General features: G+C 72.3%; 48 protein-coding genes and 2 tRNA genes (1 of these 50 running past the window's edge). 27 read left to right on the top strand and 23 right to left on the bottom strand.

Translation table 11 applies throughout. The annotated features are described in order from the left end of the window. Window positions 1-116 precede the first annotated feature (116 nt). Window positions 117-989 carry a hypothetical protein gene (locus PV410_RS06685; RefSeq protein ID WP_500322931.1) on the top strand — a complete coding sequence of 291 codons (873 nt, stop codon included), beginning with the start codon at window positions 117-119 and terminating at the stop codon, window positions 987-989. 67 nt (window positions 990-1,056) lie between these two features. Here PV410_RS06685 and clpX read toward each other — a convergent pair whose 3' ends face one another. From clpX to PV410_RS06660, 5 genes are all read right to left on the bottom strand, one after another. Next, complete coding sequence (gene clpX, locus PV410_RS06680) at window positions 1,057-2,343, bottom strand: ATP-dependent Clp protease ATP-binding subunit ClpX (protein ID WP_329187895.1); 1,287 nt, start codon at window positions 2,341-2,343, stop codon at window positions 1,057-1,059. A 174-nt stretch (window positions 2,344-2,517) separates the two neighbouring features. Beyond that, window positions 2,518-3,153, bottom strand: coding sequence for an ATP-dependent Clp protease proteolytic subunit (locus PV410_RS06675; protein ID WP_499516835.1), 636 nt, complete (start codon window positions 3,151-3,153; stop codon window positions 2,518-2,520). Window positions 3,154-3,252: 99 nt separating this feature from the next. Next, window positions 3,253-3,855 (bottom strand): ATP-dependent Clp protease proteolytic subunit, encoded by a 603-nt coding sequence (locus PV410_RS06670; RefSeq protein WP_319156002.1) that lies wholly within the window; start codon window positions 3,853-3,855, stop codon window positions 3,253-3,255. Between the two features lie 241 nt (window positions 3,856-4,096). Continuing rightward, window positions 4,097-5,491, bottom strand: coding sequence for a trigger factor (gene tig, locus PV410_RS06665; RefSeq protein ID WP_500322930.1), 1,395 nt, complete (start codon window positions 5,489-5,491; stop codon window positions 4,097-4,099). A 165-nt stretch (window positions 5,492-5,656) separates the two neighbouring features. Beyond that, window positions 5,657-5,733: transfer RNA gene (locus tag PV410_RS06660), tRNA-Pro, on the bottom strand. Window positions 5,734-5,844: 111 nt separating this feature from the next. Here PV410_RS06660 and PV410_RS06655 point away from each other — a divergent pair. Together PV410_RS06655 and PV410_RS06650 are read left to right on the top strand one after the other, a co-directional pair. After that, window positions 5,845-5,915: transfer RNA gene (locus PV410_RS06655), tRNA-Gly, on the top strand. A gap of 725 nt (window positions 5,916-6,640) precedes the next feature. Then, the gene (locus tag PV410_RS06650; protein ID WP_500322929.1) at window positions 6,641-7,237 is read left to right on the top strand and encodes a DUF5994 family protein; all 597 of its coding nucleotides are present in this window, start codon (window positions 6,641-6,643) and stop codon (window positions 7,235-7,237) included. 384 nt (window positions 7,238-7,621) lie between these two features. Here PV410_RS06650 and PV410_RS06645 read toward each other — a convergent pair whose 3' ends face one another. The 3 genes from PV410_RS06645 to PV410_RS06635 form a co-directional block, all read right to left on the bottom strand. Beyond that, the gene (locus tag PV410_RS06645; protein WP_500322928.1) at window positions 7,622-8,839 is read right to left on the bottom strand and encodes an ice-binding family protein; all 1,218 of its coding nucleotides are present in this window, start codon (window positions 8,837-8,839) and stop codon (window positions 7,622-7,624) included. 692 nt (window positions 8,840-9,531) lie between these two features. Continuing rightward, a complete protein-coding gene (locus tag PV410_RS06640) occupies window positions 9,532-9,855 on the bottom strand; it encodes a Ku protein (protein ID WP_500322926.1) in 324 nt (107 codons plus the stop codon). A 352-nt stretch (window positions 9,856-10,207) separates the two neighbouring features. Continuing rightward, complete coding sequence (locus tag PV410_RS06635) at window positions 10,208-10,570, bottom strand: hypothetical protein (protein WP_500322924.1); 363 nt, start codon at window positions 10,568-10,570, stop codon at window positions 10,208-10,210. Between the two features lie 303 nt (window positions 10,571-10,873). Between PV410_RS06635 and PV410_RS06630 the strand changes: the two genes are divergently transcribed. Then, on the top strand, window positions 10,874-11,860 hold the full coding sequence (locus PV410_RS06630; protein WP_500322923.1) for a magnesium transporter CorA family protein: 987 nt from the start codon (window positions 10,874-10,876) through the stop codon (window positions 11,858-11,860). 21 nt (window positions 11,861-11,881) lie between these two features. Next, window positions 11,882-12,256 (top strand): arsenate reductase family protein, encoded by a 375-nt coding sequence (locus PV410_RS06625; protein ID WP_500322922.1) that lies wholly within the window; start codon window positions 11,882-11,884, stop codon window positions 12,254-12,256. On the opposite strand, the gene PV410_RS06620 is transcribed toward PV410_RS06625, so the two are convergent. Together PV410_RS06620 and PV410_RS06615 are read right to left on the bottom strand one after the other, a co-directional pair. Further along, window positions 12,253-13,164, bottom strand: a complete 912-nt coding sequence (locus PV410_RS06620; RefSeq protein WP_500322921.1) for a glutaminase — start codon at window positions 13,162-13,164, stop codon at window positions 12,253-12,255. The genes PV410_RS06625 and PV410_RS06620 overlap by 4 nt on opposite strands. A gap of 36 nt (window positions 13,165-13,200) precedes the next feature. Next, window positions 13,201-13,653, bottom strand: coding sequence for an Lrp/AsnC family transcriptional regulator (locus tag PV410_RS06615; RefSeq protein ID WP_499511894.1), 453 nt, complete (start codon window positions 13,651-13,653; stop codon window positions 13,201-13,203). A gap of 117 nt (window positions 13,654-13,770) precedes the next feature. Between PV410_RS06615 and PV410_RS06610 the strand changes: the two genes are divergently transcribed. Then, a complete protein-coding gene (locus PV410_RS06610) occupies window positions 13,771-14,775 on the top strand; it encodes an asparaginase (RefSeq protein ID WP_500322919.1) in 1,005 nt (334 codons plus the stop codon). Between the two features lie 67 nt (window positions 14,776-14,842). Here the strand turns inward: PV410_RS06610 and PV410_RS06605 are convergent, their stop codons facing one another. Continuing rightward, the gene (locus tag PV410_RS06605) at window positions 14,843-15,037 is read right to left on the bottom strand and encodes a hypothetical protein (protein ID WP_361795409.1); all 195 of its coding nucleotides are present in this window, start codon (window positions 15,035-15,037) and stop codon (window positions 14,843-14,845) included. A 450-nt stretch (window positions 15,038-15,487) separates the two neighbouring features. Between PV410_RS06605 and PV410_RS06600 the strand changes: the two genes are divergently transcribed. Further along, the gene (locus PV410_RS06600; RefSeq protein WP_500322917.1) at window positions 15,488-16,654 is read left to right on the top strand and encodes an acyltransferase family protein; all 1,167 of its coding nucleotides are present in this window, start codon (window positions 15,488-15,490) and stop codon (window positions 16,652-16,654) included. Here PV410_RS06600 and PV410_RS06595 read toward each other — a convergent pair. Continuing rightward, on the bottom strand, window positions 16,635-17,777 hold the full coding sequence (locus PV410_RS06595; protein WP_500322916.1) for a PP2C family protein-serine/threonine phosphatase: 1,143 nt from the start codon (window positions 17,775-17,777) through the stop codon (window positions 16,635-16,637). The genes PV410_RS06600 and PV410_RS06595 overlap by 20 nt on opposite strands. 128 nt (window positions 17,778-17,905) lie before the next feature. On the opposite strand from PV410_RS06595, the gene PV410_RS06590 reads away from it, so the two are divergent. Then, window positions 17,906-19,135, top strand: a complete 1,230-nt coding sequence (locus tag PV410_RS06590) for a GNAT family N-acetyltransferase (RefSeq protein ID WP_500322915.1) — start codon at window positions 17,906-17,908, stop codon at window positions 19,133-19,135. Window positions 19,136-19,215: 80 nt separating this feature from the next. On the opposite strand, the gene PV410_RS06585 is transcribed toward PV410_RS06590, so the two are convergent. Then, the gene (locus PV410_RS06585; protein ID WP_500322913.1) at window positions 19,216-20,031 is read right to left on the bottom strand and encodes an Fpg/Nei family DNA glycosylase; all 816 of its coding nucleotides are present in this window, start codon (window positions 20,029-20,031) and stop codon (window positions 19,216-19,218) included. Window positions 20,032-20,038: 7 nt separating this feature from the next. After that, a complete protein-coding gene (locus PV410_RS06580; RefSeq protein ID WP_500322912.1) occupies window positions 20,039-20,527 on the bottom strand; it encodes a ribose-5-phosphate isomerase in 489 nt (162 codons plus the stop codon). A gap of 140 nt (window positions 20,528-20,667) precedes the next feature. Between PV410_RS06580 and PV410_RS06575 the strand changes: the two genes are divergently transcribed. Further along, complete coding sequence (locus PV410_RS06575; RefSeq protein WP_500322911.1) at window positions 20,668-22,131, top strand: amino acid permease; 1,464 nt, start codon at window positions 20,668-20,670, stop codon at window positions 22,129-22,131. On the opposite strand, the gene PV410_RS06570 is transcribed toward PV410_RS06575, so the two are convergent. Beyond that, window positions 22,095-22,586, bottom strand: a complete 492-nt coding sequence (locus PV410_RS06570) for a serine/threonine kinase C-terminal domain-containing protein (protein ID WP_500322910.1) — start codon at window positions 22,584-22,586, stop codon at window positions 22,095-22,097. The genes PV410_RS06575 and PV410_RS06570 overlap by 37 nt on opposite strands. A 31-nt stretch (window positions 22,587-22,617) precedes the next feature. Between PV410_RS06570 and PV410_RS06565 the strand changes: the two genes are divergently transcribed. Next, window positions 22,618-23,142: a hypothetical protein gene (locus PV410_RS06565; protein WP_500322908.1), complete on the top strand. Its 525-nt coding sequence runs from the start codon at window positions 22,618-22,620 to the stop codon at window positions 23,140-23,142. Window positions 23,143-23,208: 66 nt separating this feature from the next. Here PV410_RS06565 and PV410_RS06560 read toward each other — a convergent pair whose 3' ends face one another. Then, window positions 23,209-23,802: a biotin transporter BioY gene (locus PV410_RS06560; RefSeq protein ID WP_500322907.1), complete on the bottom strand. Its 594-nt coding sequence runs from the start codon at window positions 23,800-23,802 to the stop codon at window positions 23,209-23,211. Between the two features lie 263 nt (window positions 23,803-24,065). Here PV410_RS06560 and PV410_RS06555 point away from each other — a divergent pair, with 263 nt between their 5' ends. Beyond that, window positions 24,066-24,995 (top strand): carbohydrate kinase family protein, encoded by a 930-nt coding sequence (locus PV410_RS06555; protein ID WP_500322905.1) that lies wholly within the window; start codon window positions 24,066-24,068, stop codon window positions 24,993-24,995. Window positions 24,996-25,049: 54 nt separating this feature from the next. Further along, window positions 25,050-25,751 carry an HAD family hydrolase gene (locus PV410_RS06550; protein ID WP_500322903.1) on the top strand — a complete coding sequence of 234 codons (702 nt, stop codon included), beginning with the start codon at window positions 25,050-25,052 and terminating at the stop codon, window positions 25,749-25,751. Between the two features lie 15 nt (window positions 25,752-25,766). Here PV410_RS06550 and PV410_RS06545 read toward each other — a convergent pair whose 3' ends face one another. Continuing rightward, window positions 25,767-26,408, bottom strand: coding sequence for a mycothiol-dependent nitroreductase Rv2466c family protein (locus tag PV410_RS06545; protein WP_500322902.1), 642 nt, complete (start codon window positions 26,406-26,408; stop codon window positions 25,767-25,769). Between the two features lie 160 nt (window positions 26,409-26,568). Here PV410_RS06545 and pepN (PV410_RS06540) point away from each other — a divergent pair, with 160 nt between their 5' ends. Next, the gene (gene pepN / locus PV410_RS06540; RefSeq protein WP_500322901.1) at window positions 26,569-29,142 is read left to right on the top strand and encodes an aminopeptidase N; all 2,574 of its coding nucleotides are present in this window, start codon (window positions 26,569-26,571) and stop codon (window positions 29,140-29,142) included. 245 nt (window positions 29,143-29,387) lie between these two features. Further along, window positions 29,388-30,362: a hypothetical protein gene (locus PV410_RS06535; RefSeq protein WP_500322900.1), complete on the top strand. Its 975-nt coding sequence runs from the start codon at window positions 29,388-29,390 to the stop codon at window positions 30,360-30,362. Window positions 30,363-30,371: 9 nt separating this feature from the next. On the opposite strand, the gene PV410_RS06530 is transcribed toward PV410_RS06535, so the two are convergent. Next, a complete protein-coding gene (locus tag PV410_RS06530) occupies window positions 30,372-32,111 on the bottom strand; it encodes a TIGR03767 family metallophosphoesterase (RefSeq protein WP_500322899.1) in 1,740 nt (579 codons plus the stop codon). Window positions 32,112-32,516: 405 nt separating this feature from the next. Here PV410_RS06530 and PV410_RS06525 point away from each other — a divergent pair, with 405 nt between their 5' ends. Continuing rightward, a complete protein-coding gene (locus PV410_RS06525) occupies window positions 32,517-35,822 on the top strand; it encodes a S8 family serine peptidase (RefSeq protein ID WP_500322898.1) in 3,306 nt (1,101 codons plus the stop codon). A 61-nt stretch (window positions 35,823-35,883) separates the two neighbouring features. Here PV410_RS06525 and PV410_RS06520 read toward each other — a convergent pair whose 3' ends face one another. The 3 genes from PV410_RS06520 to PV410_RS06510 are packed head-to-tail and all read right to left on the bottom strand — an operon-like array spanning window position 35,884 to window position 37,582. Further along, window positions 35,884-36,348: a hypothetical protein gene (locus PV410_RS06520; protein ID WP_500322897.1), complete on the bottom strand. Its 465-nt coding sequence runs from the start codon at window positions 36,346-36,348 to the stop codon at window positions 35,884-35,886. Window positions 36,349-36,362: 14 nt separating this feature from the next. After that, entirely contained in the window at window positions 36,363-37,055 is a 693-nt protein-coding gene (locus PV410_RS06515; RefSeq protein ID WP_500322896.1) for a hypothetical protein, read from the bottom strand. Between the two features lie 2 nt (window positions 37,056-37,057). Next, entirely contained in the window at window positions 37,058-37,582 is a 525-nt protein-coding gene (locus PV410_RS06510) for a sigma-70 family RNA polymerase sigma factor (protein WP_500323053.1), read from the bottom strand. A 111-nt stretch (window positions 37,583-37,693) separates the two neighbouring features. On the opposite strand from PV410_RS06510, the gene PV410_RS06505 reads away from it, so the two are divergent. The 3 genes from PV410_RS06505 (at window position 37,694) to PV410_RS06495 (ending at window position 41,890) form a co-directional block, all read left to right on the top strand. After that, window positions 37,694-39,118, top strand: coding sequence for an amidase (locus PV410_RS06505; RefSeq protein WP_500322895.1), 1,425 nt, complete (start codon window positions 37,694-37,696; stop codon window positions 39,116-39,118). Window positions 39,119-39,520: 402 nt separating this feature from the next. Further along, window positions 39,521-41,605, top strand: coding sequence for a 4-alpha-glucanotransferase (gene malQ / locus PV410_RS06500; RefSeq protein WP_500322893.1), 2,085 nt, complete (start codon window positions 39,521-39,523; stop codon window positions 41,603-41,605). A gap of 48 nt (window positions 41,606-41,653) precedes the next feature. Further along, a complete protein-coding gene (locus tag PV410_RS06495; protein WP_499517072.1) occupies window positions 41,654-41,890 on the top strand; it encodes a hypothetical protein in 237 nt (78 codons plus the stop codon). A 336-nt stretch (window positions 41,891-42,226) separates the two neighbouring features. Here PV410_RS06495 and pepN (PV410_RS06490) read toward each other — a convergent pair whose 3' ends face one another. Next, the gene (gene pepN, locus PV410_RS06490; RefSeq protein WP_500322891.1) at window positions 42,227-44,797 is read right to left on the bottom strand and encodes an aminopeptidase N; all 2,571 of its coding nucleotides are present in this window, start codon (window positions 44,795-44,797) and stop codon (window positions 42,227-42,229) included. 195 nt (window positions 44,798-44,992) lie between these two features. Here pepN (PV410_RS06490) and PV410_RS06485 point away from each other — a divergent pair, with 195 nt between their 5' ends. From PV410_RS06485 to PV410_RS06470, 4 genes are all read left to right on the top strand, one after another. Beyond that, entirely contained in the window at window positions 44,993-48,403 is a 3,411-nt protein-coding gene (locus PV410_RS06485) for a beta-N-acetylglucosaminidase domain-containing protein (protein WP_500322889.1), read from the top strand. A gap of 141 nt (window positions 48,404-48,544) precedes the next feature. After that, a complete protein-coding gene (locus PV410_RS06480) occupies window positions 48,545-49,084 on the top strand; it encodes a PadR family transcriptional regulator (protein ID WP_499511918.1) in 540 nt (179 codons plus the stop codon). Further along, window positions 49,081-49,791 (top strand): ABC transporter ATP-binding protein, encoded by a 711-nt coding sequence (locus PV410_RS06475; RefSeq protein WP_500322888.1) that lies wholly within the window; start codon window positions 49,081-49,083, stop codon window positions 49,789-49,791. Before PV410_RS06480 ends, PV410_RS06475 begins: the two co-directional genes overlap by 4 nt. Further along, window positions 49,788-51,176 carry an FtsX-like permease family protein gene (locus PV410_RS06470; protein ID WP_500322886.1) on the top strand — a complete coding sequence of 463 codons (1,389 nt, stop codon included), beginning with the start codon at window positions 49,788-49,790 and terminating at the stop codon, window positions 51,174-51,176. Before PV410_RS06475 ends, PV410_RS06470 begins: the two co-directional genes overlap by 4 nt. Before the next feature lie 102 nt (window positions 51,177-51,278). Here the strand turns inward: PV410_RS06470 and PV410_RS06465 are convergent, their stop codons facing one another. Then, on the bottom strand, window positions 51,279-51,815 hold the full coding sequence (locus tag PV410_RS06465) for an HNH endonuclease (protein WP_500322884.1): 537 nt from the start codon (window positions 51,813-51,815) through the stop codon (window positions 51,279-51,281). 233 nt (window positions 51,816-52,048) lie between these two features. Between PV410_RS06465 and PV410_RS06460 the strand changes: the two genes are divergently transcribed. The 5 genes from PV410_RS06460 to PV410_RS06440 form a co-directional block, all read left to right on the top strand. Continuing rightward, entirely contained in the window at window positions 52,049-53,107 is a 1,059-nt protein-coding gene (locus PV410_RS06460) for a mechanosensitive ion channel family protein (protein WP_500322883.1), read from the top strand. 322 nt (window positions 53,108-53,429) lie between these two features. Beyond that, on the top strand, window positions 53,430-54,596 hold the full coding sequence (locus PV410_RS06455; protein WP_500322881.1) for an ROK family transcriptional regulator: 1,167 nt from the start codon (window positions 53,430-53,432) through the stop codon (window positions 54,594-54,596). Window positions 54,597-54,706: 110 nt separating this feature from the next. Further along, window positions 54,707-56,044, top strand: a complete 1,338-nt coding sequence (locus PV410_RS06450) for an ABC transporter substrate-binding protein (RefSeq protein ID WP_500322879.1) — start codon at window positions 54,707-54,709, stop codon at window positions 56,042-56,044. Then, window positions 56,044-56,991, top strand: coding sequence for a carbohydrate ABC transporter permease (locus PV410_RS06445; RefSeq protein WP_500322878.1), 948 nt, complete (start codon window positions 56,044-56,046; stop codon window positions 56,989-56,991). The genes PV410_RS06450 and PV410_RS06445 overlap by 1 nt, the downstream gene beginning before the upstream one ends. Window positions 56,992-56,996: 5 nt before the next feature. Then, on the top strand, window positions 56,997-57,082 hold the 5' portion of the coding sequence (locus PV410_RS06440; RefSeq protein ID WP_500322877.1) for a carbohydrate ABC transporter permease. Its footprint extends 820 nt past the window's final position; 86 of the gene's 906 nt are visible here — the first part of the coding sequence; it begins with the start codon at window positions 56,997-56,999; the stop codon falls past the right edge of the window.

Below are 57,082 nucleotides of genomic sequence, written 5' to 3'. Positions count from 1 at the left end.
AACCGGGCATCTGCACCGTCTTGTTACCAAGTCCTGACGACGTCGGTGTAAAGACGGCCTAAACAATCCGCAAGGATGAGTACGAGGAGACAGCAGTTCAACGAGGGGACTCACCGATGAGCTTCAACCAGCCGCCGCCGCAGCCGGGTTACGGCGGCCAGCCTGGCTACGGGGGCCAGCCCGGCCACCCCCAGCAGCCACCGGTCCCGCCCGGCCCGCCCCAGCAGCCCGCACCGGGCTACGGCTACCCGCAGCAGCCCACGGCCCCGCAGCCGGCCCCTGGCTACGGCTACCCGCAGCAGCCCGGCCCGTACGGTCAGCAGTCCGGCCCGTACGCCCAGCAGCCGGGTCCCTACGGTCAGCAGCCCGGCGCCTGGGGTGCCCCGCCGCCGCCGTCCGGGGGCAAGGGCAAGATCATCGGCATCGTGGTCGGCGTCGTGGTCGCCGTCGCGGTCATAGGCGGCGGCATCCTCGCCCTCACGGGCAGCGGCGGCAGCGGCGGTGACCACAAGCTCGCCATGCCGGCCACGCTGCTGGACGGTCAGTACACCAAGTCCGGCAACGACCCCGGACTCAGCAACGGCGAGACCGGGGACGACACCGGCATCGACGACGCCACCACGGTCTCCGGAAACTACAAGAAGGGCGCCACCGAGCAGCTGATCGTCACCGGCGCCTACGGTGACGTCAGCGACCCGGGCAGCGTGCTGGACAAGATGCTCGCCGCCTTCACCTCCAAGGCCGGCAGCTCCGGCGGCGAGGCCCCGAAGGAGGTCCACCCCACGGGCTTCGACGGCGACATCATGAAGTGCGGCACGATCGGCTCGGCCGGGGTCAGCTTCCCGTACTGCGCATGGGCCGACGACAGCACGGTCGCCATGGCCATGGACATGAACGTCGACATCACCGGCGCCACCGAGCCCCCCTCCCTCTCGGAGTGGGCGGACAGCACCGTGAAGATCCGCGACGAGGTCCGCGTCAAAAAGTGACCCGCCCCGTACGGCGAAGGGGGCGCCCGGCAGCTGCCGGGCGCCCCCTTTCGTGTGCCGGGGTGCGCTACGCGCTCTTCTGCTCGCCCTTGCCGATGATGCGGGGCTCGCGCGGGACCAGGGTCGGGTTCACGTTGGAGTGGACGACGTCCTCGCTGATGACGACGCGGGCGACGTCCTTGCGCGAGGGCACCTCGTACATCACCGACATCAGCACCTCCTCCATGATGGCGCGCAGGCCGCGGGCGCCGGTCTGGCGGAGGATGGCCTGGTCGGCGATGGCCTCCAGGGCGCCGCGCTCGAACTCGAGCTCGACACCGTCGAGCTCGAAGAGCCGCTGGTACTGCTTGACCAGGGCGTTGCGCGGCTCCACCAGGATCTGCAGCAGCGCCTCACGGTCGAGGTTGTGCACGCTGGTGATGACCGGCAGACGGCCGATGAACTCGGGGATCATGCCGAACTTCACCAGGTCCTCCGGCATGACCTCGGAGAACTGGTCGGCGGAGTCGATCTCCCGCTTGGAGCGGATGGTCGCGCCGAAACCGATGCCCTTCGCGCCGGCCCGTGACTCGATGATCTTCTCCAGCCCGGCGAAGGCACCGCCGACGATGAAGAGCACGTTGGTGGTGTCGATCTGGATGAACTCCTGGTGCGGGTGCTTGCGCCCGCCCTGCGGCGGCACCGAGGCGGTGGTGCCCTCCAGGATCTTCAGCAGCGCCTGCTGCACGCCCTCGCCGGAGACGTCGCGGGTGATCGACGGGTTCTCGCTCTTGCGGGCGACCTTGTCGATCTCGTCGATGTAGATGATCCCCGTCTCGGCCTTCTTGACGTCGTAGTCGGCCGCCTGGATCAGCTTGAGCAGGATGTTCTCGACGTCCTCGCCGACGTACCCGGCCTCGGTCAGCGCGGTGGCGTCCGCGATGGCGAACGGCACGTTCAGCATCCGGGCCAGGGTCTGGGCGAGCAGGGTCTTGCCGGAGCCCGTGGGACCGAGCAGCAGGATGTTGGACTTGGCGAGCTCGATGCCGTCGTCGTGGCCGCGGCCGCCGCCGTTCTCGCCGGCCTGCACCCGCTTGTAGTGGTTGTAGACCGCCACGGAGAGCGCCTTCTTCGCCGGCTCCTGGCCGACGACGTAGCTCTCGAGGAACTCGTAGATCTCGCGCGGCTTCGGCAGGTCCTCCCACCGCACCTCGGAGGACTCTGCGAGCTCCTCCTCGATGATCTCGTTGCAGAGGTCGATGCACTCGTCGCAGATGTACACACCGGGTCCTGCGATGAGCTTCTTCACCTGCTTCTGGCTCTTTCCGCAGAACGAGCACTTGAGCAGATCGCCGCCGTCACCGATGCGTGCCACGAGGTGCTTCCCCTTCGCCTGGGTCCCGTCAGTTCGACGAGTCCTGGTGCTTGCCTATCGACGGTACCTTGCCGCGCCCCCAGTGCGGGCCCCCCTTGGAGCTACTGGGCCGTGACCTGCACAACCCCGCGGCTCCAAGAGGGGACTTCTTGTCGCAGAATGCCCTGCCGGGCGTCAGACCGCGACCGCCGAACCCTTGCGGGTCGAGACGATCTGGTCGACCAGACCGTAGGAGAGGGCCTCCTCGGCCGTGAGGATCTTGTCGCGCTCGATGTCGTCGCGGATCTTCTCGATCGGGGTGCTGGAGTGCTTGGCCAGCATCTCCTCCAGCTGGGCCCGCATCCGCAGGATCTCGTTGGCGGCGATCTCCAGGTCCGAGACCTGGCCGCGGCCGGTCTCGCTGTACGGCTGGTGGATCAGGATGCGGGCGTTCGGCAGCGCCATCCGCTTGCCGGGCGTGCCGGCGGCGAGCAGCACGGCCGCGGCGGAGGCCGCCTGGCCCATGCAGACCGTCTGGATGTCGGGCTTCACGAACTGCATCGTGTCGTAGATGGCCGTCAGCGCCGTGAAGGAGCCGCCGGGGCTGTTGATGTAGACCGAGATGTCGCGGTCCGGGTCCATCGACTCCAGGCACAGCAGCTGCGCCATGACGTCGTTGGCGGAGGCGTCGTCGATCTGCACCCCGAGGAAGATCACGCGCTCCTCGAAGAGCTTCGCGTACGGGTCGTACTCGCGGATGCCCTGCGAGGTGCGCTCCACGAAGCGCGGCACCACGTAGCGGGCCTCGGCGGCGTTCGTGCGGTCGTACATGCCGCTGCCGGGGAAGTTCTGGGTGGTCACGTTCACCGTCCTGAAGATGAGCAGTGGGCTGGGGTCGGTCCTGCGGGGCAGTACGGGCGTCAGGCCCGGTCAGGCCCCGGTGCCGCCGCCGCCCGGCACGTTCACGGCGTGCGTGATGACGTCGTCGATCAGGCCGTACTCCTTGGCCGCCTCGGCGGAGAACCAGCGGTCGCGGTCGGAGTCACGGGTGATCGCCTCGACGCTCTGGCCGGAGTGCTCCGCGATGAGCTCGGCCATGCGCTTCTTCGTGCGCAGCAGCTGCTCGGCGTGGATCTTGATGTCGGAGGCCGAGCCGGCGAGGCCGGCGGAGGGCTGGTGCATCAGGATGTCGGTGTTCGGCAGCGAGAAGCGCTTGCCGGGGGTGCCGGCCGTCAGCAGGAACTGGCCCATGGAGGCCGCGAGGCCCATGGCGATGGTGACCACGTCGTTCTTGATGAACTGCATGGTGTCGTAGATCGCCATGCCGGCCGTCACGGAACCGCCGGGGCTGTTGATGTAGAGGTAGATGTCCTTGTCCGGCTCGGCGGCAAGGAGGAGCAGCTGCGCGGTGATCTTGTTGGCGATGTCGTCGTCCACCGGCTGGCCGAGGAAGATGATCCGCTCGCCGAGCAGCCGGTTGTAGACCTGGTCGCCGAGGCCACCGATGGTCGGCTCGCCGGCGGCGGAAGGCATCGGAGTCGTCACGTATCCACCTGCTCGTTGTCGGACGGCGCGGACGCCGTCACAGGGTCTTCTCGTAGGGCACGGGCCCTCGTACTTACGGACCCTAACGCGCAGGTGGGGCCCAGCAATCCCCCACGCGGAACTGTTCGCTGTCAGCGCAGGCAGGGTGTAAGCGGAGAGCGAAACCGAACAGAACGGGCCCGGACGAACTGGTCGTCCGGGCCCGTCGGATGGTGCTGCGGGGCGAGGCTCAGGCCTCGGAGCCCTCACCCTTGGCGGTCTCGGCGTCCGTGTCCTCGGAGGTGGCCTCGACCGTCTCGCCGGTCTCGTCCTCCTCGTCCTCCAGGTCGACGACCTCGCCGTTGGTGTCCTTGACCGTGGCGGCCTCGACGACCAGGGCCAGCGCCTTGCCGCGGGCGACCTCACCGACGAGCAGCGGCACCTGGCCGCCCTCGACGACCGCCTGGGCGAACTGGTCCGGGCTCATGCCGGAGGAGGCGGCACGGCGCATGAGGTGCTCGGTGAGCTCCTCCTGGTTGACCGAGAGCTTCTCGGTGGAGACGAGCTCGTCCAGGACGAACTGGGTCTTGATGCCCTTCTTCGCCTGCCCCTCGATCTCCTGGTCGTACTCCTCGCGGGTCTTGCCCTCGTTCTCCAGGAAGGAGTCCCAGTCCAGGCCCATGGCCGGGAACTGGTGGTGCTCCAGGTTGTGGACGCGGGTCTCGATCTCGTCCTTGAGCAGCTTCTCCGGCAGCGGGATGTCGACCAGCTCCAGGAGGGCGTCCAGCACCTTCTCCTGCGCCTGGGTGGCCTGGTCGTACTGCTTGATGCGCTCCTGGCGCTTCACGGCGTCGGCGCGGAGCTCCTCGAGGGTGTCGAACTCGCTCGCCAGCTGGGCGAAGTCGTCGTCCAGCTCGGGCAGCTCACGGGCCTGGACGGTGGTGACGTCCACCTTGACCTGGGCCTGCTTGCCGGCGGCGGAGCCGCCCTTGAGCTCGGAGGTGAAGGTGGCCGAACCGCCGGCCTCCAGGCCGGTGACGGCCTCGTCGATGCCGTCGAGCAGCTGGCCGGAGCCGATGGTGTAGGTGACGCCGCTGGCGACGCCGTCCTCCAGCACCTCGCCCTCGACCGAGGCCTCCAGGTCCACGACGACGACGTCGCCGTCGGCGGCGGCACGCTCCACGACGGTGGTGGAGGCGAAGCGCTCCCGCAGCTGCTCCAGGGCCTTGTCGACGTCCTCGTCGGACACCTCGACGGCGTCGACGGTGACCTCGATGCCGGAGTAGTCCGGGATCTCGATGACCGGGCGGATGTCCACCTCGGCGGTGAACTTCAGCTCCTGGCCGTCGTTGAACTCGGTGATGTCCACCTCGGGCTGGCCGAGGACGTTGAGCTCGCCCTCGTTGACCGCCTCCGTGTAGAACTTCGGCAGTGCGTCGTTGATGGCCTCTTCGAGGACCGCGCCACGGCCGAACCGCTGGTCGATGACGCGCGCGGGGATCTTGCCCTTACGGAAGCCCGGCACCGTGACCTGCTGGTTGATCTTCTTGTACGCCGCGTCGAGGCTGGGCTTGAGCTCCTCGAAGGGCACCTCGACAGTGAGTCGAACCCGGGTCGGGTTCAGAGTCTCGACGGCGCTCTTCACGGTTGGGTCTCCTTGGGGGCTTTACGTTGATGGGCGGCCGCTCGGCGATCGTGCGGGGCGGCTGGTGTTCGACCTGGCTTTTCCGCGTTTCAGTGGCCGACGACCCATCCTACCGGTACCACAATCCTGCGGCCGGGCCCTGCTCGGCACAGGGCGGCCGAGCACTGGTCGGGGTGGCCGGATTCGAACCGACGACCTTCCGCTCCCAAAGCGGACGCGCTACCAAGCTGCGCCACACCCCGTCGGTGCGACACGTAGAGTACATGCCTCCGCACACCCTGACGGCCATATGTGCCGTGCGCGGGAGCCGGGTCGATCGGCTACGATCTGATGTGCCAGAATGACTGGCCGTTGCGGGCGTAGCTCAATGGTAGAGCCCCAGTCTTCCAAACTGGCTACGCGGGTTCGATTCCCGTCGCCCGCTCTGCAGGACGTAGGCCCAGGTCAGGGGATGTATCCCCGAGCCTGGGTCTTCGTGTTCCCGGCAGCGGTCCAGGGCGGTGTGCCGGCCGCGTGCCCGTTCCGGCGGGAACCGTGTCCCGGAGCCCTTTATGATCATGACGTCGATCGCGTCGGCGATCTCGCGCTCCCGTTCCCGGTTGCCGGGCTGGTAAATCGGCGACGCCAGCGTGTCGCCCGTATGCCGAAGATCGTGGAATCGCGGACCCCCGCCGGTCGCTGGTGAGCTCCGCAATGGAACCGCGTACGCGAATCGTCCCGTGGTCGAGGTCGACATCCTGACGGGACAGACCGATTCAGCTCAGGGGTATGGACCGCGGATCAGGTCGTGATCCACCGCCGTGGCCATGATGCAGTCGAAGGAGTGACGAATAGAGCTCCGCCGTACGGAGGCGAGCGGACGCTCGCGCACCCTGCAGCGGCGTAACTCGCGAGAAGCGCCTTGCCCGTATCGGGGTAGCGCCAGTCCGCCGGCCAGTCGCCGGCCTCCCGCTCCGCGCGAAATGTCATCGGAGCGGGGGGCGACGCATGGTCAACGACGGCTCGTGGTGGTCGAGATGACCGGCTGAGTACCGTCAACGGCCATGACCATCAGGGCTGCGACGCGGTCGTCCCCACAGTGCGAGCGCCCTCCCGGGTTGTCCGGGGCTGTGGAAGAGCGCGCACACCGCCCACAAGGGGCGATGACACATGGGTGCCGGCTGCGGCAAGCACGGAAGGCTCCTCAGCGGAGTACGTTGGACACACCGAAGGCATTCCGAACCCCGGCTTCCGTGCCGGCGTCGTTTTCGGCGAATGCCTAGCCGGGCCAGTGAACGCATGGGCTTGATCCTTGATCACACGACGCACGATGAATCCCTCGGCCCTGACGGCGTACGACTCTCCCTGAAGCCGGTCACGGCCGCCCCGGGTCCCCTCGACGGAGCCTGGTGGCCCCGCTCACGCGATCTGGCGGCGGAACTCTCGGCACTTACGGCCACTCCGGACGCCCCATGGGGGCGGATCGCCCGTGTCGCCGTGAACCCGCACTTCTGGCCGGCCGTCCCCCGGAGGGTCGCCGTGGCCGGACATGTGGTGCCCGTCGATTGGTTCACAGCGGACCAGGACCCTCACAAGCTCCTGCTGCTCTCCCGCGACAGCGGACGCTGGGACCTTCTGGTCATTCCGCCGGAGACGGACTCCGCCACCGCCGCCCGCCTGTTGTCCGCCGCGGCCGATCCCCGCATCACCGCCACCGCCGGCCGCTTGTTGGCAGTGGAGCGCTCGCACGTCGCAGGAACCATATGAGGGTCTCGGACGCCCCCGTCACCGCTGCCCTCGCTGATGCGGCGAGCACCCTGGGAGCACTCATGAATCTGCGCGACACACAGCACGGGGGAACATACGGTTACGGCCCGCGCCTCCCGGTCGGGACCGGTCCGACCACACCGGCGGCGCCGGCACCGCCTCTCGTCAGGCACGACCGCCGTGACCACCGTGACGGGGGCCGTGGGCGACTGCGCCCGCCACGGCGCCGCCGGTCCCGCCGAGCACGGGTGTGAGAAGCATCGGCCTCGGCAGGCGAATGGTTCGTGGACGTCGCCGAAGCCGCAGATCCCCCAGGGGGCGCCCCTTGTTCGGGGCGCCCCCTGGAAGTCTTGCTTCCTCAAGGCGATGAGGATGGGGCTTGTTTCAGTCCTGGCACGTCATCTGGAAGCTCCATGCCATCTCGTCGTCGTCCGGTTCCTTCCACGGCGGCTTGGCGTGGCAGTTGCTGCCGTGCTCGTCATCGTCGTACTTGCCATGGTCGTCGTCGTACTTGCCGTGGTCGTCGTACTTGCCGTGGTCACCGCGGTGGTCGTGAGGGCCAGGACCGCCGGGGTAGCCGGGGTAGCCCGGGTAGCCCGGGTAGCCCGGGTAGCCGGGATAACCGGGGTAGCCCGGACGGCCGGGAGGACCGGCCGGACCTTCAGGACCTTCAGGACCTTCAGGACCTTCAGGACCTTCAGGGCCGGTCGGGCCGGCGGGACCACTCGGCCCAGCAGGACCACCAGGACCGGCAGGACCGGACGGGCCGGCAGGGCCGGCAGGACCACCAGGACCGGCAGGACCGGCAGGACCGGTCGGGCCGGTGTCACCGGGAGGACCAGAGGGTCCGGCAGGACCCGAGGGACCAGTGGGTCCGGCAGGGCCGGTCGGGCCGGTGTCACCGGGAGGACCAGAGGGTCCGGCAGGACCGGACGGACCAGTGGGTCCGGTCGGGCCGGTGGGTCCGGTCGGACCAACCACGCCGCAGGTCGGGACCGTGATCTTGTCGCTGATCAGGGTGACCGCGCCATTTTGTGCCAGGAGCCGGCCCGCGATCGCCGCGTTGGCCTCCACGGAAATGGACGTCAGGGCCATGATGGTGCCCTTGAAGTCGGCATTGGCGTTGATGGTGGCGGAGCTGCCCACCTGCCAGAACACGTTGCAGGCCTGCGCTCCGTTGACGAGTTTGACGGTGGTGCCCGTGTTCATGACCAGGGTCGAGCCGACCTGGAAGATGAAGACGGCGTTGGGGTCGCCTTTTGCGTCGAGGGTGACGGTTCCGTTGACGGCGAGATCCAGTGCCGCATCGGCGGTGTAGACGCCCGGGTCGAAGGACTGGTTGTCGAGCTGGGTGCCCGCGCTGCCGTTGGACGGCCTGCCGGCCGCGTCGTTGTAGGCGGTGGTCAGGTCGGACTTCGCCTGACCGGCGACGGCGTCGTTTACGTGCGTCGCTCCGAGGACAATTCCGGGCGGAAAGCCCGTCACCGAGGTGCCGGGACTCAGTCCTAGGTCGCCCAAGATGACGGTGGTGCCGAGGGTGTTGTCATTAGTGACCGTTTGTCCGGCCAGAACCCCGTAGGTCTTGGCGGTTCCCAGTCCCACCGCCGGAGGTGATACGGCGTGGGCGAGGGTTGTGATCATGGTGAGCGTCGCCATCAGCACAGCGATGGGGATCAGGAGCATTGGCGCCTTGAGCCCCTTGTGTAGGCGTATACGTCGCCTGCCTGGCGGAGAGGCCAGGACGGAATCCTCTGACATAGGGAGAGACCCTTTCTTGTGGCCGAGCCCGGCCACCCCTGCGAGGGGACTTCGAACTTGGGTAGTGAGCTCCGGTCGCCGAACCTCAGTCGCGTGCCAAATCAGCGGTCCCAAACCAAAGGGGGCCGGCGAGCAAGTGCTCACCGAAGGAAGCGACAAACCGCTGCTCACCAGCCAAAAGCTAGCAATGATCCTATAAAGGGCATATGCGCGGAGAGCCAAAGGAGTTATGGGGCGCGCCTGGTTCACTCTGCTGGTGGCGTCTACGCGCAACCGGGGGCATTGGGCCAGGCCCGGCAGACGGGAGCCCGGGCACCGCGGTTGTCCTCTGCCGGCGTGGCCGGACATCGAACGGGCACGGTGGGCCGCCGGCCAAGGGTTAACTGCTCTGCCGTGCGTGGCGGCGCTGGCACAAGCACGCCTCCCGGGCTCTCCTCCAGCGCCGCCATCAAATCCACCGCCGATACCGGCTCTTCCGGCTCCTGCAGCCCCGCGACGGTCAGCTTCGCGGCTCCCAGCTGCTCAAGCGCTGCCGCCTAACCGTCGGGTAGATCGCCGATTTTGACCCCTGCCAGCTGGTCCGTCAGCAGTTCTGCGAGCTCCAGCTCCCGCTCGGTCACCGGGGCCGCCGAGGACAGGTCATCTGGCTCGCGGATCTTCTTCGGCCACAGCAGCGTGTGCAGTACGAGCATCCCTCGGCACGGCCTCAGCACCGCCGGCCGCTCCCGGGTGCGCAAGGTGACCCTCGCGACCGCTCCGTCCCGTGCCGAGCAAGCACCGGATCGGCGTCGCGCTCGTCGACGAAGCCGAGGACGCCGACGTTGCGCTTCGTCGGAAGGGGAGTACAGCCGGGTCCTCATCGAGGAGCACCACGGCCACCCTGCCGCCGGTACTCCGGGATGGGCTCGACGTATACGGGAGGCTCCCCGGGCGGCACCTCCACCGCATCACGCCACGGCGCTCACACGTTCGTCTCCAAGACTGCGGGCGGGCCCGGCCAAGTCCGTCACCCCCGGCCATCCGACCGGCCTGCTCCCGGGTTCGCCCCTGCCGCCCGCCCGGCTCCCTCGACTGGCAGCCGCGGCCCGCGGGGATCGGGATGGGACCGCCCGGACGAAGCCCGTGGACGCGCGGGCCACTTGCCGGGCCACCCCAACGGAGTGGCGCGGCCGGGGTGGAGGGCCGGCCGCGCCAGGGGGGTGAGCTCAGGGGTCAGTTGTTGAAGACCGGGATGTTGTTGTTCACCCCTCCCCCGAAGAGACCGCCACCGCCGTTGTTGAAGACGGGGATGTTGTTGTTCACCCCTCCCCCGAAGAGACCACCGCCACCGTTGTTGAAGACCGGGATGTTGTTGTTCACCTGGCCCCCGAAGAAGCCACCGGTGTTGTTGAAGAGGGGGATGTTGTTGTTCACCCCGCCGCCGTCACTGACGTGAAGGCTGTGCTGCTGGGGTGCGGCCTGGACGGCGCTGACGTGGGCGGGGGCGGCCGCGAACGCGCTGGTCGGGAGCAGGGCGCCACCGGCGGCGAGGGTGGTGGCGGCGGTCAGCATGACGATCTTGCGGGTGCGGGACATGGCGGTTCTCCTCAGGCGATGCGGGGCGGGGATTCCGGACGACCCCTTTTCGGGTATTCCGGCACCGGGGGGAATGTCCCGGTGGTTCCTTTCGGTCGGTATTGCGCGACCTCTTGACTCCAGTAAGCCCCGGCGTTCCGCCCGCGTCACGTCGCTGCATTTCGGGGCTTGACATGTGACCGGGGGCTGGTTAGAAGACGGCCCGCCGGTACCGCGGATCCCCTGGACCGGGCACCTCCGCATGCGTGGACGCCGGAGTCTGCGCAGGCTGGGAGGTGTGCCGGTGATCCACGGTGAGGAACGATGATCGTTACGGTGGTGTCGATGCCCGAGGGCACCGTCGCCCGCGCCGCCGTGTCGGAGGCGCGGGAGCGGCTCGCGGCGTCGCGCTTCCTGCTCGTGGACATCGAGGTGCCCGGGGAAGGACGGCCCGACGAGGCGCCGATCGCCCACAAACTCGGCTTGGAGGCCGAGGACCTGGCGTGGCTGGGCAGGGAGGGCGAAAGCGCGCGGGCGGAGTTCCACGGGGACAACGCCCGGTTCGTCGTACCGGTCATCGAGGACGACGAGGTCGCCCACCTCCACGTCTTCGTGACCGGGCGGTACCTGGTCACGGTCCACCGGGGGCCGAACACGCTCGTCGGGCAGTTCATCCCCCGGCTGCCGCACGAACGGCCCGCGGACACCACCGCCGCGCTCTTCCTGCTGCTGGAGGACGCCCTGGAGACCTTCCGCAAGTCCGCCGTGGAAGCGCTGCTGCAGGTGGAGGACCTCGAGGACGAGATGTTCGAGAGCCGGAACCCGCAGCAGGTGTACCGGCTGGCACAGCTGCGGCGGCGCGCGGCGCTGCTGCACCACGCCCTGCTGCCATACCTGCAGGCGACCGACGAGACCATCACCCGGCGGATGATGAGCGGCGGCTTCCCGGAGGAGCGGCAGCGGCTGGCCGCCTCGTACCAGCGGGCCGCGCGGATGGTGCTCTCCAGCATCGAGTCGCTCCAGGACGCCGCCCGGCGGGCGTTCGCCAGCTACTCCTCCCTGGTGTCCGGCGAGCAGAACGGTGTGATCAACCGGCTGGCCATCGTGTCGACGATCTTCCTTCCGCTGACCTTCCTGACCGGCTTCTTCGGCATGAACTTCACCTACATGACCGACGAGTTGGAGAGCAAGGTCGTCTTCTGGCTGCTCGCCGTGGGGCTGCAGGCGCTCGTCCTGTCCGTCGCCGTCTACGTGCTCCACCGCACCCGCATCTGGCGCAGACTGCGCGACGACGGGCGCGACGACCGCTGAGCGCCTCACTACATTGGCGGCATGGAGATCTGGATCAACCCCGCGTGCTCGAAGTGCCGCTCCGCGCTGCACCTGCTGGACGACGAGGGCGCGCAGTACACCGTGCGGCGCTACCTGGAGGATCCGCCCGACGCGGACGAGATCCGGGCGGTGCTGGAGCGGCTCGGGCTGGAGCCGTGGGACATCGTGCGGACCCAGGAGGCCGAGGCGAAGGAACTGGGACTGAAGGAGTGGCCGCGCGGGCCGGGTGAGCGGGACCGCTGGATCGGCGCGCTGGCGGCGCACCCGCGGCTGATCCAGCGTCCCATCATCACCGCCGAGGACGGCACGGCGGTGGTCGCGCGCTCCGAGGAGGCGGTGCGGGACGCGCTGGGCCGCGCCCCGGGCTCCGTCTAGAACACCGACAGCCCGGTGGCGGTGGTGAACGCGTCGAGGGCCGCCATGGCGCCGACGGAGTTGCCGGCCGGGTCGAGGCCGGGGCTCCATGCGCACAGGGCGCCCCGGCCAGGGAGGACGGCGAGGATGGCCCCGCCGACGCCGCTCTTGCCGGGCAGGCCCACGCGGTAGGCGAACTCCCCCGCGGCGTCGTAGGTGCCGCAGGTGAGCAGCACGGCGTTGAGGCGTTTGGCGTCGGTGCGGGACAGCAGCCGGCCGCCGTCGGCGCGCAGTCCGTGCCGGGCGAGGAAGCCGCCCGCAAGGGCGAGGTCGCGGCAGGAGGCCTCGAGGGCGCAGTGGCCGTAGTAGTGCTCCAGGACGGTGTCCACGGGGTTGTGCAGGTTGCCGAAGTGCGCGAGGAAGTGCGCCAGGGCGGCGTTGCGGTGGCCGTGGGCGGCCTCGGAGGCGGCGACCGCCAGGGCGGTGGTCAGGGCCGGGTTGCCCGACTCGGCGCGCAGCAGTTCGCGTACCGCGCCCGAGGCGTCGCCGGTGAGGGTCAGCAGGGCGTCGGTGACGACCAGGGCTCCGGCGTTGATGAAGGGATTGCGCGGGATGCCCTGCTCGGTCTCCAGCTGGATGAGCGAGTTGAAGGGGTTGCCGGAGGGCTCGCGGCCGACACGGCGCCACAGGGCGTCGCCGCCGTGGTGGAGCGCCAGGGCGAGCGTGAAGAGCTTGGAGACGCTCTGGACGGAGAACGGCTCGGCGAAGTCCCCGACGCCGTGGACCTCGCCCCCGACGGTGGCCAGGGCCATGCCGAAGGCACCGGCGTCGGCGGCCGCGAGGGCGGGGATGTAGTCGGCGACCTTGCCGCGGCCGAGCTCCGGAAGGGCCGCGGCCATGGCCTGTTCGAGGAAACGCTGGTAGTCCACCGGCCCATTGAACCCGGACCCCGGCGAACCCCGGCCCTAGCCGACCGGCACGCCCTGCGGGCCCTTGATCCGCTTCATGATCATCTGCGAGTTCACCTCGCTCACGCCCGGCAGGGCGATCAGCTTCTCGGTCCAGAAGCGCTCGTAGGCGTCGCTGTCGGCCACCGCGATCCGCAGCAGGCAGCCGGGCGCGCCGTAGAGCCGATAGGCCTCGACGATGTCGGGGATGGCCTGCACCTGCTCCTCGAAGGCGGCGACGGACTCGCGGTCCCGCCGTACCTCGACGGAGGCGAAGACCTCGAAACCGCGGCCGACGGCGGCCGGGTCGACGACGGCCCGGTAGCTCTGGATCACCCCGTCCTCCTCCAGCTGGCGCACCCTGCGCAGGCACGGGGAGGGGGTGAGGCCGACGCGGGCGGCCAGTTCCTGGTTGGTGAGCCGGCCGTCGGCCTGGAGCTCACGCAAGATTCTTCTGTCGATGGCATCCATGAGGGCGATAGATACCACGCTTGGGCGATCTACGCGGGCTGATTGGCAATCCGATGCCGGGGTTCACCGCATATCCTTGCCGCGGAGGAGTCAGACGAACACGCGAGTGAGGGACACGTGAAGCACATCGTCGTGATCGGCACCGGCGGCACGATCGCCAGCCGGTGGCAGGGTGCCGGGTACGCGGCCGAGGCCGCCGGCCACGAGGTGCTGGCGGCGGGCGCGGTCCCCGAGGGCGTCGAGGTGACCGTGCGCGACCTGTTCACGGTGAACAGCTCGCGGCTGACCTCCGCCCACCAGCTGGAACTGCTGCGGACCGTCCACGAGGTGCTGGCGGACCCGGGCGTGGACGGCGTCGTGGTGACCCACGGCACCGACACCATGGAGGAGTCCGCCTTCCTCCTGGACCTCCACCACGGCGACCGGCGCCCGGTGGTCCTCACCGGCGCCCAGCTCCCGCTGGACGCCGTGGACGGGGACGCGGCGGGCAACCTCTACGACGCGCTGCTGACCGCCGCGACCGGCGAGGACATCGGCGTGGTCATCACCTTCGGCGGCTTCGTGCACGCCGCCCGGGGCACGGTCAAGGCGCACACCCTGGACGTCCAGGCCTTCGCCGACCCCTCGGGCCGGCCGCTGGGACGGGTGAAGTTCGGCGAGATCGCCTGGGGCGCCCCCCGGCCGCGTGCCACGGCGCTGCCGCTGCCGGACGCACACGTCACGGCGCCGCGCGTCGACGTCGTCATGCACCACGTGGACGCCGACCCCGTGCTCTTCGAGGCCGCGCTGGGTGCGGGGGCCCAGGGCATCGTGCTGGTCGGCACCGGCGCGGGCAACGCGACGCCCGATTTCGTGGCGGCGGTCCGCCGCGCGGTCGACGCCGGGGTGCTGGTCGCCGTGAGCACCCGGGTGGCGGCCGGGCCGGTGGCGCCGATGTACACCGGGGGCGGCGCGGTGGACCTCGCCGCGGCCGGCGGTGTGCTGGCCGGGACGCTGCGCGCGGGGCAGGCCCGCATCGCCGTACTGGCGGCGTTGCTGTCCGCCCGGGACCCGCAGGAGCGGGCCGCCGCGCTGCGCCGCATCATCGGGACGGCCGAGGACCGCACACCGGCCGTCGCCTGACTCCCCGTCACTCGGCGCGGCCACCGCGCCGGGTGACGGGTGACCTGTGCCATGTGACGGGGACCGCTCAGAGGTTTATCTGGTTGATGGTGTCCGCCAACGAGTCGAGGAACTTGTTGATCGCCGGCGCCATGCCCGTGGAGGCAAGGAAGAAGCCGAAGAGCGCGGCGACGATGGCCGGACCGACCTTGAGCGTCTTGCCCCTTATCAGGACGATCATGATGATCGCCAACAACAGCACCACGGACAGGGAGATGGCCACTGGGGATCACATCCTCGGTCTGACGCCTCACCGTTCCGGGGGAGCAACGCAGCCGCACCCCCGCGACGTCCATCGTGCCACCTGCCACCGACACCGTGACCCCGCGGGACACCTCTTCCCCGCGCGCCGGGGTCGCACACCTGTGACGCAGGACATCGCGATCACTTCTGATCACTTCGGATGAGGACAATCTCGCAATTGCATGGCACGTTCGAGTGAATTTCCCCCAAACTATTTCCCCGCACATGCACTTGCCACACAAACGATCATCAAAAAACCTGCACAGACGCCAACCCGTGTGCCGATATGCCCCGTTCAACCCTTATATGACTGCCCATAGCGTCACGGAACGGGCAGTGGCATGACACATGCATTCCGGGGTAGCAGCGCCGCTACCGCCATTCCGATCGAGAATTTACTCAGGCAGAGGCGCCCGCTATGGTGCATCAAATGTTCCAGCCCCACCGCACGAACACCCTGTCCCCCGGCAGGACCCAGACCGGGAATTCCGTTCTCCCCGCTCCCCGCACGGAAGCCGCCCCCGCCCCCGGGCCGGCCGCCCCCGCGGGGTCCGCCGCCCCCGCCACCGCCTCCGCGCCCTCCGCCGGGCGCGACCCGTTCTTCGACAACGCCAAGTACCTCGCGATCGTCCTGGTCGCGATGGGCCACGCCTGGGAACCGCTCACCGGGCACAGCAGGGCCGCCGGCGCGCTCTACATCCTCGTGTACGCGTTCCACATGCCGGCCTTCATCGTCATCTCCGGCTACTTCTCGAAGAGTTTCGACGCCCGCCCGGACCGCGTCAGGAGACTGATCACCGGCATCGCCGTCCCGTACCTGCTCTTCGAGGCCGCCTACTCGCTCTTCAGGAACTGGGCCGACGACGCGGCGCCGCAACCGCTCAGCCTGCTCGACCCCTGGTACCTCACCTGGTTCCTCGCCGCCCTCTTCATCTGGCGCCTCACCGCCCCCATCTGGCGCATCGTCCGGCAGCCGGTCGCCGTCGCCCTGGTGATCGCGGCCCTCGCGTCCGTCACCCCGACCATCGGCGACGACCTGGAACTCCAGCGCGTCCTGCAGTTCCTGCCCTTCTTCGTGCTCGGCATGTGCCTGAAGGCGGAGCACTTCCACCTCGCCCGGCGCCGGGTGGTGCGCGTGCTGTCCGTTCCGGTGGGGCTCGCCGCGCTGGTCGTCTCCTACTGGGTGGCGCCCCGGATGGACCGGGCCTGGCTCTACCACCGCACGAGCGCCCAGGAGCTGGGCGCGCCCTGGTGGACGGGGCCCGTCATGACGCTGGCGCTGTTCTGCTGCTCCCTGGCGCTGACGGTGTGCTTCTTCGCCTGGGTGCCGCGCCGCCGCATGTGGTTCACGGCCCTCGGCGCCGGCACGCTCTACGGGTACCTGCTGCACGGCTTCCTCGCCAAGGGCTCCCGCTTCGGCAGCTGGTACGACCAGGCCTGGATCCACACCCCGCTGGGCCAGGTCGTGGTCACCGCGATCGCCGTCGTGGTGGTCACCGCGCTGTGCACCCCTGCGGTGCAGCGGCTGTTCCGCTTCGCGATGGAGCCGAAGATGTCCTGGGCGTTCCGGCCGGCGGCTAGTCCCGGCACACGATGAGCAGGGCGCGGTCGTCGTTGACGTCCTTGGCGACCGCCTCGATCAGCTGCCAGGCCGCGCCGCGGAAGCCGTGGGCGACGTACCGGTCGGCCTCGCCGATGAGCCGGTCGATGCCTTCGGTGATGTCGCGGCCGGCGGCCTCGACCAGGCCGTCGGTGAAGAGCAGCAGGACGTCGCCGGAGCGCAGCGTGCCCTTCACGCTGTTGAACTCGGCGCCGTCGTACACCCCCAGCAGCGGCCCCTCGGCCGCCTTCTCCTCCCAGCGGCCGGTGCCCGCGCTGAGCTGCATGCCCGGCAGGTGGCCCGCGGAGAGCAGCTCGTAGTCGCCGGTCTCCACGTCCAGCACCAGGTGGACGGAGGTGGCGAAGCCCTCGTCCCAGTTCTGCCGGAGCAGGTAGCCGTTGGCGGCGGTGAGGAAGGCGTGCGGCGGCAGTGAGCCGAGCAGGCCGCCGAAGGCGCCGGAGAGCAGCAGGGCGCGGGAGCCGGCGTCCATGCCCTTGCCCGACACGTCGGTGAGGACGGCCTCCAGGATCCGCCCGCCCGAGGTGCGGGTGGCCACCACGAAGTCGCCGGAGAAGGACTGGCCGCCGGCCGGCCGCAGCGCCATCTCGGCGTGCCAGCCGTCGGGCAGCCTCGGCAGCCTGCTCTGCACCCGGATGCGCTCGCGCAGGTCGAAGAGCATCGTGCCGCCGCGCATCCAGGGCACGCCGACCCGGGCGCGGAACTGCGCGACGATCAGCCCGGCCAGGGCCACGGCCGCCACCACCAGCACGGTGCCCGGGGTCACCCGGCCGACGCCGTCGCGGTACGGGCCGAGGACGGCGGACTCCACGACCATCGCGGCGGCACTCGCCCCGTACAGCAGCAGAAGGCTGGAGGGGCGCAGCAGCAGGCCGCCGACGAGGACGGGCAGCACCAGGGTGGTGGGCGGGCACCATTGCGGCGCCAGCACCGTGGCCCAGGCGATCAGCGGGACACTGATCGTCAGGACGGTCAGGGCGAGCCAGTCGGCCGCGTCGCCGCGGAAGTAGTCCACGGCGGATTTGCGCAGGCCTACGCGGGCCCGGTGGACCGTCCTGCGCCACCGGGCCCCGAATCCGTCTCCTACCGGGCGTCGTGCCATGTTCCCGGCGACCCTATCCACCCTCACCCGTTCTCCGCATCGGAGGTGCCCCTCATGGTGCGCCGATTCGCCGCCACGACCGGCGAAAACCGTTCGCCCGCCCTTGGGGCGACTGGTAGGCAGGGCACATGACGGTGGAGTTGCGGGTTCTCGAGTCCGAACAGTGGGACGAGTGGTTCAGCACGCTGGAACGCGCGTTCGGCAGCGCGGTCTGGCCGGCGGAGGAGCGGGAGTTCGACCGCGGGGTGACCGAGTTCTCCCGGTCGATCGCGGCCTGGGACGGCGCGGAGGTCGTCGGCACCGCGGGGGCGTTCTCCTTCCGCATGGCGGTGCCGGGCGGCGCCGTGGTCCCGGCGGCGGGCGTCACCATGGTCAGCGTCGCCTCGACGCACCGCCGCCGCGGGCTGCTGACCTCGATGATGCGGCGGCAGCTGGACGAGGTGCACGAACGGGGCGAGCCCCTTGCGGTGCTCACGGCGTCCGAGCCGGCGATCTACGGCCGGTACGGCTACGAGGTCGCCACCCGCCAGACGACCTTGGAGGTCGACACCCTGCGCGCCGGCCTCACCGTGCCCGCGGGCGCCGACGGGGTCACCTTGCGCTTCGCCGACCCGCAGGAGGCCCTGGCGGCCTGCGAGGAAGTCTACGCGCGGCAGGTGCCCACCCGGCCGGGCATGCTGGAGCGGCGGCCTAACTGGGAGCGCAAGGGCGTGCTCGACCCGGAGGCGTTCCGGGACGGCGCGTCGAAACTGCTCTGCGTGGTCGCCGAGCGCGACGGGGAGGTGCGGGGCTACACGCGCTACGCGGTGAAGTCCGCCTGGAATGCGGCCGGACCGGACGGAACGGTGGTGCTGCGCGACCTGGAGGCACTGGATCCGGACACATACGCCGCCCTGTGGCACTACCTGTTCGGCATCGACCTCACCTGCCGCATCACCGCGCGCAACCGTCCCGCCGACGACCCGGTCCTGCACCTGGTCGACGACGTGCGCCGCTGCGGCGTGCGCGTCAGGGACGGCCTGCTGCTGCGCCCGGTCGAGGTGGGCGCGGCCCTGTCGGCCCGTACCTACGCTGCCCCGCTGGACGTCGTACTGGAGGTCTCGGACCCGTTCTGCCCCTGGAACGAGGGCCGCTGGCGGCTCGGCGGCGACGCCAAGGGCGCCACGTGCGAGCGGACGACGGACACCGCGGACCTGGCGCTGTCGGTGCGCGAGCTGGGCGCGGCCTACCTGGGCGACGTCTCGCTGACCGCACTGGCGCGGGCGGGACGCGTGCGGGAACTGCGGCAGGGCGCGCTGCGGGAGGCCACGGTGGCTTTCGGCGGCGACGTCGCCCCCTGGCTGCCGCACGGCTTCTAGGTCCCCGCTCGGGCCCGTGTCCACCGGCCGGGGCGCTCCCTTGGGCGTGTCCCCGGCCGGCCCCTGGTCCGAGCGGGGCGTCAGCCCCGGACGGGCTGGCAGACGGGGCACCAGAAGAGGTTGCGCGCCACCAGGGAGGCGGCGCGCACCTCGGTGCCGCAGACGTGGCACGGCATCCCCGCACGGCGGTAGACGTAGACCTCGCCGCCGTGGTCGTCGATGCGCGGCGGACGGCCCATGGCCTCGGGGGTGTGCTCGGGGCGGACGGTGTCGATGCGGTTGTTCCGCACGCCCTCGCGCATCAGGGCCACCAGATCGGCCCAGATCGCGTCCCACCGCGCGCGGTCCAGGTCGCGTCCCGCCAGGTACGGGTCGACGCCGTGGCGGAAGAGGACCTCGGCGCGGTAGACGTTGCCGACGCCCGCGACGACCTTCTGGTCCATCAGCAGTGCGGCGATGCTGGTGCGGCTGCGTGCTATGCGGGCCCAGGCGCGCTCCCCGGTGTCGGCGGGCCGCAGCGGGTCAGGGCCGAGCCGGTCGTGTATGGCCTGCTTCTCGGCCCCGGTGATCAGCTCGCAGGCGGTCGGCCCGCGCAGGTCGGCGTGGTGCTCGTCGGTGGCCAGGCGCAGCCTGACCTGGCCGACGGGGGCCCCGCCCGGCCCGGTGCCGAAACCGGACTTCCCATACAGCCCGAGGTGGACGTGGACCCAGCCGACCGGGCCGAACCCCAGGAAGAGGTGCTTGCCGTGGGCCTCCGCGGACTCCATCACGGCGCCGTCCAGGAGGGCGGCGCCGTCGGAGAACTTGCCCTGCGGACTGCTCGCGCGGACCACCCGGCCGGCGAAGCGTGCCTCGTGGTCCGCGGCGAGGCGGTGGATCGTATGCCCCTCGGGCATGCCCGGATCAGCCCTCCTGCGGGTGGTGCGGCGGGATCGGGGGCAGCTCGCCGGTGGTCTCGTACGCGGTGAGCATGTCGATGCGGCGGGTGTGGCGCGGCTCACCCGAGTAGGGCGTGCCGAGGAAGACCTCGACGAACTTGGTGGCCTCGTCGGTGGTGTGCATGCGGGCGCCGACGCTGATGACGTTGGCGTCGTTGTGCTCGCGGCCGAGGGTCGCGGTCTCCTGGCTCCAGGCGAGCGCGGCCCGGACGCCCTTGACCTTGTTGGCCGCGATGGCCTCGCCGTTGCCCGAGCCGCCGATCACGATGCCGAGGGAGCCGGGGTCCGCGGCGGTGCGCTCCGCGGCGCGCAGGCAGAACGGCGGGTAGTCGTCCTGGGCGTCGTAGATGTGCGGGCCGCAGTCGACGGGCTCGTGCCCGTTGGCCTCGAGCCACTCCACGAGGTGGTTCTTGAGTTCAAAGCCGGCATGGTCGGAACCGAGGTACACGCGCATACGGACGAGTGTCGCACGGGCACGCTGGGCGACATGCCGTGGGTGCTGCGTGAGGGGGATTTGAGGGTGGCTTGAGGATAAGACAACAAAACGGAATCAAAGGTTCCCCGGCCGCGCCGGGCCGTGTTTCATGCCACCCCATGAGTACACGTCCCCCCACCCCAGTGGCCGGCTCCACCGCTGCGGCCCACGAGGCCACGACGGAACCGCAGGACGGCTCAGGCCTGAAGGCCGGGCTCAAGAACCGCCACCTGTCGATGATCGCGATCGGCGGCGTGATCGGCGCCGGCCTCTTCGTCGGCTCCGCGTCCGGCATCGCCGCCGCCGGTCCCGGCATCCTCCTGTCGTACGCCCTCGTCGGCACCATGGTCGTCTTCGTCATGCGCATGCTTGGCGAAATGGCGGCCGCGAACCCCACCTCCGGCTCCTTCTCCGCCTACGCCGACCGCGCGCTGGGCCGCTGGGCGGGCTTCTCCATCGGCTGGCTGTACTGGTTCTTCTGGGTCGTGGTGCTGGCGGTCGAGGCGACCGCCGGGGCCAAGATCCTGGAGGGCTGGGTCCCGGCCGTGCCGCAGTGGGGCTGGGCGCTGATCGTGATGGTCGTGCTCACCGCGACCAACCTGGCCTCGGTGGCCTCCTACGGCGAGTTCGAGTTCTGGTTCGCCGGGATCAAGGTCGTGGCCATCGCCGGCTTCATCGTGCTCGGCGCGCTCGCGGTCCTCGGCGTGCTGCCCGGCAGCCACGACGACGCCGCGGGGCTGGGCAACCTCACCGCGCACGGCGGCTTCCTCCCCAACGGCCCCGGCAAGATCCTCACCGGTGTGCTGCTGGTCGTGTTCTCCTTCATGGGCAGCGAGATCGTCACACTGGCGGCCGGCGAGTCCGCCGACCCGGAGCGCGCGGTCACCAAGGCCACCAACAGCGTGATCTGGCGGATCGGCGTCTTCTACCTCGGCTCGATCTTCATCGTGGTGTCGCTGCTGCCGTGGAACGACCCGTCGATCATCAAGGACGGCTCCTACGTCGCCGCGCTGAACTCGATCGGCATCGCGCACGCCGGACAGATCATGAACGTGATCGTGCTCACGGCCGTGCTGTCCTGCCTCAACTCCGGCCTCTACACGGCCTCGCGCATGGCCTTCTCGCTGGGCCGGCGCGGTGACGCGCCCAAGGCGTTCGCCCGCACCACCAGGCGCGGTGTGCCGCAGGCGGCGATCCTGGGCTCGGTCGTCTTCGGCTTCGTCGCGGTTTTCTTCAACTACAAGTACCCCGACACCGTCTTCCTCTTCCTGCTCAACGCCTCCGGTGCGATCGCGCTGTTCGTGTGGCTGGTGATCTGCTTCTCGCAGCTGCGCATGCGGAAGATCATCCTGAAGGAGGCCCCGGAGCGGCTGCGGGTGCGGATGTGGCTGTACCCGTACCTGACCTGGGCGACGATCGCGATGATCGTGTTCGTGCTCGGCTACATGCTCACCGACACCGCCGACGGCGGCGGCCGGGACCAGGTGGTCGTCTCAGTGCTGGTGGGGCTCGGCGTGGTCGCCGTCGCGGTGGTGCGCCAACTGCTTCACAAGGGCCGGAAGGACTCCCCCACCCGGTCGTAGGCGGCCAGCGCGGCGGACCCGGCCGAAGCCGCGTACCAGACGTTCAGCTGGTACGACTTGCCCCCCTCGGTGAAGCCGAGCTGCCGTGCCCGCCAGGGCGCGCCGGCCTGGGTGAAGGCGTACTCCCACACGACGGCGGGACGACCGCGGAACGACGTCCGCTCCAGCCGGGTCTTCCGGTAGCCGGGCACGTCGTGGGAACCGGCCTCGAAGGCGCGCCACTGCTCCAGGAGATCGCCGCCCCGTGCGAGTGCGTACGAGGCGGCGATCTCCTGCTGTCCGTCCGGGGCGTGGTAGTGGACGTTGGACGGGCTCTTGGCGCTGCGCGTCCAGCCCCGCGGCGGCTCCCAGGCGAAGCCGGTCTCGTTGCGCTCCCCGGGGGCGGGCGCGCCGGTGGACGTCCCCGTGGACGAGGTGGCTCCGGTGGACGGGGGACGGCTGGTGCCCGCGACCACGGGGCCCTCGCGATGGCCGGTGCGCGGCGCGGTGAGCAGAACGACGGTGACGGCGACGGCCGCGGCGGCCGCTCCCGCGGTGGTCGGTTTCGACGCCCTCGCGGTGACCGCCGTGCAGGGCTGCGACCCGATTCCGAAGGCACAACTCCCGGACGGTTCGAACAGCGGATTCAGCTGCGCCGTCGGAAAACTGGCCGCGGGGAAGAGCAAGACCTACACCGTGTCCGCGACCTACGACCTCCAGGGCAAGGGCAAGATCTGCCTGCCCGTGATGCTCGGCGACACCGGCACCCTGCTGTGGCAGCAGGGACCGGTCCCGTTCGGCACCAGCAAGCCCACGCCGAACGCACCCGACACCCCGCTGCTGCTGGGCACCGACAACGTGCCCTTCGGCCCCGACACCTCCGCGGGCGCCAGTCCCTCCGCGCCCGGCACGCTGCCGGACACCGGCGCTCCCGGCCGCACGGCCGTCCTCCTGCTGGGCGGCGGCCTGTTGCTGGCGGCGGGCGGCGCGGGCCTGTGGCTGACCCGGCGCGGGCCGGCACCGCGGCACTGACGGAGAACGGGTGGGGGCGGGGCCTTCGCCCCGCCCCCACCCGGGTGCGCCGCAGGTCGTAGCGGGTCAGCCGCGCCGGCCGACCAGCTTCCAGGCGGCGGGCAGCGCGCCCATGGCGAGGGCGGCCTTCACCGCGTCGCCGATCAGGTACGGCGTCAGGCCCAGCGCCACGGCCTGGCCCAGCGTCAGGTGCGCGGCCAGCGCGAGGTAGGGGACGCCCACGGCGTAGGTGACGGCGCTGCCGGCCACCATGACGCCGGCCATCCGCCACACGCTGCGGTCCGCGCCCCGCCGGGCCAGCGCGCCCACGAGCGCCGACGCCAGCGCCATGCCGAGGATGTAACCGAAGCTCGGCGCCGCCGCGCCCGACGAACCCTCCGCGAACCACGGCACGCCGGCGACACCGGCGACCGCGTACAGCGCGAGCGCCAGGAAGCCGCGGCGAGCCCCGAGGGCGGTGCCCACCAGCAGCGCGGCGAAGGTCTGGCCCGTCACGGGCACCGGCGACCCGGGGACCGGGACCGACAACTGCGCGGCCAGACCGGTCAGTACGGCGCCACCGGTGACGAGGGCCGCGTCGCGCAACCGCGAAGCGGGGATGAGGTCGGCGAGGACCGGGTGGGTCCGTACGGCGGAAGCGGCGGGAACTGCGCTGGCCATCGGGTGACTCCGCGGGGTGAGGGTCGGTTCGGGACACCGTGACGTTAACCCGCGTCGCCCCCGCCGATCATCGTCCGCCGATCACAAAGGCCTGATCACGGCGTTGGTCGGCTTCCTACAAGGATGCGGCGCCGGGCGTGAGCTTCGTCACCCGGGCCTTAGTGGGGTTTCTCCAATCGCCGCCGGAGCAGCGCCACCGGCCGGGTCCGGCACCGCTCCGACACCGCTCCGGCGCCCGTACGACGGCCTCCTATGCTGCCCGCATGAGCGCTCCGTCCTCCCCCTCCCGCGTCGGCGTCGTCGGCGAGGTCCTCGTCGACCTGCTGTGGCGTTCCGGGGAGCGGCAGGTCACCCCCGTGCCGGGCGGCAGCCCGGCCAACGTCGCGGTCGGCCTGCACCGGCTCGGGCGGCCCACCACCCTGGTCACCACGTGGGGCGACGACCCGCCCGGCGAGCTGGTGCGGGCGCACCTGGAGTCCACCGGGGTCGAGGTCGTCCGCGCCACGAGCCCGGCCGGGCGCACCACACTGGCGATGGCCTACCTGGACCGGGACGGCTCCGCCTCCTACGACTTCCTGGCCGCATGGGACCCGGAGCGGCTGCCGCTGCCCGCGGACACCGCGGTGCTGCACACCGGTTCGCTCGCCGCGGTGGTCGAACCGGGTGCGACGCGGGTGCTGGAACTCTGCCGCGACCTGCACGCCCTGCCGGGGCGCACCGTCGTCGCCGACCTCAACGTGCGGCCGGCCGTCCAGCCCGACCGGCTCGCCTACCGCCGGGCGTGCCTGCGGCTGGCCGGGGTCACGGACGTGGTCAAGGCCAGTGACGCCGACCTGGCCTGGCTCTTCCCGCGGCTCGCCCCGGAGGAGGCCGCCCGGGCGCTGCTCGCCGAGGGGCCGCGGCTCGCGGTCGTCACGCTGGGTCCGGACGGCGCGTTCGCGGTGACCGACGGCGCCCTGGTACGGGTGGCCGCGCCCGAGGTCGACGTCGTCGACACCATCGGCGCGGGCGACGCCTTCCAGGCGGCGCTGCTCGACGCGATCGCCGGCGAAGGCGTCCCGGCCTCGCGGGAGGAGCTCGCCGCGGTACTGGAGCGCTGCGTCACGGCCGCGGCGCTCAACTGCACGCGAGTGGGCGCCGATCCGCCGTCCCGCGCGGAGCTGGACGCGGCCCTCGCCGGACGGCACGCGTAGCGCCGCGCGGAAAATGCGCGGCCCCCGGCGGCAGGTGCTGGATACGCTCGCGGGATGGACGAGGCACGGCTGACCGGACAGGTACTGGTCTTCGACGCGGACGACACGTTGTGGGAGAACAACGTGGTCTTCGAGCGGGTGATAGAGGACTTCCTGGACTGGGTGGACCATCCCGTCCTGGACCGCGCGCAGATCAGGGCGCTGCTCAACGAGATCGAGGCGGCGAACGCGGTCGTCCACGGCTACGGCAGCAAGGTCTTCCTGCGCAGCCTCGGCGAGCTCCTGGAGCGGCTGCGGGAGCGGCCCGTCACGCAGGCCGAGCTCCGGCGGGTGGACGAGCTGGCGGTGGCCTTCGTGGAGCACCGGGTGGAGCTGATGCCCGGCGTGGCGAGCACGCTGGAGGAGCTGGGCACCCGCCACGAGCTGCTGCTGCTCACCAAGGGTGACGAGGATGAGCAGGCGCGCAAGGTGGCCGCCTCGGGGCTGGCCGACCGCTTCCGCGGGGTGCACATCGTGCCGGAGAAGGCCGCGGACACCTACCGCGCCCTGCTGGCGGAGTACGGCTACGCGCCGGGCAGGAGCTGGATGATCGGGAACTCCCCGAAGTCGGACATCCTGCCCGCGCGCGAGGCGGGGATGAGCGCGGTGTTCATCCCCAACGAGAACACCTGGGTGCTGGAGCAGTCCGAGCTCGACCCGGCCGACGGGCGGGTGCTGCGGCTGACGGCCTTTCCCGAACTGCTCCGGCACTTTTGAACCGGACCGGCAGCCTCAGTCGAAGACGGGGCCCTGGTCGCGGGTCCGCTTGATCTCGTAGAAGCCGGGGGTCGACGCGACGAGCAGGGTGCCGTCCCACAGGCGGGCCGCGGCCTCGCCCTTGGGCGCCGGGGTGACGACCGGACCGAAGAAGGCGATCTGCTCGCCGTCGGCGCCGGGCACCGCGATGACCGGGGTGCCGACGTCCTGGCCGACCTTGGAGATGCCCTCCTGGTGGGAGGCGCGCAGCTCCTCGTCGTAGGCGTCGCTGCGGGCGAAGTCGGCGAGCTCGGCGGGCAGGCCCGCCTCCTCCAGCGCGGCGACGATGACGTCGTGGTCCTTGTGTCCCAGGCCCTGGTTGTGGATACGCGTGCCCAGCGCGGTGTAGAGGGGGCCGAGCACCTTGCTGCCGTACTTCTGCTCGGCGGCGATGCAGACGCGGACCGGGCCCCAGGCCGTGGTCAGGAACTCCCGGTACTGCTCGGGCAGCTCGTCACGGTTCTCGTTGAGCACCGCGAGGCTCATCACGTGCCAGCGCACCTCGACGGGGCGCACCTTCTCCACCTCCAGCATCCAGCGTGAGGTCATCCACGCCCAAGGGCAGGCGGGGTCGAACCAGAAGTCCACCGGGGTGGGGGTGGTCGTGGTCTCGGTCACGGTTCTCTCCTCTGGGCATGATGCGGTGACACGTGGTCCGCAACGCGCAACGCCCTCGGTGCCATCCCCATTCCCGTGCGCCGCCGTCAGGGCCGACGTGCGAAGATGCGTGGCGTCCACAAGACAGATCCCACGACGGCGTGCGAAGGATGGAGACCCCGTGCCCGGTGAGAACCTCACGCGTGACGAGGCCCGAGAGCGGGCACGGCTGCTGGCCGTGGACGGTTACGAGGTCGCCCTCGACCTGCGGTCGGCGCTGCGTCCGCAGGAGCCGACGTTCCGGTCCGTGACCACCGTCAGGTTCCGCTGCACGGAGCCCGGCGCGTCCAGCTTCGCGGACCTGCTGGCGCCCTCCGTCACGTCGGTGACGCTCAACGGCCGGGAACTGGACCCCGCGGTGGTCTTCGACGGGACACGGATCGCGCTGGACGACCTGGCCGCCGAGAACGTCCTGGTCGTGGACGCGCAGTGCGCCTACAGCCGGACGGGCGAGGGCATGCACCGCTTCACCGACCCCGAGGACGGCGAGGTCTACCTCTACACGCAGTACGAGCCCGCCGACGCCCGCCGGGTCTTCGCCGACTTCGAGCAGCCCGACCTGAAGGCGCCGTTCACCTTCTCCGTCACGGCGCCCGAGTCCTGGGTGGTGCTGGGCAACGAGCGTGTCACCGAGGTCCGCGACGGCGGCGAGACCCGGCACTTCGCGCCGACCCGCCCGATCTCCACGTACATCACGGCCGTCGTCGCCGGGCCGTACCACATGGTCCACGACACCTACCGGCGCGCGCTGCCGGACGGTTCCGAGCTGGAGATCCCGCTGGGGGCGCTGTGCCGCAAGGGCCTCGCCCGGCACTTCGACGCCGAGGAGATCTTCACCGTCACCAAGCAGGGCCTGGACTTCTTCCACGACCACTTCGGCTACCCGTACCCCTTCGGGAAGTACGACCAGGCCTTCGTGCCCGAGTACAACATCGGCGCGATGGAGAACCCGGGGCTGGTCACCTTCCGCGAGGAGTACGTCTTCCGCGGCAAGGTCACCCAGGCGTCCTACGAGGGCCGGGCGAACGTCATCCTGCACGAGATGGCGCACATGTGGTTCGGCGACCTGGTCACCATGCGGTGGTGGGACGACCTGTGGCTGAAGGAGTCCTTCGCCGACTTCATGGGCGCGTTCTCGCTGGTGGAGGCCACCCGCTACAAGGAGGGCTGGATCACCTTCGCCAACCGCCGCAAGGCCTGGGCCTACCGCGCCGACCAGCTGCCCTCCACCCACCCGGTCACGGCCGACATCCGCGACCTGGAGGACGCCAAGCTCAACTTCGACGGCATCACCTACGCCAAGGGCGCCAGCGTGCTCAAGCAACTGGTCGCCTACGTCGGACGGGACGCCTTCCTGGAGGGCGCGCGCCGCTACTTCCAGCGCCACGCCTACGGCAACACCGAGCTGGGCGACCTGCTGTCGGTGCTGGCCGAGACCTCGGGGCGCGACATGGCCGGGTGGTCCCGGTCCTGGCTGCAGACCGCGGGCGTCAACTCGCTGACCCCGCAGGTGACGTACGACGCCGACGGGCGGATCGCCGAGCTGGCCGTGGTGCAGGAGGCCGCGCCCTCGCACCCCGAGCTGCGCCCGCACCGGGTCGTGGTGGGGCTCTACCGGCACACCCCGGACGGCACCGTGGAGCGCTACGCACGCGCCGAGACCGACGTCGCGGGCCCGCGCACGGTGGTGGGCGAGCTGGCCGGGGCGGAGCGGCCCGACCTGGTGCTGGTCAACGACGACGACCTGACCTACTGCAAGATCCGCTTCGACGAGGACTCCCTGGCCACGGTCCGGGAGCACCTGGGCTCGCTCACCGACCCCATGGCCCGCGCCCTGGCGTGGTCCGCGGTGTGGAACATGACCCGCGACGGCCTGATGCCCGCCCGCGACTACCTCGGCCTTGTGCTGCGCTTCGCCGGCGCCGAGACCGACATCGGCGTCCTGCAGGGGCTGCACATGCAGGCCCGTACGGCCCTGAACGACTACGCGGCACCCGCCTGGCGCGGGCAGGGCGGGCGGGAGCTGGCGGACGGCGCGCTGCGCGAGCTGCGCGCGGCGGCCCCGGGCAGCGGCCACCAGCTGGCCTGGGCCCGCTTCTACGCGGCCGTCGCCTCCGGGGACGCCGGGGCGGACGTGCTGCGCGGGCTGCTCGACGGCACCGGGAAGATCGACGGGCTCGAGGTGGACCAAGAGCTGCGCTGGACCTTCCTGGAAGCGCTGGCCGCCGGCGGCGCGGCCGACGAGGCCGCCGTCGCGGCGGAGCTCGCCCGCGACGACACCGCCTCGGGCAAGCGGCACCAGGTGCGCTGCCTGGCGGCGCGGCCCTCCGCGGCCGTCAAGGAGCAGTGCTGGGCGTCGGTCGTGGAGTCCGACGCGCTGTCCAACGCGCTCGTCGAGGCCACCATCGCGGGCTTCGACCAGGCGGGCCAGCGCGAGCTGCTCGCCCCCTACGCGGACCGCTACTTCGACGTGATCGGGAGGGTCTGGAAGGAGCGCTCGATCGAGATCGGCATGGCCGTCGTCCGCGGGCTCTTCCCGCACCACCAGGACCGGCCCGCCACCCTCGACGCCGCCGACGCCTGGCTGGGCGGGCACGCGGACGCGCCGCCGGCGCTGCGCCGGCTGGTCGCCGAGTGCCGTGACGACCTCGCCCGGGCGCTGCGGGCCCAGGAGCGGGACGCGGCGGCGGTCTGAGACCCCCTCCCGGAAGGGAACAGGTGACCGGTCACCCCAATGGCGTACGTGGGGTACCGCCCGGCCCCGGTGGTGCGGCAGCATCGCCAGGGCCGGGGGCAGGTGAGGCAAGGCCGGTCACTCGAATAGGTGAAAAATGCCGCTCGGCAACCGAACGTCTGAACTTTAGTGCGGGGATGTCCGCATTTGTCGACGGTACGGTAACAGCCGTTAGGCTCCCTGAGGGATGCGGGAATCCACCCGGCATGAACCACAACATCCCCCTCAGCCCCCGCCCCCTCGACCACCTCTCCCGTACCCGGCCGACGGTGCTGTCGGCCCGGCAGTTGCGGGAGCACGGCGTCACCCCCGAGACGCTGGCCGAGCGCTGCCGCCCCGGCGGCCCCTGGCAGGAGGTGCTGCCCCGGGTGTACGTCCTGCACCGCGGGCGGCCCACCGGCGACGAGCGGGTCCGGGCGGCGCTGCTCTACGCGGGCCGCGAGGCGATGGTCACGGGCCTCGCGGCGCTCGCCCTGCACCGCTTCTCCTCGGTGCCGCCGCTGGTCGGCCTGGACCGGATCGACCTGCTGGTGACCCGGCAGCGCAGGCTGCGCGCCGTGGGCGACGTGGGGCTGGTGCGCACCACCGCGCTGCCCCGGCCGCGGGAGGTGCAGGGCATGCCGTGCGCGCCGCTGCCCCGGGCGCTGGCGGACGCGGTGGAGGAGCTGGACGACGCCCGGGCGGTCCGCCAGGTGCTGACCGAGGCGGTGCGCGGCGGCCACTGCGAGGCGACGGCGCTGGTCGGGGAGCTGAGCCGGGCCCGTCTGCTGTCCCGGCCGCACGTGGTGGAGGCGGTCGACGCGCTGGTGGCCGAGGGCCGGGCGATCGCCGAGAACCGGCTGTACACGATGGTGCGCTGCTTCGGGCTGCCCGATCCGCTGTGGAACGTCGACCTGCGGCTGCCGGGCGGCCCGCACCTGGGCGGCGTGGACGCGTACTGGCCGGAGCACGCGGTCGCGGTGGAGCTCGACGCCCGCGTGCCCCGGCAGGAGGACGACGCCCTGTGGGGCGAGTACGCCCGCAAGCGCGAGCATCTGGAGCGGCTCGGCATCTCGGTCGTGCACATCACGCCGCGCAAGCTGCGGGAGTCCCTGGAGCAGCAGGCCACCGTCGTCCGTACGGCCCTGATGGCCGCGGCCGACCGCAACCCCGCGTCGTGGGTGGTGGTGCTCCCGCGGTGAGCGCGGCGGTCAGCGCTTCTTCAGCAGCAGCTCCACGTTGCGGTCGCCCGGCTCGCCGGAGAGCGTCGCGCGGGCTCCCGGGGAGTTGAACGCGAGCTCGCGGTAGAGGGCGGCGAGTCCGGTCTGCGACAGGTCGGTGAAGTCGGTGCGGTAGGGGGCCGCGGACTCCACGAGCGTGCAGAGCAGCGAGAGCGTGCCGTCGTGGTTGTCGGTCAGCTCGACGATCCGGGCCAGCTGCGGGTGGTCGACGTGGGAGGCGGTGGAGACCTCCCAGAAGGTGCCGTGCGGGACGATCTTGTTCTTGTGGCTGTGCCCGTTGATCCAGGCGGCGACGTTGCGGTGCCTGCGGAGCAGCGCGAGCACCTCGTCGCCACCGTGCCGTCGCTCGCTGGGGCGGGCGGGGTCGCGGACCAGGTTGGTCATCGACCAGCTGGCGTGGTGGCTGAAGACCAGGACGGTGTCGTCGGCGTGCGTGGTGAGCGTCCGGTCCAGCCAGTCCATCTGGGCCGTGCCGAGGGAGCCGCGGTAGTCGCCGCCCCGGTCGGTGGTGTCGAGGCTGACGCCGAGCACGCCGCCGGAGATCCGGAACGTGTAGTGGAGCAGGCCGGAGTCGAGTTCGGCCGTCGTGTAGCCGTGGCCGACGGGACCCGCGCCGGCGTGCGCCGGGTCCAGGTGGGCGGCGATGTACCCGCGCGGGGTGACCGGTGCCCGGCGTTCGTCGGGGGTGACGGTGCGGGCGCCGGACTTGTAGCGGTTCCAGGCCTGGCGGAAGCGGGTGCCCTGGGGGTCGGGCCCCTCGCGCAGGAACGCGTTGACGGCTTCGGCCTCGGCCGGGGGCAGCGAGAACAACTTGCGTGAGCCGAGCGCGAGGTCGTGGAAGAAGGACGAGGCGGCGTACGAACCCCCGTACAGCTGGTCGTGGTTGCCGATGGTGGAGTACCAGGGGACGTTCAGCCCGGGGCTGTTGAGCTCGCGGACCGCGGCCGCCAGGAAACCGGGCAGGCGGGGGTAGCCGAGCGCCTTGTCGACGTCGCGCAGGGCGCCGTCCGGCTGCCAGAAACCCTTCAGGCCGGAGTCCTGGACGCCCTCGTAGTGGCCCGGGTCGCCGGAGTCGGGGGTGAAGCGGCCACCGCTCATCACCGTGAGGAACCAGTCCAGTTCGATCCGCGAGTTGTTGTCGGTGTTGTCGCCGGTGGTCATGACGAAACCGATGGGCGTGCCGGTGGCGGGCCCGTGCCGCAGGGCGTTGACCCGCTCGACCAGGGAGACGGCGCCGGCGTTGGTGAGGGCCTCCTGGGGACGCCAGCCCGTGGAGGCGGCGGAGCGCAGGAACTCGTAACGCTGCGGGTTCTGCACGTCCGTGAGGTGCAGGTCGGTGAAGTGCACGAAACAAGACAGGGGCGTACGGCGCGCGGCGCGGCCGCTCTTGGCGGCGCCCAGTTCGGTGCGGACGACCCGCTGCCACCCCGGGCCGTCGCCGAGCCGGCGATAGCCCCCGCCGCCGAGCGGCGAGGCGACGGACTGGAGGGTCGTGCCGGCGGTGAAGGGCTCGGCGGCGGCCGGAGCGGACGGTGCTGACGGGGCGGCACCGTCGACGGGTTCGGCGCCGGGTTCGGCGGGCGGCTGTGCCTTCGCGTCGCCCGAACCGGGGACGAGGGCGAAACCGAGCCCCGCACCCAGGGCGGTCGCACCCGAGGCGATCAGGACGTTGCGGCGGCTGAGGACGGCAGCGGACACGGGACCAGACATGGCGGGTTCCCCCGGTTGACGGTGGCTGCGGCGGCACCGCGGTGCCGCTCCTCACCGGATCGTTGGCACCCGGGATGGCCTGCGGTGCAACGGAAACGGAACGTCCGGCACCCATCTACGGACATGGATCAGCAGTCCTCCCGCCGGTCACCGGCGGCCGGTCCGCAGGCGGCCGGACGCTCATCCGGTGTTCACCGACCGCCCCGGCGCCGCGCGCCGTCGCGAGCCCCGGATCATCGGACGGCCGGACGCAATGGGCCGGTTCGGGATGCTTCGCGCCCCGTGACGGGTCCCGGCTTCTTGACGTATTCGCGTCATGTCGGTCTTACGCCATCTACGGCACTCCCCAACAACCCCGCGGATGGCGCAATGTGTCGGTCAACTGGCGCCCAAATCTTGAACAGGATGCCCATGTCTCTCGATCACATACGCGGGAAGAGACGCGTGGTCCGTGTCGCGCTCGCGGCGGGCCTGGTGGCCGCGCTGACGACGACCGGAATCTCCGCCTCCACCGCTTTCGCCGACGCGACCGGCGACCCGGCGGACGCGGCGGTCAAGACCGCGCACAACAAGCTCGGAACGGCCGACGCCGAACTGCTCGCCGAGGCCAAGGCCGGTGGCGACAAGAACGTCACCCTCATGATCGCCACCAAGAAGGGCTCCACCGAGCAGGTCTCGGACGAGCTCGGCGCGCTCAAGGGCGCGTCGGTGGACCGGACCTACGACAACCTCGGCTACGTCCGCGCCACGGTCCCGACGGGCAAGGCGGACGCGGCGATCGCGGCGGCGCAGAAGCTCTCGTCGGTGCAGGCGATCGACCTCAAGCAGGAGATCGTCCTCGACGACCCGTCCCCGTCGGCCGACGGCGACAAGGGGTCCTCGAAGGGTCACGGCCACGGCTCCACCACCTACCCGGGTCCCGACGCGAAGACCCCGGCGAAGAACCCCTACCAGCCGGCCTTCGAGACCGGCGCGGTGGACTTCGTCAAGGACAACCCGAAGGCCGACGGCCGCGGCGTCACCATCGGCATCCTCGACTCGGGCGTCGACCTCGGCCACCCGGCGCTGCAGAAGACCACGACCGGCGAGCGCAAGATCGTCGACTGGGTCACCGCGACCGACCCGATCACCGACGGCGACGCCACCTGGCGCCGCATGACCAACGGTCCGCGCGTCACCTACCAGGGCCGCACCTGGACCGCCCCCGAGGCGACGCAGCAGGTCACGGTCTTCTTCGAGTCCGCCACCGTCGGCGGCGACATGGCCGGTGACCTCAACCGCGACGGCGACACCACCGACTACTGGGGCGTGCTGTACGACCCGGCGAAGGGCACCGTCCGCCTCGACCTGAACGACAACGGGGACTTCACCGACGACACCGAGATGAAGCCGTACAAGGACGGCTTCCAGATCGGCTACTTCGGCACCGACAACCCCGCCACCGCCATCTCCGAGCGGATCCCCTTCGTGGTGCAGGTCCGCAAGGACGTCCCCACGGACCCGTACGGCGGCACCTGGGTCGGCAAGAAGGCCGACTTCGTCAACATCGGCGTCATCGAGTCCGAGCACGGCACCCACGTCGCGGGCATCACCTCCGCCAACGGCCTGTTCGGCGGCAAGATGAACGGCGCGGCGCCGGGCGCGAAGATCGTCTCGTCGCGCGCCTGCACCTGGTCCGGCGGCTGCACCAACGTGGCGCTGACCGAGGGCATGATCGACCTGGTGGTCAACCGCGGTGTGGACATCGTCAACATGTCCATCGGCGGCCTGCCCGCGCTGAACGACGGCAACAACGTCCGCGCGCAGCTGTACACCCGCCTCATCGACGACTTCGGCGTGCAGCTGGTCATCTCGGCCGGCAACAGCGGCCCCGGCGCCAACACCATCGGCGACCCCGGCCTGGCCGACAAGGTCCTGAGCGTCGGCGCCACCATCTCCAAGGAGACCTGGGCGGCCAACTACGGCTCGCAGGTGACCAAGGCGTACGACATGATGCCCTTCTCCTCGCGCGGTCCGCGTGAGGACGGCGGCTTCGCGCCGATCATCTCCGCGCCGGGTGCCTCCATCAACACCATCCCGACCTGGGAGCCCGGTGGCCCGGTCGCCGAGGCCGGCTACACCCTGCCGCCCGGCTACGCCATGCTGCAGGGCACGTCGATGGCCTCCCCGCAGGCGGCCGGTGCCTCCGCGCTGCTGCTGTCCGCGGCCAAGCAGGCCCGCATCGCGCTGACCCCGGCGGCCCTGCGCACGGCGCTGACCAGCACGGCGCACAAGATCAAGGACGTCCCGGCGTACGCCCAGGGCTCCGGCCTGATCGACATCGAGGACGCCTGGCGGCTGATCAGGGCCGGTGCCGGCGCCCACACCTACACGGTCAAGGCCCCGGTCTCCACGGCCCTGTCGCAGTTCCTGGCGACCCCGGGCTACGGCACCGGCATCTACGACCGCGAGGGCGGCCTGAAGGCCGGTCAGAGCAGGACGTACGACGTCACCATCACCCGCACCACCGGTCCGGACCGCTCCGTCCGGCACGACCTGGACTGGGTGAACAACGACGGCACCTTCCGCTTCGCCGACGGCGACGACGTGCGGCTGCCGCTGAACAAGCCGGTGACCGTACGCGTCAAGGCCAAGCCCGGTTCCAACGGTCTGCACAGCGCGATCCTGACGGTCGACGACCCCTCGACGCGCGGCACCGACCAGCAGATCCTCAACACCGTGGTCGTGGCCTCCGCGCAGGCCAAGCCGTCGTTCGCGGTCAAGGCGTCGGGCTCGGTGCAGCGCAACGGCACCAAGTCCTACTTCGTGACCGTCCCCGAGGGCGCCAAGACGCTCGAGGTCAAGATGGGCGGCCTGGCCACCGGCAGCCAGACGCGCTTCATCGCGATCACCCCGTGGGGCGTCCCGGCGGACAACACCACGACGACGTTCTGCTACCCGAACTACACCACCACCAACGGGTGCCGTCCCGACCTGCGCTCCTACGCCAACCCGATCCCGGGCGTGTGGGAGATCGAGGTCGAGGCGCGCCGTACCTCGCCGGTGCTGAACAACCCGTACAACCTGACCGCGACCGCGCTCGGCGTCTCCTTCGACCCCGACGTCCAGACCGTCGAGGAGGCCACGGTCGGCACCGCCGCCCCGGTCTCGTGGAAGGTCACCAACGGCTACGCCCCGTTGCAGGGCAAGCTGAAGGGCGGTGCGCTCGGCTCCGCCGCGGCGGCGCGCAAGACGATCGCCGACGGTGACAGCGTCACCAGCACGGTCGTCGTCCCCGCGGGCGCGTCCCGGCTGGACGTCGCCATCGGCGGCACCTCCGACACCTCCGCGGACCTCGACCTGACCGTGTCCCTCAACGGCGCGGTGGTCGGCCAGTCCGCGGACGGCGACTCGGAGGAGGCCGTGAGCATCGCCAACCCGGCGGCCGGCACGTACACCATCACGGTGGACGGCTACTCGGTCCCGGCCGGCACCACCGAGTACGACTACCGCGACGTCTTCTACTCGACGACGCTGGGCTCGGTGTCCGTGGACGAGGCGGCGACCGTGCCGCTGGCCAACGGCGCCTCCGCGAACGTCGCGGCGAACGTCCTGGTCGCGGCCCCGGCTCCCGAGGGACGTCAGTTCTTCGGCGAGGTCCAGCTGCTCAACGCCGACGGCACCGCCGCCGGCACCGGCAGCGTGCTGATCAACAAGGTCAACGCGGGCTGACCCGCGGCCACGGCCTGATCACCGCCTGAAGGGGCGGGCGCTCCCCGGAGCGCCCGCCCCTTCAGCTCTGCCGCCACTCGTACTCCTGCTCCCCGCAGCGCAGCGTGCGCGAGCGGGGCAGCGCCCGCTCCATCCACTCCCGCGCAGGGGCGATGTCCTCGCCCTGGCGGACGAAGGTGTAGCCCGCGGGCCGCAGCATCACGCTGACGAGCAGCCGACTCCCCACGGCCATCTCGGGCTCCCCCTCCTCGTCGCGGTCGACGGGGAAGGTCAGCCGGCGGTCTGCTCGCTCCCCCTTGAGGTAGCGGTCCACCTCCATCCGCACCGACACCCGGTCCGGTCCCTCCGCGGGCGTCACCCGCAGCACCGTCCCCTCGGCGACGAGTTCGGTGCAGGCCAGCACTTCCGCGTCGGTGCTGCGGACCGACTCGGAGCCGGTCTCGCCGCTGCCGGCCCCGCAGCCGGCGAGCGCGGCGAGCGCGAGCAGCGCCGCCGCAGTGAGGGCCGGTCCCGTCCTGCGTCCCATGTCCTTCACCCCTCTCATCCGGTGTCGCTCTCGCACGGCAGGCCCCGGGAGGCCGCAAGTGCCTTCTCCATCCAGGCGCGGGCGGAGGCGATGTCCGCGGCGCCCTCGTACAGGTCCACCGGCTCGCCGGGGAGGACGGAGACCATCGCCAGGACCCGGGAGCCGGGTCCGGGGGGCGGGGCCACGTCGTCGTGGTCGTCGTCGACGTGGATCGTGAACGTCAGCCGGGGGTCGCCCACGGCGGGCTTGAGGCGGCGGTCGACGTCCATCACCACGCGCAGGTCCCCCGGCCCCCCGGTGGGCGTCACCTCGCGCACGGTGCCCTCGGCGATGTCGCGCGCGCAGGCGACGATGCCCTCCGGCGTGGGCTTCGCGTCGCCCGCCGCCGAGCGGTCGCCCACGGCCGCGTTCCTCGCCAGGACGACCCCGGTGACCGCCACCACGCCCGCCACGACCGCGGCCAGGCACAGCGCGAGCGCCCTGCGCCCGCGGGGGCGTCGTTCCACGGCCGGTGCGGGCCGTGCGGCGAGGGCGTCGCCGATCAGCCGCACTTGCGTGCGCAGCAGGGCCACGTCGGCGCGCGCGGCGTCGTACGCCCGGTACGCCTCGCTGTCGGCGGACACCTCCGGCGGCACGTCCGCGAGGGCGGCCGACAGTGCCTCGTCCGTCTGATCCGCCGCGTATGCCCTGTGCTCGTTCCCGCTCATCGTCACACCACCTCCTTGGTGTGCAGCCGGCCGCGCAGCGCGCGGACGGCGGCGTGCAAACGGCTCTTGACCGTGCCCTCCGGGACACCGAGCGCCGTGGCGATCTGCGCCACGGGCAGATCCGCGTAGAAGCGCAGCGTCAGCACCTGCCGCTGCTGCGGCGGGAGTTCCTGCAGGCCGTCGGCGACCGCCAGGGCCAGCACGTGCGCCTCTCCCCCGCCGTGCCGGGCCTCGTCCCGGGGCGCCAGGGCCGCCAGGCGTTCGCCGAGCCGCTGCTGACGGCGTCGCGAACGGTGCCAGTCCATCGCCACGTTGGAGGCGGCGACGGCCGCCCACGCCCCCGGGTCCCGCAGCGGCTCGCGGCCGCCCGCCCGGTGCTCCAGCAGCTTCAGCCGCACCTGCTGCACCCCGTCCTGCAGGTCCCCCGCCGGCACCCCGCCGAGGGCCAGGACCGCCCGTACGCGATCGAGGTGCTCCGGCGCGAGGGGGTCCTCCCCCTCCCCCGGCCGGGACCTCCGTCTCAGCAGCGCCACGCCCCTCCCCTTCCGCGATTTCCCCTATGACGCAGCAGCGGCGGAAAACGTTCACCTCACCGTTCACCTCGCGTCCGGTCCCGGGGCAGGCCCTAACCTGGCGGGGTGTCCGCCCCTCATGAACTGACGATGCTGGAGCAGGCCGCGGCCATCCGGGCGGGTGCGTTGTCGCCCGTGGAGCTGACGGCCCACTACCTCGACCGGATCGAGCGGCTCGACCCCGTCCTCGGGGCCTACCTGACCGTCACGCCCGAACGGGCCCTGGCCGACGCGCGGCGCGCCGAACGCGTGCTCAAGAAGGGCGGGCGGCTGCCTCCGCTGCTCGGCGTGCCGGTGCCGGTGAAGGACCTGACGCCGGTCGCCGGGGTGCGCTTCACCTCCGGATCGGCGGTCTTCGCCGACCGGGTCGCCGACCAGGACGCCCACCTCGTCCGTCTGCTGCGGGACGCGGGGACCGTCCTGACGGGGAAGACCAGCACCCCCGAATTCGGGCTGCCCGCCTACACCGAGGGCGCCGTGGGCCCGCCCGCCCGTACCCCGTACGACCTCGCGCGCGGCGCCGGCGGCAGCAGCGGCGGCGCGGCCGCGGCCGTGGCGGCCGGGCTCGCGGCGGCGGCGCACGGCAGCGACGGGGGCGGCTCGATCCGCATCCCGGCGAGCTGCTGCGGGGTCGTCGGGCTGAAGCCCAGCCGGGGCCGGGTCAGCCCCGCGCCGTGGGGCGACGGGAGCGGACTGGCCGTCAACGGGCCCATCGCGCGCACGGTCCGCGACACCGCCGCCCTGCTCGACGTGCTGGCGGTGCCCGCGCCCGGAGACCCCTTCCGGCTGCCGCCGCCGGAGCGGTCGTTCCTGCAGTGGTGCGAGCGGGAGCCGCGCCGGCTGCGGATCGCCCGCTGGGCGGTGCCGGACGTCGCGGGCGTACGGGTCGACCCTCAGGTGCTGGCGGCGTACGAACGCACCTCGGCGCTGCTGGCCGGGCTCGGTCACGAGGTCGTGGACGTGCCGCAGCCGCTCGCCCCCGGCGACCGCGACGCTTTCACCCCGGTGTGGGCCGTACTGGCGGCGCTGACGCCCGTGTCACCGGAACGAGAGCGGGACATGCTGCCGCTCACCCGCTGGCTGCGTGCCCAGGGGCAGGACGTGGGCGGCCTCGACTACGCCCGCACGCTGGGGGTGATGCAGGGCGTGGGCCGCAAACTGGCCGAGGCCGCCGAGCCGTACGACGCGGTGCTCACCCCGACGCTGGCGCAGCTCCCCGCCCCGGTGGGCGCCCTGCGCGACGACGCCGACCCGGAGGCCGACTTCGCGGCGCAGCTGGCGTTCACGCCGTTCACCGCGCCCTGGAACATCGCCGGGCTGCCCGCGGTGTCGCTGCCGCTGGAATGGTCCCCGGCGGGGTTGCCCATCGGCATGATGCTCGGCGCCCGGCACGGCGAGGAGGGCCCCCTGCTCGCACTCTCCGCCCAGCTGGAGGCCGCTTCCCCCTGGCGGGCCCGCACGGCCCGCGCGTTCGACGTGCCACCCACGTGAGCAGCGGCGGCCCGGGGTGCGTTCGGGTACGGGCCGGTTGTTCGTGTGCGGGTCCGTTGCGCCTGCGGCGGGCGGATTTCCCGCCCGCCCGCCCAGTGCCCCGGTCGGTCGGTGCGGGCCTCGCACCGTGTGCCTGAGTCGGGGCTGCGCCGGCGCGCTCCCCCAGCCTTCGGCCGGGGGAGCGCCCCGACACACCCCCTCCCGTCGTATGGGCGCATGACGGGTACCGACGGAGGAGGTAGGTGAGGGCGGGCGGCTTCGCGGCACAACCCGGGATCACGACGTGCCGCCACTCCTGGGTGGGAGCACGTGCACGGAATGCGACTGTGCGGCCACGCAGTGGGTATGGCTGAGGCTGTCCGGAGAAAGCGCACCCGCGATGACGCCCCAGGAGGGCATCCCATGACCGAAGCCGCCGACCGTGACAGACTCGCCGCGCTGCACGGCGTGGACGTCACCTACCGTCCGTCGCCGGACCGCGAGGTGCGCGTGCCGGACGGGACGGTCGTGGCGGTGCTGGCCGCGCTGGGCGTCGACGCCTCGACCCCGGCGGCGGTGCGGAACGCGCTGGCGGAGCACGATCACCGTGCGGGGCGGCGGCTGCTCCCCCGCAGCATCGTGATGCGCAGGGGACGTCCGCTCCGGCACCAGCTGCCCGAGGGCACCGCGCTGCGGCTGACGACGGAGGACGGCGGCGGGACCACCTGGGACGGCGGCACGCCGCTGCCCGTGGGGCGGCACGTGCTGCGCGCGCAGGCCCCCGACGGGCGCACGGCGCAGGCGCAGCTCGTCGTGGCGCCGGAACGGCTGCCCGGGCCCCCGGAGCGGGTCCTGGGCTTCATGGCGCAGCTGTACTCCGTGCTGTCCTCGCGGTCCTGGGGCATGGGCGACCTCGGCGACCTCGCGGACCTCGCGGCCTGGACGGGCCGGGCGCTGCACGCGGGCTTCCTGCAGGTCAACCCGTTGCACGTGGCCGTGCCAGGGCATCCCACGGACCCGTCGCCGTACCGCCCGTCCTCTCGGCGCTTCCCCGATCCGGTGTACCTGCGGGTGGAGGAGATCCCGGAGTACGCCTACCTCGACCCCGACGACCGCGAGCGGGCCGCGGACCTGCTGCGCAAGGCGGCCGTGCTGCGCGACTCGGTGCTGCTGAAGGACGCCCTGATCGACCGTGACGCGGTGTGGGAGCTGAAGCGCGAGGCGCTGGCGCTGGTCCGCAAGGTGCCGCTGTCGCCGGGACGGCGGGCCGCGTACTGCGACTTCCTCGCGGACCAGGGGCAGGCACTGGACGACCACGCCACCTGGTCGATGCTGGCCGAGCTGCACGGCCCGCAGTGGCGCGGCTGGCCGGCGGGGCTGCGCGACCCGCGCTCGGGGCAGGTCGCGCGGCTCCGCGGCGAGCGGCTGGACCAGGTCGACTTCCACTGCTGGCTGGCCTGGCTGACGGACGCGCAACTGGCCGCAGCCCAGCGTTCGGCGCGGGACGCCGGCATGGCGGTCGGCATCGTCCACGACCTCGCGGTCGGCGTGCACCCCTCCGGTTCCGACGCCTGGGCGCTGCAGGACGCCCTCGCCCACGGGATGTCGGTCGGCGCGCCGCCGGACGCCTTCAACGCCCACGGCCAGGACTGGGGCCTGCCGCCGTGGCGTCCGGACGCCCTGGCCGCCACGGGGTACGCGCCTTACCGCGACCTGCTGCGCAACGTGCTGCGGCACGCGGGAGGCCTGCGCATCGACCATGTGATGGGGCTCTTCCGCCTGTGGTGGGTGCCCGAGGGCGAGCCGCCGACGCGGGGCGCGTACGTCCGTTACGACGCCGAGGCGATGCTCGGCGTCCTCGCGCTGGAGGCGCAGCGCGCCGGTGCCGTCGTCATAGGGGAGGACCTCGGCACGGTCGAGCCGGGCGTCCGCGAGGAACTGGCCGACCGGGGCATCCTCGGCACGTCGGTGCTCTGGTTCGAGCGCGACTGGGAGGGGGCGCACGGCTCCGCGCACGCCCGTCCGCTGCCGCCCGCGGCCTGGCGGGCGGACGCGCTGGCGACGGTGACCACCCACGACCTGCCGACGACGGCGGCCCGGCTGACCGGGGAGCACGTCGGGCTGCGGCACCGGCTGGGCCTGCTGACCCGGCCGCTGGAGGTGGAGCAGGCCGAGGACGCCGTGGAGGTCGCGGAGTGGCTCGCGCTGCTCGGCCGGCTGGGGATGCTACCGGAGGGCACCCGCGACGAGGAGGCGGTCGTCAAGGCCGTCCACCGCTTCCTGGCGCGGACGCCGGCCCGCATGGTCGGCGTCTGGCTGCCGGACGGGGTCGGCGACCGCCGTCCGCAGAACCTGCCGGGCACCTGGGACCAGTACCCCAACTGGCGGCTGCCGGTGGCGGACGCCGAGGGCCGGCCGCTCACCCTGGAGCAGCTGACCGCCTCGCCCCGGCTGCACGCGCTGGCGCACGAGGTGCGGACCGCGATGGCGGCGCCCGGCGGGCTGTAACACCACCCCGGACGCGCGGGCCGCCGGAGCGTTCGCTACTTTGAGAGCGTGGACAAGCTCAACAAGAACGCCCTGCGCGCCGGTGCCGTCACGGCCGGTACGGCGCTGATGCTGCTGATGTCGTCCCCCGCGTTCGCGAACACCCGCGACGACGGCGACGACCCGGGTTCCGGTCTGAGCGTGCTCCAGACGCTGGGCCTGTACGTCGCCCTGCCGATCGCCCTGTTCCTCGTCATCGCGGGTCTGGTCGTCGCGACCGACAAGTCCCGCAAGGCCCAGGGCTGATCCCCTTCCCACCTCGCTGACCGGGCCGCGGAGCACCGCGGCCCGGCTTCAGGTGTTCCCCGGCACCTCGTGCCGGTCGTACCGCCCGCGGGAGCGTTCCGGCCCGTCCGGCGGCCCCGGCGCGCCCCCGTCGTCAGGCATCCGCATCGCCGGCGACCGGCCCCGCGACGGCGCGTAGCGCTCCCCGAACGGCCCAGCGTTCCTCGGCACGTCGCGAGGCGGCAGCCCCCGCGGCGCCCCGCGCGCCCCCGGGTCAGAGCGCGGAGGACTCCCGGAAGACCCGAGGGCCCCCGCGGCGGTGCGCCGCGGGGGCCCTCACAGTGCTGTGCCCGCCGGTCAGCCGGCCGCCGCGTCCGCGGCCTGGGCCTTCAGCGCACGCTCGACTCCGGCCCGGCACTCCGTCACCATGCGCCGCAGCGCCGGCGCCGGATCGGCCGCCGCCAGCCAGGCGTCGGTGGCGTCCAGGGTGTCCTGGGAGACCTGGAGCGCCGGGTAGAGCCCGACGATGATCTGCTGGGCCATCTCGTGGCTCCGGGAGGCGAAGACGTCCGAGACCGCCGCGAAGTACCGCTGCTTGTACGGCGCCAGCAGCTCGCGCTGGTCCGGCTCGTGGAAGCCGGCGATGACCGCCTCCTGGACGGCGTTGGTGAGCGTCTCCGCCTCGACGACCGAGGCCCACGCGCCGGCCTTCGCCTCCGCCGTCGGACGCGCGGCGCGCGCGGTCGCCGCGTGCCGCTCACCGGCCGCCGTGGCGTCCCGGCCGAGCTCGGCGGCGATGGCCTCCTCGTCGGCGCGGCCCGTGGCGGCCAGCCGCTCCAGGAGGGACCAGCGCAGCTCGGTGTCGACGGCCAGGCCCTCGATCGTCTCCGTACCGCCGAGCAGCCCGGCGATCAGGTCCAGCTGGTCCTTGGTGCGGGCCGTCGCGGTGAACGCGCGGGCCCAGGCGAGCTGGTGGTCGCTGCCGGGGGCGGCCGCGCGCAGGTGCTCCAGCGTCGCCTCGGTCCAGCGGGCGAGGCCGGTCTCGCGCCACTCGGGCGCGGCGTACAGCTCCAGCGCCGTCTTCACCTGGCGGTGCAGGGACTGCACCACGCCGATGTCGGACTCCTTGCCGATGCCGGAGAGCACCAGCTCCAGGTAGTCACGGGTGGCGAGTTCGCCGTCGCGGGTCATGTCCCACGCCGAGGCCCACACCAGCGCGCGCGGCAGCGACTCGGTGAAGTCGCCGAGGTGCTCGCGGACGGTGTCCAGCGAGACCTCGTCGAGCCGCACCTTGGCGTACGACAGGTCGTCGTCGTTGAGCAGCACGACCGCCGGGCGCGTGACGCCGACGAACTCGGGCACCGCGGTCAGCTCGCCGTCGACGTCGAGCTCGACGCGCTGGACGCGGACCAGCTTGCCGTCCTGGAGCTCGTAGGCGCCGATCGCGATGCGGTGCGGCCGCAGGATCGACTCGCCCTTGGCGCCGGCCGGCAGCGCCGGGGCCTCCTGGCGCACGGCGAAGGAGGTGATGGTGCCGTCGGCGGCGGTCTCGATCTCCGGGCGGAGGATGTTGATGCCGGCGGTCTCCAGCCACTTCTTCGACCAGGTCTTCAGGTCGCGGCCGGAGGTCTCCTCCAGGGCGGACAGCAGGTCGGCCAGACGGGTGTTCTTCCAGGCGTGGCGCTTGAAGTACGCCTGGACGCCGGTGAAGAACTCGTCCATGCCGACGTAGGCCACCAGCTGCTTCAGGACGGAGGCGCCCTTGGCGTAGGTGATGCCGTCGAAGTTGACCTGGACGTCCTGCAGGTCGTTGATCTCCGCCATGATCGGGTGGGTGGACGGCAGCTGGTCCTGCCGGTACGCCCAGGTCTTCATGGAGTTGGCGAAGGTGGTCCACGAGTGCGGCCAACGGCTGCCGGGCGCGTAGGCCAGGCAGGCGATGGAGGTGTAGGTGGCGAACGACTCGTTCAGCCACAGGTCGTTCCACCACTCCATGGTGACCAGGTCGCCGAACCACATGTGGGCCAGCTCGTGGAGGATCGTCTCGGCGCGCACCTCGTAGGCCGCGTCGGTCACCTTGGAGCGGAAGACGTACTGGTCGCGGATGGTGACCGCGCCCGCGTTCTCCATCGCGCCGGCGTTGAACTCCGGCACGAAGAGCTGGTCGTACTTGGCGAAGGGGTAGGGGAAGTCGAACTTCTCCTCGAACCAGTCGAAGCCCTGCCGGGTGACCTCGAAGATGGCGTCGGCGTCGAGGAACTCCGTCAGTGAGGGACGGCAGTACAGGCCCAGCGGCACGCTGCGGCCGCCCTCGCCCTCCCAGGTGCTGTGCACGGCGTGGTAGGGGCCGGCGATCAGCGCGGTGATGTACGTGGAGATGCGCGGGGTGGCCGCGAAGCTCCAGACGTTGTCGACCGGCTCGGGGGTCGGGGAGTTCGAGATGACCGTCCAGCCGGCCGGGGCCTTCACGGTGAAGGTGAAGCTCGCCTTGAGGTCGGGCTGCTCGAAGTTGGCGAAGACCCGGCGGGCGTCCGGCACCTCGAACTGGGTGTAGAGGTAGGCCTGCTTGTCGACCGGGTCGACGAAGCGGTGCAGGCCCTCGCCGGTGTTGGTGTACGCCGCGTCCGCGACGACCCGCAGGTCGTTGGCGCCGGCCTGCAGCGACGGCAGGGCGATGCGGCTGTCCGCGAAGACCTCGGCCGGGTCCAGCGCGGTGCCGTTGAGCACCACCTCGTGGACCGTGGGGGCGACCAGGTCGATGAAGGTCGAGGCACCCGCCTCGGCGGAGTCGAAGCGCACCGTGGTCACCGACCGGAAGGTGCCGCCCTCCTGGGCCCCGCTCAGGTCGAGCTCGATGTCGTACGCGTCCACGGTGAGCAGGCGCGCTCGCTGCCGCGCCTCCTCACGGGTGAGGTTGGTGCCGGGCACGTGTCCGTCTCCTTCGTCGGGTTTTCGGCCATCCTCGCACGCGGGAGGGGTGGGACGGCCGGGGGTTTTCCCTCGACCGGCCGGTCGTGTCCCCGGGCGCCGCCGGCTACCGGCGGTACGGCCCGCGGGCACCGGCCGGAAGGGGCGCGTCGCTGCGTTGACACGCGCTCCGTGCGGGTGATGGGCTGTCGGACCATGACCCCGGGCAGGAGAACCGCCGCGACCCACACGGCAGCGCTCGTCGCCGCCGTCGTCGGCGGGGTGCTCGGGACCACGCCGGCCGCCCTGGCCGCTCCGCCCCTCGTCCCGACGACGGCGCCCGGCACCACGGACGGCACCGTGACGGCGGACGCCGCGCCCGCCGTGCACCCCAAGCCGCAGTCGCTGCGCAGTCGCGGCGGCACCCTCGCCGTACCGGACACGGCGACCCTGGTCGCCGGGCCCGGGGCCGACCCCCACGCCCTGGACGCCCTCCGCGCCATCCTGCGCGGCGCGGGCGTGACCGCGCTCCACGAGGGGGCTGCGGACCCGCGGGGGCTGGTGGTCTACGCCGGCGGCGCGCGGGCCGACACCGCGCTGCGCGCCCTGGGCGCCGCGCCCACCGGGGACCTGCCCTCCGGCGGCTACCGGCTCGCCGTGGGACGCACCGGCGGCCGCACCGTCGTGGCGATGGACGGGGCGGGCGAGGACGGGCTGTTCCACGCGGCGCAGACGCTGCGGCAGTTGACGACCGCGCGCGGCCTGGCGGGCGTCGTCGTCCGCGACTGGCCCGCGGCGGCGACGCGCGGCGTCACCGAGAGCTTCTACGGCGAGCCGTGGACCCAGGAGCAGCGGCTCGCCCAGCTGGACTTCCTCGGCCGCACCAAGCAGAACCGCTACCTGTACGCCCCCGGCGACGACCCCTACCGCCAGGAGCGGTGGCGCGAGCCCTACCCCGCCGCGCGCCGCGCGGAGTTCCGCGCCCTGGCCGAGCGGGCCCGGGCCAACCACGTGACGCTGGCGTGGGCGGTGTCGCCGGGCCAGGCGCTGTGCTTCTCCTCGCAGGAGGACCGCAGTGCGCTGCTGCGCAAGGCCGACGCGATGTGGGCGCTGGGCGTGCGCGGCTTCCAGTTGCAGTTCCAGGACGTGAGCTACAGCGAGTGGCACTGCGACGCCGATGCGGACGCGTACGGCGACGGCCCGCAGGCCGCGGCCCGGGCGCAGGCCGACGTGGCCAACGCGCTCGCCGCCCACCTGGCGGAGCGCCACGGGGCCGCCGTACCGCTGTCGCTGCTGCCGACGGAGTACTACCAGGACGGCGCCACCGACTTCCGGGGCGAGCTGGCCCGGGTGCTCGACCGGGGCGTGGAGGTGGCGTGGACGGGCGTCGGCGTCGTCCCGGGGGAGATCACCGGGCGGCAGATCGCCGACGCCCGGGCGGCGCTGCAGCACCCGCTGCTGACGATGGACGACTACCCGGTCAACGACTTCGCCGAGGACCGGATCTTCCTCGGCCCCTACACCGGACGTGAGCCCGCGGTCGCGACGGCGTCCGCCGGACTGCTGGCGACGGCGATGCGCCAGCCCGCCGCCTCCCGGATCGCACTGTTCACGGTGGCCGACTACGCGTGGAACCCGCGTGGGTACGACCGTGCGGCCTCCTGGCGCGCGGCCGTCGACGACCTGGCGGGCCGCGATCCCGGAGCCCGTGACGCCCTGCGCGCCCTCGCGGGCAACGAGGCCTCCTCGGCGCTGGACGAGGGCGAGTCGGCGTATCTGCGGCCGCTCATCGCGGAGTTCCTGGACGCCTACGCGAACGGCGGCCGGGAGCGCCTGGAGAAGGCGGCCGGGCGGCTGCGCGGGGCGTTCACCACGATGCGCGGCGCCCCGGAGCGCCTGGACGGCCTGGCGGACGGCTCCTTCGGCGGCGAGGTGCGGCCGTGGCTGAGCCAGCTGGCCCGGTACGGTTCGGCGGGCGAGCACGCCGTCGACATGCTGGTGGCGCTGCGCGCGGGTGACGGCACCGGCGCGTGGCGGGACCGGCTGGCGCTGGAGCGGGCCCGCCGGCGGATAGCGAACAGCCCGGCCACCGTGGGCCACGGGGTGCTCGACCCGTTCCTGGCGAAGACGCTCGCCACGGCGGACGCGTGGACCGGCGTGCGCACCGCTGGCCGCAAGGCCACCGCCACCCTGGGTTCGGCCCGGTCCACCGACCCGTCGCTGATGACCGACGGCAAGGACGGCACCGCCTGGGCCAGCGACGCCCCTCCCCAGCAGGACGACGCCTTCGGGGTCGACCTGGGCGGCACCCGCACGATCCGCAGCGTGCGCGTCGCCATGGGGGCCGCGCAGCGCGGCCCCGAGCGGGACGACTACCTGCGCGAGGCGGTGCTGGAGTACTCAGCGGGCGACGAGGGCGGCTGGCGGACCGTCGCCACGGTGCACGACGACCGGAGCGTGACCGTGCGGCTGCCCGAGGGCACCCGGGCCCGGTACGTGCGGCTGCGCGCGACCGCCGCTCAGGAGAACGCCGTGACGGTGCGGGAGTTCACCGTCGGCACGGAGGACGACGGCACCTCCGGTGTCCTCGCCGCCGACCCCGCGTCCCTGGCGGCCGCCGACGGCGACGCCACGACCACCGTCCGCGTGCCCGCCGGGGGGCTGACCCTGGAGTACGGCTCGGCCCGCCCGCTGGAGGCGCTGACCGTGCTCACCGACACCGGGCAAGGTACCGCCGGGTCGGTGGAGGTGCGGGTGCCCGGCCAGGGCTGGCACCGGCTCGGTTCGCTGGGCGGCGGCTGGACCGAACTGCCGGCGCAGGGCCTGCGGGCGGACGCGGTGCGGGTCACCCCGTCGGCGGGGGCCCACCCGCCGGTCGTCCACGAGATCGTGCCCTGGTACGCCGACCGGCCGGCGGCCCGGATGACCCTGGACCGCACCGAGACCGACCTGGAACTCGGCGGCGCCCCCGCGACCGTCACCGCGGAGCTGACCGACGCCTCGCCCGCCGCCGCCAGGGTGTCGCTGACCGCCGAGGCCCCGGAGGGCGTCGAGGCCGTCACGCCCGGTGAGGTGGAACTGCCGCGCGGCGGCAAGGTCGTGGTGCCGGTGCGGTTGTCCCTGCCCGCGGACGGGGTGCCGGGCCTGTACGAGGTGCCGCTGGCGTTCCGCGCCGAGGGCCGCACCGTGCGGCAGACCGTCACGGTGCACGCCTATCCGCGCTCCGGCGGCCCCGACCTCGCCGCGGGCGCCCCGGCCACCTCCTCCGGTGACGAGACCGCCGACTTCCCGGCCTCGGCGCTGACCGACGGTGACCCCGGGACGCGCTGGTCCTCCCCCGTGCGGGACGACGCCTGGGTGCAGGCCGAGCTCCCGCGGGCCGCCAGGATCGGCAGGGTGGTGCTGCGCTGGCAGGACGCGTACGCCTCCCGCTACACAATCCTGACCTCGGCCGACGGGCAGAGCTGGCACACCGCGGCGGTGATCTCCGACGGCCGCGGCGGCACCGAGTCCGTACGGCTGGACGCCCCCTCCGACACGCGTTTCCTGCGCGTGCAGGGGTTGGAGCGCGGCACGAAGTACGGCTACTCGCTGTACTCGTTGCAGGCGTACGCCGTCACCGACTGACCCGGGACCGCCCACCCCCGCAGCCCACCCCTGCCGCCCGCCGTGCGCCCGCGGGCCGTTGCGGACCGTTGCGGGGTGGTCGCACGTCTGCCACTATTCACTGAGTACATGTATTGAGTGAAGAGAGGGGGGGCGCGTCGCATGAGCACCGGCAACGTCCTGCTGGGGCTGCTCGCCGCCGGTCCCGGCCACGGCTACGACCTGAAGCGGCGGCACGACGAACGCTTCCCCCAGGCCCGCCCCCTCGCCTACGGCCAGGTCTACACCAGCCTGCAGCGCCTGGTGCGCGACGGCCTCGCCGAGGTCGACGCCACCGAGAGCGACGGCGGCCCGGAGCGCACCACCTACCGGCTCACCGAACAGGGCTCGCTGGCACTGCGGAGCTGGCTCGGGGAGCCCGTACCGCCCGCGCCCGTCAGCGCGGCCAACGAGATCTTCGCCAAGGTCACGGCGATCATGGCCTCCGGCCACGGCGACCCCGCCGCGTTCCTGCGCCTGCAGCGCGCAGCCCACCTCGCCCGGATGCGCGAGCTCACCGCGGTGAAGACCGCGCCCGGCGCCCCGCTGTCGGCCGTGCTCTCCGCCGACTACGCCCTCACCCATCTCGACGCCGACCTGCGCTGGATCGACAACGCCGCGCAGCGCCTCGGTGCCCTGGCCGAGGAGGTCACCTCAGCATGACCACACCCCTGATCGAGGCCCGCGGCCTCGTCAAGCGGTACGGCACCACCGACGCCCTGCGCGGCGCCTCGCTGCGCCTGCTGCCCGGGGAGGTCCTGGCCGTCACCGGCCCGAGCGGCAGCGGGAAGTCCACGCTGCTGCACTGCATGTCGGGCATCGTCCGGCCGGAGGAGGGCGAGGTCCGCTACACGGGCGGCGAGGCCGGCGCGGAGCGGCTCGACCAGGCCGGGGAGACCCGCCGCTCCACGCTGCGGCGCACCGACTTCGGCGTCGTCTTCCAGTTCGGCCAACTGGTCGGCGAACTGACCGCCCTGGACAACGTGGCCCTGCCCCTGCTGCTGGCCGGGACCTCCCGCGCCGCCGCCCACGACCGTGCGGGCACCTGGCTGGAGCGCTTCGGCGTGCGCGGTCAGGCCGCCCTGCGCCCGGGCGAGATGTCGGGCGGGCAGGCACAGCGCGTCGCCCTGGCCCGTGCGATGGTCACCGGCCCGAAGGCGGTCTTCGCGGACGAGCCGACCGGGGCCCTGGACTCCCTCGCCGGTGAGCAGGTCATGACCGCCCTGGTCCACGCCGCCCGCGAGTCCGGTACCGCCGTGCTCCTGATCACGCACGACGCCCAGGTCGCGGCGTACGCCGACCGCGAGGCGACGGTGCGGGACGGCGTCGTCGAGTCAGAGGACGAGCCCGCCGCCGAGGTGACCCGGTGAGGGGCCTTCGGGGGGACGCCCTGCTGGCCTGGGCACTGCTGCGGGGCTCCCCGCGCAGCGAGTGGTGGCGCCTGACGCTCACCGCGCTCGGCGCCGCCATCGGCACGGGCTTCGCCCTGGCGGCCGCCGTCGTGGCCGTGATCGGCACCCGGTACGCGGACGGGCCGCCCCGCTATACCAACGACCTGCTCAACCTCGCCGGGCTGCGGCCGGGGGTCGTCGCCGTGCTCCTGCTGCTCCTGGTCCCGGTGGTCGCCTTCCTCGGCCAGTGCACCCGCATCGGCGCGCTGCGGCGCGAGCGGCGGCTTGCCGCGCTCCGCCTGTCCGGGGCCACCCCGCGGCAGGTCCGGCGGATCGCCGCACTGGAGGCGGGCGCCGCCGGCGGCCTGGGGGCGGTGGCCGGACTGGTGGGCTTCCTCGCGCTGCGGGCCGTGGTCGCGGCGGTGCAGGACGACCGCGGGACGCTGACCTGGCCCACCGACGCGCCGGTGCCGTGGCTTCCCGCCGTCCTGGTCGTCCTGGGGGTGCCGGTGCTGGCCACCTTGGAGGCACGGTTCGCCCTCCGCCGGTCGGCGCACGACCCGCTGGGCGTGGTCGCGAAGCGACGCCCGCCGCGCAGCGGGGCGATCCGCTGGCTGCTGGGCCCGGTGGCGCTGCTCGCGGGGACCGCGCTGATGCTGGCGGGGACGCGGGTGGCGCTGGACCGCGCGCCGACCGCAGTGGTCGTGCCGGCGTTCGTGGTCCTGTACGTCTACGGGCTCCTCCACAGCAGCGCGGGGCTGGCACTGCTCACCGGACGGCTCGCCGCCCGGTCGGGCCGTCCGGTGCTGCTGATCGCCGGGGAACGGCTGCGCAACGACCCCTGGGCCGCGGCCCGGGCCCACTCGGTGCTGATGCTCGCGGCGCTGGTGGGGGCGGGCTGGGTGGCCATGCGCCGGGTGACGCTGGACGGACTGCGCGCGGATCCGGGCTACAGCGCCGACGACCTGGCCTTCTACATCGGCGGCTGGAACCTGGCGGGGCTCGCCATCCTGATCGGCAGTGCGGTCACCGTGAGCGGCGTCGCGGTGGGCGTCGTGGAGTCGCTCATGACCCGCCGCCGGACCCTGGCCGCCCTGGCCGCGGCGGGCACGCCCCGGAAGGTGCTGTGGCGCGCCACGCTGCTGGAGACGGCGCTGCCCCTCGTCCCGGCGCTGCTGCTCGGCGCCGGCTGCGGCCTGGCGCTCGTCTTCCCCGTCGTGCTCCACCACGAGCGGCGCCCTCTGCCGCTGCTGGAGCCGGCGCTGCTCACGGGCGGCCTGCTGGCCGCCGCCCTGCTGGCCACCGCCACCTCCCTGCCGCTGCTGCGCCGCACCGTGCACCCGGCGCAGTTGCGCCACGAGTAGGGGGCCGGCGGGCGCGGGAAGGGGCCCCGGACCGGCACGGGGGTGCGGTCCGGGGCCCTGAGCCCGGTCCGGGACGGTTCAGGACAACACGAAGGCCCGGTCTCAGGCGGATATGCCGTCGATCCGGGCCATGGCGTCCTCCGCGCCGAATGGCTGCAGGTATGGCAGCCAGCGCGGGTCCCTATGCCCCGTCCCGATGATCCGCCAGGCGAGACCGGACGGCGGGGCGGGCTGGTTGCGCATCCGCCAGCCGAGCTCGGCGACATGGCGGTCGGCCTTGAGGTGGTTGCACCGGCGGCATGCCGCGACCACGTTGTCCCACGTGTGCTGGCCTCCGCGGCTGCGCGGGATCACGTGGTCGACGCTGGTTGCGACGCCTCCGCAGTACGCGCACCGGCCGCCGTCCCGCGCGAACAGCGCCCGCCGGGTCAGGGGCACGGGGCCGCGAAAGGGGACTCGGACGAATTTGGTGAGCTTGACGACACTCGGAGCGGGGACACTACAGGTCGCGCTGTGCATATAGGCGCCGGACTCCTCGAGGCACACGGCCTTCTTGTTCAGCACGAGGATGAGCGCGCGGCGGAGCGGTACGACGCCGAGCGGCTCGTACGACGCGTTGAGGACCAGGACATGCGGCACGGGTGCCTCCTTTTACGCCGGCGGCGCGTGGCTCGCGCCGGGACGATCTGCCCACAGTCTCTCCGGAAGCCCGGTCACGGCGCCACCATGACCGGGTAACGGAGCGAGGGTGTTTTCAACCACACCCCTTTTACATGCCCTGAATCACCGCACGTCGCGCTCGAACAACACAACGGGACACTTCGCCTCCCCCGTTAGTGTGGGAAGCCTGCCCAACCCGGAGGTTTCCGCCCGTGTCCCCCTCGCCGTCCACCGTCACGACGATCGACGACGCCCAGAAGAGCGCGACCGACGCCGCCGACTACATCAGCCAGAACTGGGCGGACTGGCTCTCCGCCGGGCTGCGCATCCTGCTGATCATGGTGATCGCGCTGGTGCTGCGGTCCGTCGTCCGCCGCATGATCACCAAGTTCATCGAGCGCATGAACCGCGGCGCCGAGGTCGCGGCGACGAGCGCACTGGGCGGGCTGCTGGTCAACGCCGAGCGGCGGCGGCAGCGCAGCGAGGCGATCGGCTCGGTGCTGCGCAGCGTGGCCTCGTTCGTGATCATGGGGACGGCGGCACTGACGGTGCTGTCCGTGCTGAAGATCAACCTGGCTCCGCTGCTGGCCAGCGCGGGGGTGGCCGGTGTGGCGATCGGCTTCGGCGCGCGGAACCTGGTGACCGACTTCCTCTCCGGGGTCTTCATGATCCTGGAGGACCAGTACGGCGTCGGCGACGTCATCGACGCGGGCGTCGCCAGCGGCACCGTGGTCGAGGTCGGACTGCGGGTGACCAAGCTGCGCGGCGACAACGGCGAGATCTGGTACATCCGCAACGGCGAGGTCAAGCGGATCGGCAACCTCAGCCAGGGCTGGGCGACGGCCGTGGTGGACGTCCAGGTCGGCTACGGGGAGGACCTGGACCGGGCCCGCACGGTGATCGAGGAGGCCGCCGCCGCCATGGCCAAGGACCAGCCGTGGGACGAGGTGCTCTGGGAGCCGGTCGAGGTGCTGGGCCTGGAGGCGGTGACCTCGGACTCGGTGCTGATCCAGGCGCAGGTCAAGACGATGCCGGGCAAGTCGGCGGCGGTCGCCCGGGAACTGCGCTGGAGGATCAAGCGGGCCTTCGACGCGGCCGGGATCGCGATCGTCGGCGGAACCCCGCAGGCGGCGGAGGAGGCCGAACCGGCCGACCCCTCGTCCGCCGTCGCCCCGCCGTCCGCACTGGCCAACCCCGCCTCCCCGCAGGCCCTGGCGGCCCAGCCGCTGGCCCCGGCCCCGGCGCCGTCCCAGCCGAGCACCGTCAAGTAGCGACACCGCCCACCAGGGGCGCCGGGCACCGCCCGGCGCCCCTTTTGCGTGCCGCGGTGCGGCCGGTAACGCTTTGGCGCCGACCTCGCGAACCGCCCTTGACGCTCCGGCCACGGGCGCCTACCTTGCCTTTCACCAACAGGAAAGTTTCCTAACTACCACCACCGGGCACACCAGCCCCCCTGACCCCACCCAGCCCATCAGCCCCGTGCCGTAGCCTGCGGCGCGAGCCGTCACGACGAGGGAGGACGAGACCGTGGCCGGTACCCCCGGAAGCCCAGGCACACCTGGTACCCCCGGCACACCGCGCGTACTGCGGGCGATGAACGACCGCGCCGCGCTCGACCTGCTCATCGAACACGGCCCGCTCTCCCGTACCCGGATCGGCAAGCTCACCGGCCTGTCGAAGCCCACCGCCTCCCAGCTGCTCGCCCGTCTCGAAGCGGCCGGGCTGGTCCTCGCAACCGGCACGACGGCCGGGCGCCCGGGGCCCAACGCCCAGCTGTACGCGGTCAACCCCGCGGCCGCGCACGTCGCCGGCCTCGACGTGACGACCGAGCGCATCCGTGCCGCCGTCGCCGACATCACCGGCCGGGTGACCGGCGTGTTCGAGCTCGCCGCCCCCGGCCGCGGCCGGCGCGCCCAGGGCGGCGCCGTTGAGCAGGTCGTCCAGGCCGTCGACGGCGCGGTGAAGGCGGCCGGGCTGCACCGCACCGACCTGCACCGGATCGTCGTCGGCACCCCCGGCGCCTTCGACCCCAGCACCGGCCGGCTGCGCTACGCCAGCCACCTCCCCGGCTGGCACTCCCCCACCCTCCTGGACGAGCTGGCCGCCGCCCTGCCCGTCCCCCTGGAGTACGACAACGACGTGAACCTCGCCGCCGTCGCCGAGCAGCGGCTCGGCGCGGCCCGGGACCACGACGACTTCGTCCTGCTGTGGAACGAGGAGGGCATCGGCGCGGCCATCGTGATCGGCGGCCGGCTGCACCGCGGCTGGACCGGCGGTGCCGGCGAGGTCGGCTTCATGCCGGTGCCGGGGACCCCCCTGGTCCGGCACGTCGCCAAGGCCAACGCCGGCGGCTTCCAGGAACTGGCCGGCTGCAACGCGGTGCTGCGCATCGCGCGGGAACTGGGACTCGCCGTGCCACGGGGCACCCAGGCCGAGGGCGCCTCGGCGCTGCTCGCCGCGGCGGCGGGGACCGGCGACGACGCGCACGCGGAGCTGCTGCGGCGCTTCGCCACCGGGCTCGCCATCGGGCTGGCCTCGCTGGTGACCGTCCTCGACCCCGAACTGATCGTCCTGGCCGGCGGGGTGATCGCCGCGGGCGGGGAGCCGCTGCGCTGCCTGGTCCAGTCCGAACTGGCCGACCTGGCCGTGCCCCGGCCCCGGCTGGTGCTCGGCGGCGTACCGAACGACCCCGTCCTGTCCGGGGCGCTGCAGAGCGCCCTCGCCACCACCCGCGACGAGGTGTTCGACACCTCGCGCTGAACGCACCGGCCCATCCACCCACCCGCACACGCAGCGGACGGACCCCCCGCGGGTCCCTCCGCCGGTCTCGCACACCCTCGAACCGCCCGAAGTCCCCCGGAGGAAGCGAAGTGTCCGGTTCCACCAAGACGGCCGCGGCCGCCGTCGCAGCCGCCGCCGCGATAACCCTGCTGACGAGCGCGTGCACGGGCTCCGGCAACAACACCGCAGGCGACGACCCCAGCAAGGACGTGACCATCACCTTCTGGCACGGCTGGTCCGCGCCGAGCGAGGTGAAGGCGATCGACGCCAACGTCAAGGCGTTCGAGAAGGCCCACCCCAACATCCACGTCAAGGTGCAGGGCAACATCACCGACGACAAGATCAACCAGGCGCTGCGGGCCGGCGGCCCCAACGCCCCGGACGTCGTCTCCTCCTTCACCACCGACAACGTCGGCAAGTTCTGCTCGTCCAACGCCTTCGCCGACCTGGACCCGTTCCTGAAGAAGTCCGGCATCGACCCGGCCGCGACCTTCCCCAAGCCGATGCTGGAGTACACCCAGTTCGAGGGGAAGCGCTGCACGCTGCCGCTGCTCGGCGACGCCTACGGGCTGTACTACAACAAGGACGCCTTCAAGGCCGCCGGGATCACCTCCCCGCCGAAGACCCTCTCGGAGTTCAAGGCCGACGCGGTCAAGCTCACCAAGAGCAAGGGCGACTCCTACTCCCAGCTCGGATTCATGCCGAACTTCCACGGCTACGAGTCCACCACCACGCACCTGGCCGCGCAGTGGGGCGCGAAGTACTTCGACGCCGACGGCAAGTCCGGCGTCGCCAAGGACCCGGGCTTCGCGGCCATGTTCACCTGGCAGCAGGACATGGTGAAGGCGCTCGGCGGCTTCAAGAAGCTGGAGAAGTACCGGTCGGGCTTCGGTGACGAGTGGGGCGCCAAGAACCCCTTCCACACCGGCCAGGTGGCCATGGCCATCGACGGCGAGTGGCGGGCCGGCATGGCCGGGGAGGCGGGCACGAAGTTCGAGATCGGCGTCGCCCCCTTCCCCGTGCCGGACGACCAGGCCGACACCTACGGCAAGGGCTACCTGTCGGGCACGATCATCGGCGTCGCCAACACCAGCGCCAAGAAGAACGCCGCCTGGGAGCTGGTGAAGTACATGACCACCGACACCCACGCGGTGGTGAGCTTCGCCAACGCCATCCACAACGTGCCGTCCACGCTGGCCGCGCTGAAGTCCCCGGAGCTGGACGCCGATCCCCTCTTCCGCACCTTCGTGGAGATCGCGCAGAACCCCAACAGCACCACCACCCCCGCGAGCGTCAACGGCGGCACCTACCAGCTGACGCTGCAGGACTTCGGCTACGCCTACGAGGCGGGCAAGCAGACCGACCTGGCCGCCGGCCTCAAGGGCGTCGACGAGCAGGTCGACAAGGACATCGCGCAGGCCCGCTGATGAGCACCGTCCACCCGATGCTGAGGGCGAAGCGCCGCCGCGAGGCGCTTCGCACCCTCGCCTTCCTCTCGCCCTGGTTGATCGGCTTCAGCGTCTTCTTCGCCTACCCGCTGGTCTCGACCGTCTACTTCTCCTTCATGCGGTACGACGGCTTCACCGCCCCCACCTGGAACGGCCTCAAGAACTGGTCGTACGTCTTCAACGACTACCCGTTCTTCTGGCCGGCGCTGCGCAACACCCTGTGGCTGGTCGTCGTCATGGTCAGCCTGCGGGTCGTGTTCGGGCTCGGGATCGGGCTGCTGATCACGAAGATCAAGACGGGTGCGGGGCTGTTCCGCACCGCCTTCTACCTGCCCTACCTGGCCCCGCCGGTGGCCGCGACCATGGCCTTCGCCTTCCTGCTCAACCCCGGCACCGGGCCGGTCAACCACCTGCTGGGCAGCGCCGGGCTGCCGACGCCCGGCTGGTTCAACGACCCGTCCTGGTCCAAGCCCGCCCTCACGCTGCTGGCCCTGTGGGGCATCGGCGACCTCATGGTCATCTTCATGGCGGCGCTGCTCGACGTGCCCAAGGAGCAGTACGAGGCCGCCGAGCTGGACGGCGCCGGCCCCTGGTCGCGGTTCCGCTACGTCACGCTGCCGAACATCTCGCCCATCGTGATGTTCGCCGTCGTGACCGGGGTGATCCAGACGATGCAGTACTACACACAGCCCCTGGTCGCCGGGAAGGTCGCCAGCGGCATCATCGGCGGCTCCGGCCAGCAGTTCGAACCCGGCTACCCGGAGAAGTCCACGCTGACCCTGCCGCAACTGGTCTACAACCTCGGCTTCCAGCGCTTCGACACCGGCTCGGCCTGTGTGATCGCCCTCGTGCTCTTCGCGCTCTCCATGGCCTTCACCGCGCTCCTGATGCGCCGCCGCAGCGGCTTCCTGACGGCGGAGGACTGACACCCATGACGACCCACGCGACCCTCGCCCCCTCCGCCCCGGCGTCCGCCACCGGACTCCCCTCCGGTGCGCGGCGCACCGCGGCCCGCAA

The organism is Streptomyces sp. PA03-5A (assembly GCF_033792725.1).
In the GTDB taxonomy this organism is placed as follows: Bacteria; Actinomycetota; Actinomycetes; order Streptomycetales; family Streptomycetaceae; genus Actinacidiphila.
Note: the sequence above shows the minus strand (reverse complement) of the source record. Positions and strands in the feature narration are given on the sequence as shown.

Excerpts from the sequence above, each read along its gene's own strand:
- PV410_RS06520 (WP_500322897.1), bottom strand. The coding sequence starts at position 36,348 with ATGGGACGCAGGACGGGACCGGCCCTCACTGCGGCGGCGCTGCTCGCG.
- malQ (WP_500322893.1), top strand. The coding sequence starts at position 39,521 with ATGACCGAAGCCGCCGACCGTGACAGACTCGCCGCGCTGCACGGCGTG.
- PV410_RS06550 (WP_500322903.1), top strand. The coding sequence starts at position 25,050 with ATGGACGAGGCACGGCTGACCGGACAGGTACTGGTCTTCGACGCGGAC.
- PV410_RS06635 (WP_500322924.1), bottom strand. The coding sequence starts at position 10,570 with ATGTCCCGCACCCGCAAGATCGTCATGCTGACCGCCGCCACCACCCTC.
- PV410_RS06555 (WP_500322905.1), top strand. The coding sequence starts at position 24,066 with ATGAGCGCTCCGTCCTCCCCCTCCCGCGTCGGCGTCGTCGGCGAGGTC.
- PV410_RS06475 (WP_500322888.1), top strand. The coding sequence starts at position 49,081 with ATGACCACACCCCTGATCGAGGCCCGCGGCCTCGTCAAGCGGTACGGC.
- PV410_RS06530 (WP_500322899.1), bottom strand. The coding sequence starts at position 32,111 with ATGTCTGGTCCCGTGTCCGCTGCCGTCCTCAGCCGCCGCAACGTCCTG.
- PV410_RS06675 (WP_499516835.1), bottom strand. The coding sequence starts at position 3,153 with ATGTACGACCGCACGAACGCCGCCGAGGCCCGCTACGTGGTGCCGCGC.
- PV410_RS06445 (WP_500322878.1), top strand. The coding sequence starts at position 56,044 with ATGAGCACCGTCCACCCGATGCTGAGGGCGAAGCGCCGCCGCGAGGCG.
- PV410_RS06685 (WP_500322931.1), top strand. The coding sequence starts at position 117 with ATGAGCTTCAACCAGCCGCCGCCGCAGCCGGGTTACGGCGGCCAGCCT.
- PV410_RS06580 (WP_500322912.1), bottom strand. The coding sequence starts at position 20,527 with ATGCGCGTGTACCTCGGTTCCGACCATGCCGGCTTTGAACTCAAGAAC.
- PV410_RS06650 (WP_500322929.1), top strand. The coding sequence starts at position 6,641 with ATGGGTGCCGGCTGCGGCAAGCACGGAAGGCTCCTCAGCGGAGTACGT.
- PV410_RS06480 (WP_499511918.1), top strand. The coding sequence starts at position 48,545 with ATGAGCACCGGCAACGTCCTGCTGGGGCTGCTCGCCGCCGGTCCCGGC.
- PV410_RS06625 (WP_500322922.1), top strand. The coding sequence starts at position 11,882 with ATGGAGATCTGGATCAACCCCGCGTGCTCGAAGTGCCGCTCCGCGCTG.
- PV410_RS06575 (WP_500322911.1), top strand. The coding sequence starts at position 20,668 with ATGAGTACACGTCCCCCCACCCCAGTGGCCGGCTCCACCGCTGCGGCC.
- PV410_RS06515 (WP_500322896.1), bottom strand. The coding sequence starts at position 37,055 with ATGAGCGGGAACGAGCACAGGGCATACGCGGCGGATCAGACGGACGAG.
- PV410_RS06600 (WP_500322917.1), top strand. The coding sequence starts at position 15,488 with ATGTTCCAGCCCCACCGCACGAACACCCTGTCCCCCGGCAGGACCCAG.
- PV410_RS06455 (WP_500322881.1), top strand. The coding sequence starts at position 53,430 with ATGAACGACCGCGCCGCGCTCGACCTGCTCATCGAACACGGCCCGCTC.
- PV410_RS06590 (WP_500322915.1), top strand. The coding sequence starts at position 17,906 with ATGACGGTGGAGTTGCGGGTTCTCGAGTCCGAACAGTGGGACGAGTGG.
- PV410_RS06485 (WP_500322889.1), top strand. The coding sequence starts at position 44,993 with ATGACCCCGGGCAGGAGAACCGCCGCGACCCACACGGCAGCGCTCGTC.
- PV410_RS06630 (WP_500322923.1), top strand. The coding sequence starts at position 10,874 with ATGATCGTTACGGTGGTGTCGATGCCCGAGGGCACCGTCGCCCGCGCC.
- PV410_RS06525 (WP_500322898.1), top strand. The coding sequence starts at position 32,517 with ATGCCCATGTCTCTCGATCACATACGCGGGAAGAGACGCGTGGTCCGT.
- PV410_RS06560 (WP_500322907.1), bottom strand. The coding sequence starts at position 23,802 with ATGGCCAGCGCAGTTCCCGCCGCTTCCGCCGTACGGACCCACCCGGTC.
- PV410_RS06615 (WP_499511894.1), bottom strand. The coding sequence starts at position 13,653 with ATGGATGCCATCGACAGAAGAATCTTGCGTGAGCTCCAGGCCGACGGC.
- PV410_RS06640 (WP_500322926.1), bottom strand. The coding sequence starts at position 9,855 with ATGAGGACCCGGCTGTACTCCCCTTCCGACGAAGCGCAACGTCGGCGT.
- PV410_RS06595 (WP_500322916.1), bottom strand. The coding sequence starts at position 17,777 with ATGGCACGACGCCCGGTAGGAGACGGATTCGGGGCCCGGTGGCGCAGG.
- PV410_RS06535 (WP_500322900.1), top strand. The coding sequence starts at position 29,388 with ATGAACCACAACATCCCCCTCAGCCCCCGCCCCCTCGACCACCTCTCC.
- PV410_RS06670 (WP_319156002.1), bottom strand. The coding sequence starts at position 3,855 with ATGCCTTCCGCCGCCGGCGAGCCGACCATCGGTGGCCTCGGCGACCAG.
- PV410_RS06585 (WP_500322913.1), bottom strand. The coding sequence starts at position 20,031 with ATGCCCGAGGGGCATACGATCCACCGCCTCGCCGCGGACCACGAGGCA.